55 protein-coding genes, 2 pseudogenes and 1 riboswitch (2 of these 58 running past the window's edge) are annotated in these 56,072 nt (G+C 67.9%); of the genes and pseudogenes, 20 read left to right on the plus strand and 37 right to left on the minus strand.

The window, feature by feature from the left end:
• Nucleotides 1-546, plus strand: the 3' portion of a protein-coding gene (locus tag BKA16_RS19885; RefSeq protein WP_183372292.1) for a PDR/VanB family oxidoreductase. 396 nt of this gene lie to the left of the window's left edge; 546 of the gene's 942 nt are visible here — the last part of the coding sequence; its start codon lies off the left edge, out of view; its stop codon occupies nt 544-546.
• Nucleotides 547-576: 30 nt separating this feature from the next.
• On the opposite strand, the gene BKA16_RS19890 is transcribed toward BKA16_RS19885, so the two are convergent.
• From BKA16_RS19890 to BKA16_RS19935, 10 genes are all read right to left on the minus strand, one after another.
• Nucleotides 577-1,158, minus strand: a complete 582-nt coding sequence (locus BKA16_RS19890; protein WP_183372294.1) for a TetR family transcriptional regulator — start codon at nt 1,156-1,158, stop codon at nt 577-579.
• The gene (locus tag BKA16_RS19895; RefSeq protein ID WP_183372295.1) at nt 1,155-1,778 is read right to left on the minus strand and encodes a TetR/AcrR family transcriptional regulator; all 624 of its coding nucleotides are present in this window, start codon (nt 1,776-1,778) and stop codon (nt 1,155-1,157) included. Before BKA16_RS19895 ends, BKA16_RS19890 begins: the two co-directional genes overlap by 4 nt.
• A 56-nt stretch (nt 1,779-1,834) precedes the next feature.
• Nucleotides 1,835-2,683, minus strand: a complete 849-nt coding sequence (locus BKA16_RS19900) for an enoyl-CoA hydratase-related protein (RefSeq protein ID WP_183372297.1) — start codon at nt 2,681-2,683, stop codon at nt 1,835-1,837.
• Entirely contained in the window at nt 2,680-4,200 is a 1,521-nt protein-coding gene (locus BKA16_RS19905) for a class I adenylate-forming enzyme family protein (RefSeq protein WP_183372298.1), read from the minus strand. The genes BKA16_RS19900 and BKA16_RS19905 overlap by 4 nt, the downstream gene beginning before the upstream one ends.
• 54 nt (nt 4,201-4,254) lie before the next feature.
• Entirely contained in the window at nt 4,255-5,412 is a 1,158-nt protein-coding gene (locus BKA16_RS19910; RefSeq protein ID WP_183372300.1) for an acyl-CoA dehydrogenase family protein, read from the minus strand.
• A gap of 15 nt (nt 5,413-5,427) precedes the next feature.
• Nucleotides 5,428-6,351 carry an N-acetyltransferase gene (locus BKA16_RS19915; protein WP_183372302.1) on the minus strand — a complete coding sequence of 308 codons (924 nt, stop codon included), beginning with the start codon at nt 6,349-6,351 and terminating at the stop codon, nt 5,428-5,430.
• An 8-nt stretch (nt 6,352-6,359) separates the two neighbouring features.
• A complete protein-coding gene (locus BKA16_RS19920; RefSeq protein ID WP_183372305.1) occupies nt 6,360-7,547 on the minus strand; it encodes an aromatic ring-hydroxylating oxygenase subunit alpha in 1,188 nt (395 codons plus the stop codon).
• A 213-nt stretch (nt 7,548-7,760) separates the two neighbouring features.
• Nucleotides 7,761-8,990, minus strand: coding sequence for a cytochrome P450 (locus BKA16_RS19925; protein ID WP_183372307.1), 1,230 nt, complete (start codon nt 8,988-8,990; stop codon nt 7,761-7,763).
• Nucleotides 8,991-9,055: 65 nt separating this feature from the next.
• Nucleotides 9,056-9,265: a ferredoxin gene (locus BKA16_RS19930; RefSeq protein ID WP_183372308.1), complete on the minus strand. Its 210-nt coding sequence runs from the start codon at nt 9,263-9,265 to the stop codon at nt 9,056-9,058.
• A complete protein-coding gene (locus tag BKA16_RS19935) occupies nt 9,265-10,137 on the minus strand; it encodes an SDR family NAD(P)-dependent oxidoreductase (protein WP_183372310.1) in 873 nt (290 codons plus the stop codon). Before BKA16_RS19935 ends, BKA16_RS19930 begins: the two co-directional genes overlap by 1 nt.
• 293 nt (nt 10,138-10,430) lie before the next feature.
• On the opposite strand from BKA16_RS19935, the gene BKA16_RS19940 reads away from it, so the two are divergent.
• Nucleotides 10,431-11,054 (plus strand): TetR family transcriptional regulator, encoded by a 624-nt coding sequence (locus BKA16_RS19940; protein ID WP_183372312.1) that lies wholly within the window; start codon nt 10,431-10,433, stop codon nt 11,052-11,054.
• Between the two features lie 25 nt (nt 11,055-11,079).
• Here the strand turns inward: BKA16_RS19940 and BKA16_RS19945 are convergent, their stop codons facing one another.
• The 5 genes from BKA16_RS19945 to BKA16_RS19965 all read right to left on the minus strand — a co-directional run bounded on the left by BKA16_RS19945 (nt 11,080) and on the right by BKA16_RS19965 (nt 16,932).
• On the minus strand, nt 11,080-12,558 hold the full coding sequence (locus BKA16_RS19945; protein WP_183372313.1) for an aldehyde dehydrogenase: 1,479 nt from the start codon (nt 12,556-12,558) through the stop codon (nt 11,080-11,082).
• 130 nt (nt 12,559-12,688) lie between these two features.
• Nucleotides 12,689-14,188, minus strand: coding sequence for an acetyl-CoA acetyltransferase (locus BKA16_RS19950; protein ID WP_183372315.1), 1,500 nt, complete (start codon nt 14,186-14,188; stop codon nt 12,689-12,691).
• Between the two features lie 75 nt (nt 14,189-14,263).
• On the minus strand, nt 14,264-14,824 hold the full coding sequence (locus tag BKA16_RS19955) for a nucleosidase (RefSeq protein WP_183372316.1): 561 nt from the start codon (nt 14,822-14,824) through the stop codon (nt 14,264-14,266).
• 1 nt (nt 14,825) lies between these two features.
• On the minus strand, nt 14,826-15,767 hold the full coding sequence (locus BKA16_RS19960) for an SDR family oxidoreductase (protein ID WP_183372318.1): 942 nt from the start codon (nt 15,765-15,767) through the stop codon (nt 14,826-14,828).
• Nucleotides 15,768-15,846: 79 nt separating this feature from the next.
• Complete coding sequence (locus BKA16_RS19965) at nt 15,847-16,932, minus strand: N-acetylmuramoyl-L-alanine amidase (RefSeq protein WP_183372319.1); 1,086 nt, start codon at nt 16,930-16,932, stop codon at nt 15,847-15,849.
• 177 nt (nt 16,933-17,109) lie between these two features.
• Between BKA16_RS19965 and BKA16_RS19970 the strand changes: the two genes are divergently transcribed.
• Nucleotides 17,110-17,508 (plus strand): TIGR02611 family protein, encoded by a 399-nt coding sequence (locus BKA16_RS19970; RefSeq protein ID WP_183372320.1) that lies wholly within the window; start codon nt 17,110-17,112, stop codon nt 17,506-17,508.
• On the opposite strand, the gene BKA16_RS19975 is transcribed toward BKA16_RS19970, so the two are convergent.
• Both BKA16_RS19975 and trhO read right to left on the minus strand, forming a co-directional pair.
• On the minus strand, nt 17,425-18,570 hold the full coding sequence (locus BKA16_RS19975; protein ID WP_183372322.1) for a CobW family GTP-binding protein: 1,146 nt from the start codon (nt 18,568-18,570) through the stop codon (nt 17,425-17,427). The two genes, BKA16_RS19970 and BKA16_RS19975, sit on opposite strands and share 84 nt — an antisense overlap.
• A gap of 28 nt (nt 18,571-18,598) precedes the next feature.
• Complete coding sequence (gene trhO, locus BKA16_RS19980) at nt 18,599-19,450, minus strand: oxygen-dependent tRNA uridine(34) hydroxylase TrhO (protein WP_183372323.1); 852 nt, start codon at nt 19,448-19,450, stop codon at nt 18,599-18,601.
• 1 nt (nt 19,451) lies between these two features.
• On the opposite strand from trhO, the gene BKA16_RS19985 reads away from it, so the two are divergent.
• From BKA16_RS19985 to BKA16_RS20000, 4 genes are all read left to right on the plus strand, one after another.
• Nucleotides 19,452-20,210, plus strand: coding sequence for a hypothetical protein (locus BKA16_RS19985; RefSeq protein WP_183372325.1), 759 nt, complete (start codon nt 19,452-19,454; stop codon nt 20,208-20,210).
• Nucleotides 20,211-20,267: 57 nt separating this feature from the next.
• Entirely contained in the window at nt 20,268-20,603 is a 336-nt protein-coding gene (locus BKA16_RS19990; protein WP_183372326.1) for an Lsr2 dimerization domain-containing protein, read from the plus strand.
• Between the two features lie 125 nt (nt 20,604-20,728).
• Nucleotides 20,729-22,504, plus strand: coding sequence for an ABC transporter substrate-binding protein/permease (locus BKA16_RS19995; RefSeq protein ID WP_183372328.1), 1,776 nt, complete (start codon nt 20,729-20,731; stop codon nt 22,502-22,504).
• A gap of 4 nt (nt 22,505-22,508) precedes the next feature.
• Nucleotides 22,509-23,276 carry an amino acid ABC transporter ATP-binding protein gene (locus BKA16_RS20000; protein ID WP_343067537.1) on the plus strand — a complete coding sequence of 256 codons (768 nt, stop codon included), beginning with the start codon at nt 22,509-22,511 and terminating at the stop codon, nt 23,274-23,276.
• Between the two features lie 7 nt (nt 23,277-23,283).
• Here the strand turns inward: BKA16_RS20000 and BKA16_RS20005 are convergent, their stop codons facing one another.
• Entirely contained in the window at nt 23,284-24,213 is a 930-nt protein-coding gene (locus tag BKA16_RS20005; RefSeq protein WP_183372330.1) for a hypothetical protein, read from the minus strand.
• A gap of 15 nt (nt 24,214-24,228) precedes the next feature.
• A complete protein-coding gene (locus BKA16_RS20010) occupies nt 24,229-25,035 on the minus strand; it encodes a Cof-type HAD-IIB family hydrolase (protein WP_343067538.1) in 807 nt (268 codons plus the stop codon).
• A gap of 121 nt (nt 25,036-25,156) precedes the next feature.
• Here BKA16_RS20010 and ykgO point away from each other — a divergent pair, with 121 nt between their 5' ends.
• The gene (ykgO, locus tag BKA16_RS20015) at nt 25,157-25,279 is read left to right on the plus strand and encodes a type B 50S ribosomal protein L36 (protein ID WP_183372332.1); all 123 of its coding nucleotides are present in this window, start codon (nt 25,157-25,159) and stop codon (nt 25,277-25,279) included.
• A gap of 10 nt (nt 25,280-25,289) precedes the next feature.
• Here the strand turns inward: ykgO and BKA16_RS20020 are convergent, their stop codons facing one another.
• From BKA16_RS20020 to BKA16_RS20040, 5 genes are all read right to left on the minus strand, one after another.
• A complete protein-coding gene (locus BKA16_RS20020) occupies nt 25,290-26,849 on the minus strand; it encodes an acyl-CoA synthetase (protein ID WP_183372333.1) in 1,560 nt (519 codons plus the stop codon).
• A gap of 73 nt (nt 26,850-26,922) precedes the next feature.
• The gene (locus BKA16_RS20025) at nt 26,923-27,657 is read right to left on the minus strand and encodes a (2Fe-2S) ferredoxin domain-containing protein (protein ID WP_183372334.1); all 735 of its coding nucleotides are present in this window, start codon (nt 27,655-27,657) and stop codon (nt 26,923-26,925) included.
• Nucleotides 27,654-28,445 carry an ABC transporter ATP-binding protein gene (locus BKA16_RS20030; RefSeq protein WP_183372335.1) on the minus strand — a complete coding sequence of 264 codons (792 nt, stop codon included), beginning with the start codon at nt 28,443-28,445 and terminating at the stop codon, nt 27,654-27,656. The genes BKA16_RS20025 and BKA16_RS20030 overlap by 4 nt, the downstream gene beginning before the upstream one ends.
• Complete coding sequence (locus BKA16_RS20035) at nt 28,442-29,443, minus strand: FecCD family ABC transporter permease (RefSeq protein WP_343067539.1); 1,002 nt, start codon at nt 29,441-29,443, stop codon at nt 28,442-28,444. Before BKA16_RS20035 ends, BKA16_RS20030 begins: the two co-directional genes overlap by 4 nt.
• Before the next feature lie 62 nt (nt 29,444-29,505).
• A complete protein-coding gene (locus BKA16_RS20040) occupies nt 29,506-30,525 on the minus strand; it encodes an ABC transporter substrate-binding protein (RefSeq protein ID WP_343067540.1) in 1,020 nt (339 codons plus the stop codon).
• A riboswitch (cobalamin riboswitch) is annotated at nt 30,509-30,694 on the minus strand. It overlaps the preceding gene by 17 nt.
• A 173-nt stretch (nt 30,695-30,867) precedes the next feature.
• On the opposite strand from BKA16_RS20040, the gene BKA16_RS20045 reads away from it, so the two are divergent.
• From BKA16_RS20045 to BKA16_RS20055, 3 genes are read left to right on the plus strand one after another with little or no spacing between them, the layout of a single operon-like run.
• Nucleotides 30,868-32,256, plus strand: a complete 1,389-nt coding sequence (locus BKA16_RS20045; RefSeq protein ID WP_183372336.1) for a CitMHS family transporter — start codon at nt 30,868-30,870, stop codon at nt 32,254-32,256.
• Between the two features lie 28 nt (nt 32,257-32,284).
• Nucleotides 32,285-33,949, plus strand: coding sequence for a sensor histidine kinase (locus BKA16_RS20050; protein WP_221246928.1), 1,665 nt, complete (start codon nt 32,285-32,287; stop codon nt 33,947-33,949).
• Nucleotides 33,942-34,607, plus strand: a complete 666-nt coding sequence (locus tag BKA16_RS20055) for a response regulator (protein ID WP_183372337.1) — start codon at nt 33,942-33,944, stop codon at nt 34,605-34,607. The genes BKA16_RS20050 and BKA16_RS20055 overlap by 8 nt, the downstream gene beginning before the upstream one ends.
• An 8-nt stretch (nt 34,608-34,615) precedes the next feature.
• Here the strand turns inward: BKA16_RS20055 and BKA16_RS20060 are convergent, their stop codons facing one another.
• Nucleotides 34,616-34,954 carry a thiamine-binding protein gene (locus tag BKA16_RS20060; protein WP_183372338.1) on the minus strand — a complete coding sequence of 113 codons (339 nt, stop codon included), beginning with the start codon at nt 34,952-34,954 and terminating at the stop codon, nt 34,616-34,618.
• A gap of 30 nt (nt 34,955-34,984) precedes the next feature.
• Entirely contained in the window at nt 34,985-36,091 is a 1,107-nt protein-coding gene (locus BKA16_RS20065) for an acyltransferase family protein (protein WP_343067541.1), read from the minus strand.
• A gap of 257 nt (nt 36,092-36,348) precedes the next feature.
• Here BKA16_RS20065 and BKA16_RS20070 point away from each other — a divergent pair, with 257 nt between their 5' ends.
• From BKA16_RS20070 to BKA16_RS20080, 3 genes are all read left to right on the plus strand, one after another.
• A complete protein-coding gene (locus BKA16_RS20070) occupies nt 36,349-36,825 on the plus strand; it encodes a MarR family winged helix-turn-helix transcriptional regulator (protein ID WP_183372340.1) in 477 nt (158 codons plus the stop codon).
• 160 nt (nt 36,826-36,985) lie between these two features.
• The gene (locus BKA16_RS20075) at nt 36,986-37,597 is read left to right on the plus strand and encodes a heme-binding beta-barrel domain-containing protein (RefSeq protein WP_183372341.1); all 612 of its coding nucleotides are present in this window, start codon (nt 36,986-36,988) and stop codon (nt 37,595-37,597) included.
• Nucleotides 37,598-37,782: 185 nt separating this feature from the next.
• Nucleotides 37,783-39,204, plus strand: a complete 1,422-nt coding sequence (locus BKA16_RS20080; RefSeq protein ID WP_246371834.1) for an NlpC/P60 family protein — start codon at nt 37,783-37,785, stop codon at nt 39,202-39,204.
• Between the two features lie 4 nt (nt 39,205-39,208).
• On the opposite strand, the pseudogene BKA16_RS20085 reads toward BKA16_RS20080, so the two are convergent.
• Together BKA16_RS20085 and BKA16_RS20090 are read right to left on the minus strand one after the other, a co-directional pair.
• Nucleotides 39,209-40,848: pseudogene (locus tag BKA16_RS20085) on the minus strand (ABC-F family ATP-binding cassette domain-containing protein).
• Between the two features lie 98 nt (nt 40,849-40,946).
• Nucleotides 40,947-42,398: an MFS transporter gene (locus BKA16_RS20090; RefSeq protein ID WP_183372343.1), complete on the minus strand. Its 1,452-nt coding sequence runs from the start codon at nt 42,396-42,398 to the stop codon at nt 40,947-40,949.
• Between the two features lie 96 nt (nt 42,399-42,494).
• Here BKA16_RS20090 and BKA16_RS20095 point away from each other — a divergent pair, with 96 nt between their 5' ends.
• Entirely contained in the window at nt 42,495-43,184 is a 690-nt protein-coding gene (locus BKA16_RS20095; RefSeq protein ID WP_183372344.1) for a TetR/AcrR family transcriptional regulator, read from the plus strand.
• Nucleotides 43,185-43,259: 75 nt separating this feature from the next.
• Here BKA16_RS20095 and BKA16_RS20100 read toward each other — a convergent pair.
• Together BKA16_RS20100 and BKA16_RS20105 are read right to left on the minus strand one after the other, a co-directional pair.
• Nucleotides 43,260-44,175: pseudogene (locus BKA16_RS20100) on the minus strand (IS5 family transposase).
• Between the two features lie 46 nt (nt 44,176-44,221).
• Complete coding sequence (locus tag BKA16_RS20105) at nt 44,222-45,070, minus strand: 3-hydroxybutyryl-CoA dehydrogenase (RefSeq protein ID WP_183372345.1); 849 nt, start codon at nt 45,068-45,070, stop codon at nt 44,222-44,224.
• 147 nt (nt 45,071-45,217) lie between these two features.
• On the opposite strand from BKA16_RS20105, the gene BKA16_RS20110 reads away from it, so the two are divergent.
• Nucleotides 45,218-46,234, plus strand: coding sequence for an LLM class flavin-dependent oxidoreductase (locus BKA16_RS20110; RefSeq protein WP_183372346.1), 1,017 nt, complete (start codon nt 45,218-45,220; stop codon nt 46,232-46,234).
• A gap of 46 nt (nt 46,235-46,280) precedes the next feature.
• On the opposite strand, the gene BKA16_RS20115 is transcribed toward BKA16_RS20110, so the two are convergent.
• Genes BKA16_RS20115 through BKA16_RS20125 form a run of 3 tightly spaced genes read right to left on the minus strand, consistent with a single transcriptional unit; the run spans nt 46,281 to nt 48,689 of the window.
• Nucleotides 46,281-46,838: an isochorismatase family protein gene (locus BKA16_RS20115; RefSeq protein ID WP_183372347.1), complete on the minus strand. Its 558-nt coding sequence runs from the start codon at nt 46,836-46,838 to the stop codon at nt 46,281-46,283.
• A 40-nt stretch (nt 46,839-46,878) separates the two neighbouring features.
• On the minus strand, nt 46,879-48,264 hold the full coding sequence (locus BKA16_RS20120) for an MFS transporter (protein WP_183372348.1): 1,386 nt from the start codon (nt 48,262-48,264) through the stop codon (nt 46,879-46,881).
• Nucleotides 48,261-48,689 (minus strand): MarR family winged helix-turn-helix transcriptional regulator, encoded by a 429-nt coding sequence (locus tag BKA16_RS20125; RefSeq protein WP_183372349.1) that lies wholly within the window; start codon nt 48,687-48,689, stop codon nt 48,261-48,263. The genes BKA16_RS20120 and BKA16_RS20125 overlap by 4 nt, the downstream gene beginning before the upstream one ends.
• A 153-nt stretch (nt 48,690-48,842) precedes the next feature.
• On the opposite strand from BKA16_RS20125, the gene BKA16_RS20130 reads away from it, so the two are divergent.
• Both BKA16_RS20130 and ygiD read left to right on the plus strand, forming a co-directional pair.
• Entirely contained in the window at nt 48,843-49,820 is a 978-nt protein-coding gene (locus tag BKA16_RS20130; protein ID WP_183372350.1) for an aldo/keto reductase, read from the plus strand.
• A 126-nt stretch (nt 49,821-49,946) separates the two neighbouring features.
• Nucleotides 49,947-50,804: a 4,5-DOPA-extradiol-dioxygenase gene (gene ygiD, locus BKA16_RS20135; protein ID WP_281378428.1), complete on the plus strand. Its 858-nt coding sequence runs from the start codon at nt 49,947-49,949 to the stop codon at nt 50,802-50,804.
• A 7-nt stretch (nt 50,805-50,811) separates the two neighbouring features.
• Here ygiD and BKA16_RS20140 read toward each other — a convergent pair whose 3' ends face one another.
• The 4 genes from BKA16_RS20140 to BKA16_RS20155 form a co-directional block, all read right to left on the minus strand.
• Nucleotides 50,812-51,555: a maleylpyruvate isomerase family mycothiol-dependent enzyme gene (locus BKA16_RS20140; RefSeq protein ID WP_183372351.1), complete on the minus strand. Its 744-nt coding sequence runs from the start codon at nt 51,553-51,555 to the stop codon at nt 50,812-50,814.
• A 12-nt stretch (nt 51,556-51,567) separates the two neighbouring features.
• Nucleotides 51,568-52,389, minus strand: coding sequence for a fumarylacetoacetate hydrolase family protein (locus tag BKA16_RS20145; RefSeq protein ID WP_183372352.1), 822 nt, complete (start codon nt 52,387-52,389; stop codon nt 51,568-51,570).
• A gap of 5 nt (nt 52,390-52,394) precedes the next feature.
• Nucleotides 52,395-53,468: a cupin domain-containing protein gene (locus BKA16_RS20150; RefSeq protein WP_183372353.1), complete on the minus strand. Its 1,074-nt coding sequence runs from the start codon at nt 53,466-53,468 to the stop codon at nt 52,395-52,397.
• Between the two features lie 135 nt (nt 53,469-53,603).
• Nucleotides 53,604-54,446: an IclR family transcriptional regulator gene (locus tag BKA16_RS20155; protein ID WP_183372354.1), complete on the minus strand. Its 843-nt coding sequence runs from the start codon at nt 54,444-54,446 to the stop codon at nt 53,604-53,606.
• A 48-nt stretch (nt 54,447-54,494) separates the two neighbouring features.
• Here BKA16_RS20155 and BKA16_RS20160 point away from each other — a divergent pair, with 48 nt between their 5' ends.
• Both BKA16_RS20160 and BKA16_RS20165 read left to right on the plus strand, forming a co-directional pair.
• Nucleotides 54,495-55,763 carry an MFS transporter gene (locus BKA16_RS20160; protein WP_183372355.1) on the plus strand — a complete coding sequence of 423 codons (1,269 nt, stop codon included), beginning with the start codon at nt 54,495-54,497 and terminating at the stop codon, nt 55,761-55,763.
• A gap of 33 nt (nt 55,764-55,796) precedes the next feature.
• Nucleotides 55,797-56,072, plus strand: the start of a protein-coding gene (locus tag BKA16_RS20165) for an FAD-dependent monooxygenase (RefSeq protein ID WP_183372356.1). The gene runs 942 nt beyond the window's last position; 276 of the gene's 1,218 nt are visible here — the first part of the coding sequence; the start codon lies at nt 55,797-55,799; its stop codon lies off the right edge, out of view.

Raw genomic sequence — 56,072 nt, forward strand, 5'->3', positions numbered from 1 at the left:
GAGTGGCGACTGCTGTACGGCGGCCGCACGCGGACCAGCATGGCGTTCGCCGACGAGTTGACGCGGTCGCACCCCGACCGGGTGGAACTCGCACCCGCGGACGAGGTGGGACTCCTCGATCTCGAGTCCGCGCTCGCGGACACCGGTGACGGCGCCGTCGTCTACTGCTGCGGTCCGGAGCCCCTGCTGTCGGCGATCGAGGAGGTCAGCGACCGTCTCGGCGTCGCACTCCACGTGGAGCGCTTCTCGCCGAAGGAGACCACCGGCGACGAGGTCGACACCGCGTTCGAGGTCGAGCTCGCACAGTCGGGCACGACGGTGCAGGTGGCCGCCGACCAGTCGATCCTGGCCGCCGTCCTCGCCGCGGGCGTCGACGCCGACTTCTCCTGTCAGGAGGGGACCTGCGGCACCTGCGAGGTCGCCGTGCTCGACGGCGAGATCGACCACCGCGACTCGGTGCTCGACGAGGAGGAGGCGGCGGCGGGCGACGTGATGATGATCTGCGTGTCACGCTGCCGCTCGAAGCGACTGGTGATCGACCTGTGACGCCGCCGGCCGCGCGTCCGACGCTCCGGCTCAGTCCAGTCGCGGAAGCAGCGACGGCACGAGGAACGCGCGGAGCTTGGCGCGAAAGCGGTCGACCGACTCGTCGCTGCCGTCGGACTGGCTGATGAACGTCATCTCCAACTCGGCGATCCACTCGGTGAGCAACACGATGTCGACGTCCCGGCTCAGCTCGCCGAGCCGCTGCGCGTCCTGGAGCACCGGCGCCCACAGCTCACCGGTGAGCCGAACGGCTTCACCGGAGCGCCATAGGAGCTGCGTCGAGAGCTCCATCTCCTCCGGGGAGACGAGCAGGTGCATCATCGGATCTCGCCTGCCGCGAAGCACGTCGTGCACCATGCCCTCGACGACTCGGTCGGCCAGCGACGGCCAGTTCTCGATGTAGGCGCGCGCCTCGGCATGTCGGCTGCGAGCACGCCGCATCACCGACGCCATGATCAGACTGTCGCGGTCGGCGAAACAGCGGTACACCGTCGCCCGCGACACCTCGGCCGCGCGGGCGACGTCCTCCATCGTCGTCTTCGTGATGCCGAACCGCTCGAAGCACGTCTCCGCAGCGGTGAGGATCGCGTCGGACGCGTCCTCGCCGCTCACTCGACCGACTGCCCGGGCGGCAGGAATGCGGGCAGCACGAATGTGCGGAGCATCTCGCGATGCGACGGATCCTCGGGGCGATCGAAGTCGAGTCGGCCGACCAGGATGAACTGGAGCAGCGCGATCCACTCGGCCATCTTGCCGCGGTCGAGATCGCTGCGGATCTCGCCCCGCTCCATCGCCTGGTCCAGGACCGGCTCCCACATCTCGGCGGTCAGCCTCGCGGCGAGCCCGGAGCTGCCGACCAGCGGCTCGGCCATCTGCATGTGCTCGGGTGACACCAGGACGCGGACCAGCGGGTCCTGTCGGCCGTGGTCGACGAGGAAGATGAGCCCCTCGACGAGCTGGTCGGCGAACGTCGGCAGGCCGAGGAGGAACTTGCGGGCCTTGACGAAGAGCATCCGCGAGCGGCGTTCGATGAGCGCGGAGATCAGCGCGTCCCGACCGGCGAAGTAACGGTAGACGGTCGGGCGCGAGACTCCCGCCTCGCGCCCGATGTCGTCCATCGTCGTCTTGGACGCCCCGTACTTGGCGAACACCCGTTCGGCCGCCTGCATGATCTGATCGCGCGCCTCGTCGGCGTCCTCGGAGAGGACATTGCCTGTCTTACGTCGCGCCATCATCTGTTCCCATCGCCGAATCGCACGACTCTACGATACATTGGACGATTCCTGTCCTATGTTCGCGGTGTCCAGTCGAAGTCGCCGACCGTCGTGCTGACGCGATCGGGGAAGTCGGGCGTCCGCTTCTCCAGGAACGACGCCACGCCCTCGCGGACGTCGCCGGACCGACCGCGCTCGTACAGCATCTGCGACTCGACGGCGTGCGCCCGTCGCGGGTCCTCACAGGCCGACATCCGCCACATCATCGCGCGGGTGAGTGCGACCGACACCGGCGAGGTGCCCGCGGCGAACTCGTCCGCGAGCGCCAGTGCGCGATCGAGGACCGCGGCCGCCGGGACCACCTCCGAGACGAGTCCGGCGGAGAGAGCCTGGTCGGCGGTCACCGTCGATCCGGCGATCGTCCACCGCAGCGCGGTGGGCATGCCGACGATGCGAGGCAGAAACCAGGTCGAGCAGGCCTCGGGAACCAGTCCTCGACGAGTGAAGACGAACGCGAACTTCGCGGTGTCCGAGGCGATCCGCACATCGCCGGGCAGCGACATGGTGACCCCCACGCCCGCCGCCGGTCCATTGATCGCCATGATCACCGGCTTGCGGGACTCGAACACGCGCAGCGCCGCGACGCCGCCGGAGTCGGGGGGCACCCCGTCGACGCCGTCTTCGGGCAGGAACGTGTCCCCGCCGGCCTCCAGGTCGGCGCCCGCGCAGAACGCCCGCCCGGTGCCGGTGACGACCACCGCGCGCACGGTGTCGTCGGCATCGGTCGCATCGAACGCCGCGACCAGATCGTCCCGCATCCCGTAGGTGAACGCGTTGAGTCGATCGGGGCGGTTCAGCCAGACGACCGCCGTCGTATCGCGTCGCTCGACCCACAGCGTCGGCCGCTCGATCAGCGCGGTCACCTGACCTTCTCGAACCGCACGTGCACGTCCTTGTACTCGTCGCGGATCGCGCTCTTCGCGATCTTCCCGGACGGCAGTCGCGGGAGCGGGTCGGCGGTCACGACCACGTACCGGGGGACCTTGAAGTCGGCGAGGACCGTGGAGCAGTGCTCGACGATCGTCGCGGCGTCGACGTCGCCGGTCACCGTGACGATCGCGGCGGGCGTCTCGCCGAACCTCTCGTCGGTCGCCGCGATCACCGCGACCTCGACGACACCGTCGATCGCGCCGATCGCGCTCTCGAGTTCGACGGGCGAGATGTTGATGCCGCCGGAGATGATGAGGTCCTTGAGTCGGTCGACGAATTTGACGCGTCCCTGTTCGTCGGCTTCGCCGAGGTCGCCGCTGTGCAGCCAACCGCCACGAAGCGCCTCCGCGGTGGTCTCCGGATCGTTCCAGTACCCCGGCGTCACACCGGGTCCGCGGACCACGAGTTCGCCGGTCTCCCCCGGCGCCGCCTCGTTCCCGTCGGAGTCGAACACCTTGACCTCGGTGAAGATCGAACCGGTGCCGCATCGGTCCGGGAACTCCATCGCCTCGGAGCGAACGGTCGCCGTCGCCACACCGCCGGCCTCGGTCATCCCGTAGATCTGACGCAGCAGAACGCCCTTGTCGGCCCATCGTTTGAGGAGATCGCCCGGAACGGCGGCCCCGCCGACGATGGCCGTCTTCAGAGAGGACAGATCGGCGCCGGCGAACTCCGGGGCGCGCGAGAGCGCCTCGAAGATCAACGGAACGCCGAAGATCGCCTCGACCGAGTGCTTCTCCAGCAGCGAGACCGCACGCGAGGGCACGAGGTCGGGTTCGACGACGAGCGTGCCGCCGAGGACGGTCGTGATCAGCAGTCCGTAGACCAGCCCCGGTGTGAACGCCAGCGGCAGCACGAGCAGCGTCGTCGTGCCCGGCCGGAACCCCTCCTCGGTGAGCGTGTTCTCCAAGACGATCGACAGCAGGGTCCGGTTGGTGAGCACGACGCCCTTCGAGAGCCCGGTGGACCCGCTGGTGAACAGGATCGTGATCGGCTCATCGGGTTCGGCGTCGACCCGGAACCGGTCGGCGCCGCCGTCGCGCAGTGAGGTGAGCTCGGCGAAGGGCACGATGGCGAACTCGTCGCCCATTCCCGCCGTCTCCGCGGCGAGGTCCTCGAACCCGGGTGCGACGACGACGGCGGTCAGTCCGGCCTCGTCGGCGATCTTGCGCAGCTCCGCCGGCTGATACCGACTGTTGAGCGGGACGAGGACGCCGGCCGACTTGAGGACCGACAATGCGGCGACGGGCCACTCCAGCGAGTTCGGGCCGAGGAGCCCGACACGATCGCCCGGCTTCACACCCGTGGTCTCCACGAGGTGCCGGGCGGCGCGCCCGGTCCAGTCCCGCAGGGTGCCGTAGTCGATCTCGGCGCCGTCGAAGACCAGGGCGACGTCCTGAGGTTTTGTGCGGCCCCACCAGTCGAGGGCTGCTCCGATGGTTGCGGTCATGGCGTGGTTTCCTTCATTTCTTCGATTCGGGAGGGCGGTCGCGGATGCGGCCGGTCAAGAGGCGCGGCTCAGTTCGTGACGGCCGATGATGAGCCGCATGATCTCGTTGGTGCCGCCGTAGATGCGCTGGATGCGAGCATCGGTGAAGGCCCGGGCGACGGGGTACTCGAGCATGTAGCCGTAGCCGCCGTGCAACTGGACGCAGGCGTCGAGCACCGCCCACTGGTTCTCGGTGGCGATCAGCTTCGTCTTGGCCGCGTCCTCCGGTGTGAGCGTGCCCGCGTTGTACCGTTCGACGGCCCGGTCGAGGTATGCCCGGCAGGCCTCGGTTCTGCTCACATGGTCGGCGAGGGTGAACGAGGTGTTCTGAAAGTCGCCGATCGCCTTGCCGAAGGCCCGACGCTCGCGGACGTAGTCCACGGTCCAGCGAAGAGCGGCCTCCGCGGAGAACTGGCCGGCGAGGGCGATGCCGAGTCGTTCGAGCGGCAGGCTGTCCATGAGGTGACCGAAGGCGCCGCCGACCTCGCCGAGGACGTTCGCGTCGGGAACCACCACGTCGTCGAAGAACAGCTCCGCGGTGTCCTGCGCCTGCAGGCCGACTTTCCGCAGCTTCCGGCCGCGACGGAATCCCGCCATGCCCTCCTCGACGACGAACAGCGTGAATCCCTTCGATCCCGCGTCGGCGTCGGTGCGGGCCACGACGATCACCAGATCCGCGAGGATCCCACTGGTGATGAACGTCTTCGATCCGGACAGGCGCCAACCGCCGTCGACCCGGGCGGCCGTGGTGGTGATGCCCTGCAGATCGCTGCCCGTGCCGGGTTCGGTCATCGCGATCGCCCCGATGGTCTCACCGGTGGTGAACCCGGGCAGCCACCGCTGCGACTGCTCCTCGTCGGCGAGCCGCAGCAGATAGTTCAGGACGATGTCGTCGTTGGTCGAGAACCCCGACTGCAGCGAACTGGCGCCGACCCGGGCCAGCTCGTTGATGAGCGCGACCCGGAACCGGTAGTCGGTGACCCCACTGCCGCCGTACTGCTCGGGGACCGCCAGTCCGAGCAGCCCCTGCCGCCCCGCCGCCGTCCACACGGAGCGGTCGATCTCGCGGTTCTCCTCCCAGGAGTCCAGGTGCGGGACCACATCCCTGGCGACGAACCGACGCACCGAGTCGGCATAGGCGAGATGGTCGGCCTCGAAGAGGTCACTGTCCATGAACGTTTTTCTCCTTCAACGGATCTCGTAAAGAACGTCGGTACGGTCGTGCTGCAGCCCCACGCGTCTGCTGACTGCGACGAGCGCGTCGTCGTCGGAGGAGACGTACGCGATCAGCCCGTCCAGTCCGCTCTGCGCCGCCCGAGCCCCCGCACCGACGAGCAGATCGGTCAGCACCGCGCGGCACTCGGCGTCGGTGAGCGACGGCGAGTACGCGAGCAGCGCCGCGCTCGCACATCGGCCGAACTCCTCCACGTACACCGGGCGCAGGTCGATCTCGACGAGCCCCGACAGACCGGCCTCGCCGCGGACACCGACCACGCTGCGGTCCTCGGCATCGAGTGCGGGACGGTCGTGCCCGACCCGCGACGCCAGCAGTTCCTCGATCGCCGCCGCATCGTCCGAGCCGAGGTCGACGACCCGGTCGGCGTCGCCCGCGGCCACCTCGACGCTCGGCCGGACCAGCTTCCACACCCGCCGTGTGCGGGGCAGCAGATTCCGGTCGCCGATGCGGCCCGACGCGGGATGGTTGCCGCGCGCCCACGATCGGATGCCGGCGAATCCACTCCCGAGCCATCCGTCGGGGCCGCTCGCGTCCACCCCCTCGCGTTCGAGGAGCAGTGTCACGATGCCGATCGACCGCAGGTCCGGGTCGATCACGATCGTCCCGTCCGCCCGTCCGTCGCCGCGATCGACGAGCCGGACGACGCCCGCCACGCGTTCGGGTTCGTCTGGACCGTCGAGCGTCCTGGGACGGGCCTCCAGCCAGATCACCAGATGGCGGACGCCGCTGCCGGGCGCCAGATCACGTTCGACGTCCGCCGGGTCGATCGAGTTGTACTCGGGTTCGGCGTCGTAGGCCGCCGCTCGGAGCAGGACCTCGCGGAGCTGGGCCGCGTCCGCGGCGTCGAGGTCGGTGCGCCACTCGTACCGGATCATGATCCGCCCTACCGACCGCCGGAGACGGCGCGACCGGCCTCGACCAGTCTGCGTGTCTCCCTGCGGAACACCTGGTTCGCGATCTCATTGCGTCCGAGCATCATGTCGCCCGCGTCGGCGCTCCCCATGCCGCGCTGCGATCCGCGCAGGAGCGGGAAGTCCTCGTTGTGGAGCACCGCGAGGAGGATGTCCCAGTTCTTGGTCCACAGCCGCTCCCACCGCTCGGCCTCCATTCCGCTGTTCTCGACGGTCGGCACGATGAGTCGCTGCTCCATGCGCGACTGCGTCGGATCGGTCGGATGAGGACGGAAGGTCAAGAGTTGGAAGTGGTCGGGCTGGCGCAGAAGTGTGGAGTTCGGCAACAGGAAGTGCGTCTCGGTGACGTACTTGTCCAGAGGCTGCTCGCCGGGGTCCTCCTCGAGGAAGCGGTCGATCGTCTTACGCGGCGCGATGAAGCGGCAGTGCCGACCGAAGTCCTCGAAGGCCATGACGTTGGTGTGGATGATCTTGCCCGCGGTGTTCGGGTGCGCGTACTGGATGTGGTAGCCGTCCAGGAACGCGTCCTGCATGATCTTCCAGTTGGTCGGCTCGTCGAATCCGCCCGCCTTGAAGCACACCGAGTCCTCGAGTCGGTACTCCGACAGGATCGCGTCCATCTCCGGGCCGAGCCAGTCGGCGACGTCGATCGTGGCGTTCGCGTTGTCGACGACCCAGATGAAACCGTGCCGCTCCTCGACGGGGATCTCGATGAGTCCGTGCTCGGCGCGGTCGACGTCGCCGAAGGTGGTGTCGCGCGTGATGGTGCGCAGACTCCCGTCCGGATCGTACGACCAGCGGTGATACGGGCACGAGAAGATGCGGCAGCGCCCCTTCTCGCGGTCTTCGAGCAGCGCCCCGCGATGCCGGCAGAGATTCACGAACGCCTTGACGCTCCGATCCTTCTGGCGGATGACGATGATGTTGTTGCGGGGCATCTGCACCGTCATGAAGTCGTTGGGCTTGGCCAGTTCCGAGCCGTGGGCGACGATCGACGGCACCGTGCCGAAGATGTAGTCGCGCTCGTCCTGGGCGAGGACCGGGTCGGTGAACTCGCCCGGAGCGAAGTCGATGACCTCGTCGAACTTGTCTGTCGTCTCGTTGCGCAGGAGTTCCAGGGCGCGCCGGATCCGATCCTGGCGAGGAAGCGATGTCGTCATGAGAATTTCCCGTCGTGATCAAGGTGTCGAACGGTGTCTGGCAGTCGCCCGAACGCGGCTCCCCCGCCGACACCAATAAATCTATCGCATTTAGATTTAGTCGGCAATGTGTTCGCCGGAATCGAGGCGATCGGGGGCATCGCCGCACGCCCGGCCCGGAACGCGAAAAGCCGCGGTCGGACGCCCCTCCCGGCGCCCGACCGCGGGATCGAGTCAGCTCTCGGGCGTGAACTCGATCGGCATGCGCAGGCACCCTCGCACCTGCGACGCTTGGAACACGGGGGGATCCGACTCGACGAAACGGTAGTCGGGGATCCTCGCGTGGATCACCTCCATCGCCACCGCCAGTTCGATGCGCGCCAGATGCGATCCGAGACACCGGTGCGGACCGCCGCCGAACGAGAGGTGCCGGTTCGGACTCCGGTTCACATCGACGTCGGCCGGGGTCTCGAACTCTCTCGGATCCCGGTTGGCCGAAGCGAGGATCAGGATGATCTTGTCGCCCGCGGCGATCTGCACGCCACCGAGTTCGACGTCTCGGATCGCCCGACGGCCCGGGACCACCGCGGCCTCGATCCGAAGGATCTCCTCCACCGCGCTCGGGATCAGGTCCGGATCGTCGATGATCTGCTGACGCTGCTCGGGATTGGCGATGAAGTGCTTGATCATCCAGGCCAGCGAACCCTGCACGGTGTGCAGACCCGCGATGAGCAGCAGGAAGAACATGCGGTCGAGTTCCTCGTCGGTGAGCAGACGCAGACCGTCCTCCATCGCGACCTCGGTGTGAATGAGCGTGGAGGTGATGTCGTCGCCGGGGTTCGCCCGACGCTCGTCCACCATCTTCTGGAAGTAGGCGAACATCTGCATCGCGGCCTCGGCGCGCGCCTGCATCGACTCCTCTTCGGAGGCTCCGGGCTTGCCTAGCAGCGCCACGTCGGTCTGCGTCGTGAACAGCGGCGCGTCCTCGACCGGCCAGTCCATCAGCGTCAAGAAGATCCGCGCCGGCAGTTCGTGTGCGAACTCGGACACGTACTCCGCGGAGCCCCGCGAGGAGAATTCGCTGAGCAGATCGTTGACGACCAGGCGGATGTCGTCGGTCAGCTTCTTCATACGCGCCGGGCCGAACAGCGGCTGAAGAGCTTTGCGGTAGCCGGTGTGCTCGGGGGGATCGAGCTCGATCGGAATGAACTTGCCGAACGCATCGCTGGTGATGAGGTTGTTCGGGAAGCTCGAGTAGGTCTCGGCGTCGCGAAGCACCTCGTGGACCTCCTCGTAGCCGGTGACGATCCAGTGGCCGCCGTAGAGCGGCGACCAGACCACCGGTCCGATGGCGGCCAACTCGGCCGCGCGTTCCTGGAACCGGTCGACGGGCGCCGCCAGGCCGGCGTCGTAGACGTCGAAGTCGACTGTGACGTCTTCTCGTGCGCGTAGGGCTGCGGTCATGACACTTCCTTCGAGTTTCGTGGGATGGAGCGACACGGCGGGCGCGCCGGGTCGGGAAGCTTGGTTCAGGAGGCCGGGACGAGCGTCAACGCACGCTCCGGGCAGGCGAGGACCGCCGCCTCGGCCGCATCGGCCTCGGCACCGGTCAGCATTCGATCCGGGAGGATCGGATCTCCCTGTTCGTCGCAATCGATGAGGTCCGGCGCCGTGCCGTAGCACATTCCGTGCCCGGCGCACGCGACACGATCGACGACGAGTCGGTGTCCGTCCGACATCACTGCTCGTTCGGGTTGGGCTGGTTCAGGTCCTCGGCGAACCACATGCCCACGCGCGACAGGGTGCCGCCGTCGCCCGAGCTCCAGACGGCGCCCGAGACGTACTCGGCGTCGTCGGAGACCATGAACAGCGCCATCTTCGCGTGATCGAGGAGCGACGGCGGACGGTTCCGCTTCAACGGGATCGGCGAGACGAACGGCTCCCACGGTCCGGCCACCTCCTCGTACGACTGGCCGACGACCGGCGAGCCCGCGGGCATCAGGAAGTTCGGCGACATTCCGTGGGTCGGCGCGATCGCGTTCACGCGGATGCCGTACGGACCGAGATCCAGGCTCAGACCCCGGACGAGTCCGTTCACACCGGCCTTCGTCGCGCTGTAGAAGGAGATGTCGTGGTACGCCACCATCGACGCCGCCGACGACGTCGCGAGGATGACGCCGCCGCCCGCCGCCTTCATCACCGGCACCGCGGCCTGGGCCGTGTAGATCACACCCGACAGGTTCACGCCCAACACCTGGTGCCAGTCCTCGACGGTCAAGTCCTCGAACAGCACCTGCTCGCCGCCGGCCACCGTCGGGACGCCGCCGCGCGAGACGACGCCGGCGTTCGCCCAGGCGATGTCGAGCTTGCCGAACTTCTTCACCGTCTCGTCGACGGCGGCGGTGATCTGGTCGCGCTGGGCGACGTCCGCCGTGATCGCGATCGCCTCGCCACCGGCCTTCTCGACCTGCTCCACCGTCCCGGCGGCACGTTCGGGGTCGATGTCGACGACCGCGACCTTCGCACCTTCGGCCGAGAACAGCTTCGAGGACTCCCGTCCAAGACCCGATCCTGCGCCGGTGATCAGCGCGACTTTGCCTTCGAGTTTCATTCGTCTTCTCCCTTGGAGTTCGAGATACCGACGCCGAGTCCAGAGCCGGAATCCGGCGTGCGATGCATGAGCGAGGTGGTCTCACGAGTCCGTGATTGTGATGGCTGCCACTCTCCGGGCCAACCGTAATACACTGTTACATAAGACGTCAAGTGATATTTGTCAGCAGCTCGGGAGATCGGTCGGCACACCCGACCGGACCTCGCCGAACAGCCGAAACCTATGCTTGGCAGGTAAACGTTCACGACGGCTGGCCATCATCGACAGCCGCGGCGGCAGGCGGAAGGACCGATATGGCGCGCCCCTCCAAACCCCTCATCAGCCGCGAGGCCGCGGTGCTCGCGTCGATCGAGATCATCGACACCGAGGGACTCGAGGCGTTCAGCCTGCCGAAGCTCGCGAAGCACCTGGGGGTCCGCGCGCCGTCGCTGTACCACCATTTCGCCGACAAGAACGAGATCTTCACGGAGATCGCGCGGTACATCGCGGGCACGACGGTCGCGACGCCGCGGCGCCGTCCGGGGCCGGACTGGCCGGAGTTCTTCGTGGCGCTCTGCCTCAACTTCCGGCAGTCGATCCTGCGCCACCGCAATGCCGCACCGGTGCTCCTGCAGCACATGCCGCGTGATCTGTTCGTCCCGACGTACGAGGACACCGCACGATTCATGCTCGAGTCCGGAGTGCCGATCGAGCTTCACGTCCGCATCCTGGACGGGATGGAGACGCTGGCCATCGGCGCGGTGCTCATGGAGGCGATGCGCGCGCCGAGCACCAAGTCGACGATCTTCCCGAACGTCGACGCGGCGTCGCAGCCGATCCTCGCCGAAGCACTCGCCAGCAATGAGCTGACACAGAAGAAGCTCTTCGAGGAGACCGTCCGCAGTTTCCTGCACGGTGTGATCCGCGACCACATGTGACCGCGGATCACACCGTGGGCGACGGTCAGCCCAGGTGGATGGTCTTGGTCTCGAAGAACTCCTCGAGACCCTCCGCGCCGCCTTCGCGACCGAGACCGGACTGCTTGTAGCCGCCGAACGGGATGGTGAAGTCGGTGACCGAGCAGTTGATGTTCACGGTGCCGGTCCGGATGCGCTTGGCGACCTCGTACGCGTGCTCGGCGTCGGCGGAGAAGACCGCTCCTGACAGTCCGTACTGCGAGTCGTTGGCGATCGCCACCGCGTCGTCCTCATCGGTGTAGGTGATGATCGAGATGACCGGTCCGAACACCTCCTCCTGGGCGATGCGCATATCGGCCCGGACGTTGTCCACGATCGTCGGCTCGACGAAGAACCCGTGGTCGAAGCCGCCGCGGCCGCCGCCGTGGACGATGGTCGCCCCCTCGGACTTCGCGATCTCGATGTAGTTCTCCACCCGGTCGCGCTGACGCGCCGACGCGAGCGGACCGAGGAAGTTCGTCTCCTCCCACGGGTTGCCGAGCGGCAGCATCCCCAACGCCGCCTGGTACGCGGCGACGACCTCGTCGTGCCGCTTCTCCGAGACCAGCACGCGAGTCAACGCGATGCACGCCTGACCGGACTGCATGCAGCCGCCCATCGGGAGGAACTGCATCACCGAGTTCAGATCGGCGTCGTCCAGGACGATGGCCGCCGATTTGCCGCCCAGTTCCAGCGACACCTTCGCGACGCGGTCCGCGGCCAACGCCATGATGCGACGACCGGCCGCCGTCGAACCCGTGAAGGTGATGTGATCGACCTCCGGGTTGGTCACCAGGGTCTCGGACACCTCGCGGTCGGCCGCGAGCACGCTCACGACGCCCTCCGGGATGCGCCCCTCGGCGACGAGTTCCCCGACGACGTCCGCGAACACCGACGGCGACAGCGGCGCCTCCGGCGATGTCTTCAGGATCACCGAACAGCCGGCGGCGAGCGCCGGGGCCACCTTGAACGCGATCGTTCCGACCGGTCCGTTCCACGGGATGATGACGCCGACCACGCCGTTCGGCTCCTTGACGACCAGCGAGCGGCCGCCGTCGGCGCGGGTGCGCTCGTCGACCATCGTCGCATTGCGCGCCTCGTTCGCGACCGCGTGGAACAGACCCGGGAACATCTGCTGGGTCATCCCGCTGACCGGGGCCGTGACACCGACCTCGGCGATGCCGATCGGCGTCAGCTCGGCCAGCCGCTTCCCCAGACGATCGCCGATCTCGTCGATCACGTCGGCGCGCTCGGCGATCGGCGTGTTCACCCAGACACCGGCGTCGAACGACGCGCGGGCCTCGTCGACCGCGCACGCGATGTCGTCGGCGGTCGCCGCACGCACCCGCGCGACCACACCCTCCGACCACGAGTCGACGACGTCGATCCATTCGTCGCCGGTCGAATCGACCCACTTGCCGCCGATGAACACCTGGGGACGATCGTCGAAGGTGATGGGCGCGGGGCTGGGAGCCGTAGTTGTCATCGTCAGGATCTCCTCGAATTCGTTGACTGCGCACGGCCCGAACTCTCCTGTGAACCGTGTCACAGGAGAGTTTAGGTTATCTATCGTCATTAGGTCAACAAATGACAAAAATCGTCGGATGTATCAATGTTCAGTCGTCCGGATGATCCGAGAGGGCCACCAGCACACCCCCTTCGCCGATCTGCACACCCGCTCCGACCAGGTCTTCCGCGATGAGCGTCGCGAGCAGGTCCGGCCGATCGGTACCGACCAACGCACGCCCACCGGCCGCGGTGCGCACGGCGACGAAGGCGCGTTCGGGCTCGCCCGCCCGACTGTGCGGCACCGTGTACGACTCGATCCGGGCGGCGCCCACGAACTCGGTGTCCGCGACGACGGTCGGGCACGCATCGACCTCCGGCTGGACGTCGAGATGCACGAACGAGCGGGTCGGCGGCTCGGTGCTGTAGAGCCCCATCGCATGCTTGGTGAGGTAGCCGCCGTTCGCGGTGACCAGCCCCCGCTCCCCCGGAGACCGCCGGAGCCGCGTCGCCATGGTCGCGATGGCGTGCGTGCTGTAGTCGTTCCACGGCCCGCCGGCGAAGGTGAGCCCACCGGTCACCGTCAACGGACGGGTCGGATCGTCGATCGGCAGGCCCAGTTCACGCGCCGCGATCTGCACCGCGGACGGAAAGCACGAGTAGACGTCGACGTGCTCGACGTCGCCGATCCCGACACCCGCGGCCTCCAGGGTGCGAGCACCCGCGATACGGATCGCCGCACTGCCGTCCAGTCGCTCGCGCGCGGTGATGTCGTAGGTGTCGTGAGCGTCGGCGCCCGCGTGGATGAACACCCAGTTGTCGCGCGGAATGCCCAGCCGCGTCGCCAGACCCACCGAACAGACGATGACCGCGGCGGCCTGCTCGACCATGTTGTTCGAGTTCATCAGCTTGGTGTACGGCCAGCTGATCCACCGGTTGTCCGGGCTCGGCGTCGAGATCTGCTCGGCGGTGTGCGCGCTCCGGGTCCACGCGTACGGGTTGTCGACCGCGACGTCGGCGAAACTCGACCACAGCCGACCGACCTCATCGAGGTGTTCGGCGACGCCGCGACCGATGGAGGACCGATACGCCTGCTCGAACAGCGGGTAGACGTACGCCGGGCGATCGAGCCCGATGCGCTTGTGCGCGTCGAAGACCATCGGCACGTCGGGCACGGCCTTCTCGGCGAGCGGCACGTCGTCGCCCTGCACCGTCCAGTCCGGCCGTTCGCCCGCGGCGCGCAGCTTCATGCGGGTCCGCCAGGCCTCCGCACCGCCGACCAGCACCGCCTCCGCCCTGCCCGCCAGGACGTCCGCCGCCGCCGTCGACACGAGGGTCTGCGGGCAGTTGCCGCCGTCGCCCGTGTACGCGGTGTGCACCACCGGGGCGCCGAGTCGCTCGCCGACGAGCAGTCCCGCGTCACGGTAGCGCCACGACAGCATCCGTACCAGCCGGATCGAGTCGATCCGCCGCAGGATCGCGTCCGTGCCCGCCTCCGCCGCGGCCGCCCGAGCCGCCTCCGCGATGAGATCGACGGGCTCGACCCCTCCGTCGCGATTGTTGATCTGCCCTCCACCGACGAGAATCGGCGTACGCGGGTCCATGGTCATCGAGGCTCCCAGTGTCGACATTGTTCCAGACACTGGCACTATAACTAATGACAATAGATATACGGGCGGCTCGGCTCAGGTTGCGGGCAGTATCCGATCCTCCTCGGCCGCCAACCACTCGGCGAGTTCGCGGGCCGCGGCGTCGACCACCCGCGGCCAGTCCATGGCCGAGTCGTCGGCCTGATCGCTGACGACCTTCACCAGGGTCAGGGGCAGCGAGTACGCCGCGCAGACCTGCGCGATCGCCGCGGCCTCCATGTCGACGAGATCGGCCCGCCGCGCCAGGGCGGCCCGGTGGACCGGATCGGTGACGAAGGTGTCGCCGGTGGCCAGCACCGTCCCGTCGCCGCCGGGCAGATCCCACCGATCGATCGCCTCGTAACCGATCGCGGCCAACGCGGCCGCCGAGATGTCGTGCTCGATCACGACGGACGGCACGAACAGCCCGGCGTGACGGTCGTGGAGGGCGCCCGCGGTTCCGATATTCACCACGCGCGTGTAGCCGCCGCGTTCGAGCGCGCGGGTCACCGCCATCGCGGCCTTGACCTTGCCGATGCCGGTGACGACCAGGTCGGCGTCCGGCCGTACGTGTGCGGCCTCGGCTCGCGTCGCCGAGACGATGAGCGTCCGTTCCACGTCAGTCGACCCGGTCGGCGCCCGCCGGCGAACCGAGCCCGCTGATTCGCGCCAGGTGATCGAACCGGTTGTTGGCGATCCTCATGACCACCTCGTACGGGAACGCGAACTTGCGAGCCCACCAGTAGCCGAACCGCACGTCGAAGGACGTGTAGACGATGAACTTGTTCTTCGCGATGCCGTCGAGGATCGCGTCGGCGGCCTTCTCCGGCGTCACCGCGATCTTGTGGAAGCCGTCGATCTGTTCCACCACGCGCGGATCCTCTCGGTTCAGCCCGACGATGTCGACGGTGCCCACGAGCGGAGTGTCGACGCCGCCCGGGCAGACCAGAGACACGCCTATCCCGTGTCGACGGAGGTCGAACCGGAGCACTTCGGAGACACCGCGGATGCCGAACTTGCTCGCGCTGTATGCCGCATGCCACGGGAAGGCCAGGAGTCCGGCCGCCGACGACACGTTGACCACCTGACCGCCGCGACCGGCCCGCACCATCTGCGGCACGAAGCACTCGATCACATGGATCGGCCCCATGAGATTGACGTCGACCATCGATCGCCAGTGGCGGTGTTCGAGGTTCTCCACGGTGCCCCACGCGGAGATCCCCGCGACGTTCATGACCACGTCCAGCACGCCGACCTCGGCGTCGACCGCCCGCGCGAAGGAGGCCACCCAGTCGTAGTCGGAGACGTCGCCCGCCGCGTGGTAGACCACCGAGCCGCCGCTCGCGGCGATCTCGGCGACCGCGTCGTCGAGCGGCTCGACATGCAGGTCGGTCAGCACCAGCCGGGCGCCCTTGCGGGCCGCGGCCGACGCGGTGGCACGGCCGATGCCGCTCGCGGCTCCGGTGATCAACACCGTCTTCCCGCGCAGCGACGGCACCGGCGGCGGAACCCAGAACAGATCGCGGACGGCCTTGGCGAACTTCAACGGAGAGACACCCATGACATCAGACTATGCCGCATCACGGGGGTCTCGGACCCCCGTGTTCGGTGAGACAGGTCGCCGAGCACGCGGATACGACCTATACGGGGAGCTTGCCGCCGAACACCGCGTAGACCACGGACAGGATGGCCTTGAGTACGTCCGCCGACACGTCCTGTCCCTCGGTCATCAGGATCTTCTGCGCGTCCTGCAGGCTCTTGGCGGCGACCAGCTTGTCGATCAACGGACCGACCGATGCCAGACCGGCGAAGTCGATGCCGTCGGGATCGGAGTTCGACTCCGGAGCGGGCTGATCCTGGGGGTTCACGCCGTCAGCGGAGTCGTCGCCCGGCTTCGGCACCGGCGCGGTCGGGTTCGCCGGACCCGACTTGCCCTCGACGTAGCTGGTTATGCCGTCCGTGATCGCCATCGCGTACTTGGTCGCGCCCTGCGGCGACCCGAGGGACTTCGACTCGGCCGGGTTCGAGAGGTTGCCCATCTCGATGAAGACGGCGGGCACACGCGTCAAGTTGACCGCCGAGATGTCCGAACGGGTCTGGATGCCGTTGACGACGCCCGCGTAGTTCGCCGGGCTGAACCCGGCCTTGGTGAAGGCGTCGCGCATGGCGTTCGACGCCTTGCGTCCGCCGTCGGACTGCGCCGCATCGGCCGCCCGATCCGGCAGCGGAAGCGTCGGCACGATCATGTGGAACCCGCTCTTACCCGCGTCCGCGCCGGCACTCGTGGAGTCGGCGTGCAGGCTCACCGCGACGTCGGCGCCCGATCGGCTGGCGGCCTCGGCTCGTTCGTCGACGCATCCACCCCACCCGGTGTCGTCCTTGCGGCTCATCACCACACGCGCGCCCTTGCTCTCGAGCGCGGCCTTGACCAGCTGAGACACCTCCCAGTTGATGGTGTGCTCGGCTTTACCGTCGACCGACGTCGCACCGGTGGTCTGGCAGTCCTTCGTCCCGCCGCGTCCATCGGCCACCTGCTTGCCGAGGTCGTGCCCGGCCGCCGAGCCCTGGTGCCCGGGGTCGAGGAAGACCGTCTTACCCGACAGTCCCCCGGCACTCAACGGCGCGGCCTCGGACGACGGCGCCTGCACCAGGCCCACGCCGAGCACAGTGGTCGCCACGATCGATGCCGCGGCTACGGCGCCACGGCGTACACGGACAGCGTTCATCGGCACTGACCCCCTTCTTACGACACATCAGTCACACTGATCACTTCTTTAACAGTGAATCAGTAGTCGAGGGTTGCTGTCGAACGGGAACCCCGCTCGACCGGGAATCGTTAACCTGCTGTGACCACACGGCCGGTAGTCTCCGGTCGTCCCCATCCCTCGGCTCGAAGGCTCCGCATGCTCGCACGGCTCGGCACCCGGTACCGCCACCTACGACACAACCACCGCTACGGCTTCGTCCTGCGTTATGTGACGATCATCGCGGGCGTTCTCGTCACCGCCGTCGGGATCATCGCGATCCCACTGCCGGGACCCGGATGGGCCATCGTGTTCCTCGGCCTGCTGATCCTGTCGCAGGAACTGGAATGGGCTGCGCGACTGCGCCGCTGGGTGATGGCCACCCTCAACAGCTTCTACCAGAGATTCGTCGACGGCAGCCCGCTGATGCAGGCCGTGCTGGGCGTTGCGAGCACCGTCGTCGTAGTCGCGATCCTATGGCTCGTCAACGCCTTCGGCATCGTCGGCGGATGGATCGGAGTCCACTCCGCCTGGCTGCAGTCCCCACTGTTCGGCTGATCCCGGGTCGTCGATCGATCGAGTCGACGGCTCGGCGATGTATCGAGTGACATGCAGGATCCCGTGCGCGTCGGCGGGATCGGGCGCTCCGACGACTCCCGCGAGCGCCGCATCGGCCTCGTCGACGTCGAGTCCGGCGCCGATCACCACGAGTGAGGTCGACGGCACCCGCCCGGACCACGGCGCCGTCGACACACGCACGATCCCGCCGACCGCCTGGATCACATGGGCGCGGTCGCGATGCCCCGGCAGATCGATCAGCACCTCGCCCTTGATCCGGTACGCGCCGGTCGGCGGACGTTCGAGGAATCTGGCCAGCCGCCGCGGATCCACCGAGTCGGCCGTCTGCAACGCCGTGGACGTGAACGCCGCGTGCAGATGATCGTCGTGATCGTGATCGTGATCGGCCGCGAGCAGTTCGTCGAAGCTGAGCTGGCGCGCACCACCGTCGTCGACCGGTCGATGCGCCGCCTCGTCGAAGAGCAGGCCCGGATCGACGGCGGCATCGGTGACGATCAGCGACGACGCGGTGGGATTCGCCTCGACGACGATCGCTCGCACCCGATCGAGAGTCGCGTCGTCGACGAGGTCGGCCTTGTTGCACACCACCAGGTCGGCGATCGCGATGTGCCCGGCGATCGCGGGGAACTCGTCGAGAGTCGTCGTCAGCGCGGGCGCGTCGATCACGTACACCAGGCCTCCGTACGACGCGGTCGGTCCGCACGCGGCGAGCACCAGTCGGATCAGGGCACTCGGCTCGGCGATGCCACTGGCCTCGATCAGGATCGCGTCCAGACCCGCCCGTGGAGCGGACAGCGATGCGACGGCCTCGCCGAGGCCGTCCGCGTCGGTCGTGCAGCACATGCATCCGTTCTCCAGGGTGAGCGTGCCTCCCGCCGCACCCGACACCAGGAGGGCATCCACGTTGATCGATCCGAAGTCGTTCACCAGCACACCGATTCGGCGGCCGTCGGCGTGGGAGAGCACGTGGTTGAGAAGCGTCGTCTTTCCGGCGCCGAGGAAACCGGCCAGAATCACCACCGGTACGGGCCGTCGCGTCATCGAAGTCACCGTCGATTCCCCTGTTCCCTCACGCGCCGACGGCGACGCAGTCCTCGCAGACGACGGCGAGGTCGCGGCCCTGACGATCCGGATGGTTGATCACTCGCGACGTCGGGACACCGCACTCGACGCACGTCCCGATCACAGCGGGCGCGCCGAAATCGACCGACATCCGCTTATCGAACACATAGAGTGAGCCCTCCCACAGCCCGCGGTCCGCATACTTCTCGCCATATCGGACTATCCCGCCATCGAGTTGATACACGTCGGTGAATCCGCGATGTCGCATCAGTGCGGTCAGGACTTCGCAACGAACACCACCGGTGCAATAGGTGACAATCGGTTTGTCTTTGAGGTGATCGAGTTCTCCGCCGGCGAGCAGCGGAATGAAATCCCGGGTGGTTTCGATATCGGGAACGATCGCATCGCGAAACCGACCGATCTGCGCCTCGATCGCATTCCGACCGTCGAGGAATACGACGTCCTCACCGCGACGGCGAATCAACTCGTGAAGTTCGTCCGGGGTCAGCCGGGTGCCGCCGTCGACGATCCCGTCCTCGTCGACCACGACCTCGTCGGGCGCCCCGAAGGTGACGATCTCCGGTCGGACTTTGACGGTCAGACGCGGAAAGTCGTCGCCGACGCCGTCGGACCATTTGATGTCCGCCTGCGCGAAGGCCCGGTACCCGCGAGTGGCTTTCACATAGCGCTTCACCTCGCGGATGTCACCGCCTACTGTTGCATTGATGCCGTGAGGTGACACGATGATCCTGCCGCGCAATCCGAGTGCCTCGCACACGCTGTGCTGCCACAAGCGGATCGCCTCGGGATCCGCCAACGGTGTGAACACGTAGAAGAGAACGATTTTGGGGGTCGTCACAGTGCCAGGGTACGGACTACGCAAGGCGACACTCGGCATCGCCCTGCTCACTGCGGCGGCACCGTTCGCACTCGGCGGCTGCGCGATACTCACCGAGGACTCGTCACCGAACAGGATCGTGATTCCGTCCACCGACGCATTGTCGACCGAGACGAAACCGTCGACGCTCGCCCCGACGTCGACCACCCGACCGGAGTCCGACGGAGTGCCTGCTCAATGGAGCTACGAGCGGGTGATCAAGAGCGCCCCACGGGTCAGCAACTCGCAGTTCCAGATCGGTGCGACGACCGATCACGGTGCCCGCGAGGACGTCTCCGGCTATCACTTCTCCTCGGCCGACCGCGAGATCCGCTGCTCGACCGGCAATGACGGGACCGGGGCACTCGTGTGCACCTCGCCCGAAGTGAAAGGACCGCGCCAGGCGCCCGCGAATGAGGATTCGGACTGTTCCTGGGACCGCGAACTAGCCGTTCTCTCCGGCGACGGTGTCACCGAGGGCGGATGCTCCAACAGACACTCCGTGTTGTTCCGCTCGCGCTCGGTTCCGGTCGGTTCGGCGATTACCGTCGGCCGTTTCGCTTGTTTGTCGCAGCGCGTCGGATTCTATTGCGTCGAGTCGGGTTCGTCGTCCGGATTCGCATTGACCGATGACGGTTTCGACGAGATCGACGCATCGGATCGAGCACCGAAATCGCTGACCGGAGTGGATGTCGAATCAACGTCGACAACATCGAGTTCTCGTGTGGCGATTCCGCGCTGAGAGTGTGTAAAGTGGGCCCGGAAATCATCTCCACACATTCTCGTTAAGGGGCGACACGTGGCTAAGAAGACTGTAATCAAGATCGTCGACGACCTCGACGGCGTGGAACTCGACGAGTATGAGACCGTGAAGTGGAGTCTGGACGGTAAGAGCTACGAGTTCGACACCTCTCCGCAGCACGCCGAGGAGTTCCGCAACCACGTGGCCTCCTATATCGCCGCCTCGCGTTCGGTCGGCCGCGCACCGCAGCGCCGCAATGCCACAACCGCCGCCGCCCGCCCGGCCGCGAACACCCGCGTCATCCGCCAGTGGGCGAATGAGAACGGTTTCACCGTCAGCGACCGCGGCCGCATTCCGGCCGATGTGATCACCGCTTACGAAGCCGCGAACTGACTTCTTCCGATAACGCCCCCGGCGACCCAGCGTCGCCGGGGGCGTTCGTCATTCTCGGCGACGGTTTTCCTCACCGTGATCGCAACTGCGCGAGATCGGAGCCGGGGGCGTTATTCTGTCCAACCATGACTGTCCACTCCACGGCCCGGCGGCGTCTACCCGCGTCGCCACCGCCACGTCGATGGCTCCCACTGCTGATCGCGGTGCTGCTCGTCGGCGTTCTCGCCGCCTGCGGCGCGTCCTCGTCCGACGATGGCGGCGGCGAGGGTCTGTGCGCCCCGCCCGGCCTCAGCAGCGCCTCGGCCGCACCGACGAATCTGGCCACGAGCGCCCAGGCGCCCGATAAGTTCACCACCGACACGGTGACACCGCTCGATCAGATCGACACCTCCGATCTCGGGCTCATCAAGCCGGGAACGATCATCGTCGGCACCCTCGGCGACGCCCCGCCGAGCATCTGCGTCGACTCGCATCGTCAGTACACCGGTATGGACAACGAGATCCTCCGTGCCATGGCGGCCAAGCTCGGACTGAAGGTGGAGTTCGTCGGCACCGAGTTCTCCGGTCTCCTCGCCCAGGTGGCGGGCAAGCGCTTCGACGTCGGATCGTCGTCGATCACCACCACCGAGGAGCGACGCCAGACCGTCGACTTCACCAACGGCTACGACTTCGGCTACTTCGCGCTCGCCGGTCCGGTCGACGGCAAGGTCAAGACCTTCGACGACCTGAACGCGGGCACCCGCATCGGTGTCGTGCAGGGCACCGTCCAGGACGAGTTCGTGATGAACGAACTGCACCTGGACCCGGTCAAGTTCCCCGATTACGCGACCGCGTACGCGAATCTCAAGTCCGGTCAGATCGACGCATGGGTGGCGCCGAGTCAGCAGGCCGAGGGGACGGTGCAGGCCGCTGACGGCATCGCCGTCCTGGAGAACACGTTCAGCCTGAACAACTTCGTCGGCTACGCGGTGAGTAAGAACGATCCGAAGCTCACCGAGGCGCTCAACAGCGCCCTCGACGCGGTGATCGCCGACGGCACATGGTCGAAGATCTACCAGGAGTGGGCGCCGCGCGAACTCCCCGCCGGATGGAAGCCCGGTTCGCGGGCCGCACCGGTCCCGGATCTCCCCGACTTCAAGAAGATCGCCGAAGAGAACGCGGGCCGGGCCCCGCAGGCTCAGGTGACGCAGCCGAAGAGCACCCTCTCTCAGCTCGGCGACACCTTCTTCAACGGAGAGGCGTTCACGAAGGCGATGCCGGAGCTGGTCAAGACCGGCCTGCCCAACACGCTGAAGATCGCGGTGACCTCCGGGATCATCGGCACCGTGCTCGGCATGCTGCTGGCCGTCGCGGGCATCTCGCGCACCCGCTGGCTGCGCTGGCCCGCCCGCGTCTACACCGACGTCTTCCGTGGTCTGCCCGCCGTCGTGGTGATCCTGATGGTCGGCCTCGGTTTCGGGCCGGTGGTCCAGAATCTGACCGGCGGAAATCCGTTCTGGCTGGGATCCATCGCGTTGGGTCTGCTCGCCGCGGCCTATATCGGCGAGATCTTCCGGTCGGGGATCCAGAGCGTCGAACCCGGACAGATGGAGGCGTCCCGCGCCCTCGGCTTCTCCTACCGGTCGTCGATGTCGCTGGTCGTGATCCCGCAGGGCGTGCGCCGGGTGCTGCCCGCGCTGATGAACCAGTTCATCGTTCTGATCAAGGACTCGTCGCTGATCTACTTCCTCGGGCTCACCGTCGCCCAGCGCGATCTGTTCGCGGTCGGCAAGGACTTCAACGCGGGCAGCGGCAATCTCACTCCGCTGTTGGCCGCCGGTCTGCTGTATCTGATCCTGACGGTTCCGTTGACCCACCTGGTCAACTACATCGACAAGCGCCTGCGCACCGGAAAGGCCTGATCTCGTGAGCTCCCCCATCCCGCAGACTCCACTGGTGGCCGGCGACGACGCCGTCTCACTCACCGGCACCGACCTGCACCTGTCCTTCGGCGACAACCACGTGCTGCGCGGTGTCGACATCCACGTCGACGCCGGCACCACGACCACCGTCATCGGTCCGTCCGGCTCGGGGAAGTCGACGCTGCTGCGCGTGCTCAACCGGCTGTACGAGCCGCAGCAGGGCGACATCCTGATCGACGGTGTGTCGGTGCTCAAGGACAACCCCGATCAGCTGCGACGACGCATCGGCATGGTGTTTCAGCAGTTCAACCTGTTCCCGCACAAGACCGTCGCGCAGAACGTCGCACTGGCTCCGCGTAAACTCCGCGGGTTGAGCAGGGACGAGTCCTACGATCTCGCGGTGGCCCAACTCGACGCGGTGGGCCTCAAACACAAGGCCGACGTCCGACCGTCCACGCTGTCGGGCGGTCAGCAGCAGCGCGTGGCCATCGCGCGGGCGCTCGCCATGAAGCCGGAGATCATGTTCTTCGACGAGGCCACGAGCGCATTGGACCCGGAACTCGTCAAAGGGGTGCTCGCCCTGATGTCGGAGCTGTCGCAGGAGGGGATGACGATGGTCGTGGTGACCCACGAGATGGGATACGCCCGCGACGTCTCCGACAGCGTCCTGTTCATGGACGACGGCGCGGTCGTCGAGACGGGCGCCCCCGCGAAACTGTTCGAAGACGCCGAGAGCGAGCGGCTGCGCACCTTCCTGTCGCAGGTGCTGTAGACGCCGCTCAGCCGATCGCCGCGCGGAACTCGGCGGAGGCGTAGAACGGCGCCAGACGTCGGCGGAGCGCGGCCTCGAGGAAGCCTCGGCGGTCGATCTCGGCGATCACCGCGGGACCGAAGCGCATCGCCTCTTCGACGAGGTCGGCGTAACCGACGCCCAGTTCGGACAGCAGTACGTCCAGGGCGGTGTCGCCGTAGGTGTCGAACACCTCGTCCACGCCTGCGGCGAGCATTTCGGCGAAATAGTCGGTGGCGCGCAGTTCCCGCCAGAACTCGAAGACGAGCACGACGACGTCCTCGAGGTCTCCGGGTTCCAGAAGTCCGTCGGCGCCGTTCGAACGACGGTCGACCCCCGCGTGCGACAGTTCGCGCAGGGCGTCGGCGATGAGCTCGTCGGAATCGGATCGGTTGGCGCGCAACACGAATCCGGCACCGCGCCGGGCGAGCACTTCCACCGCGTCGTCCACGAGTCGACCCAGGCGGGTGGGCAGCCGGGACGAGTCGACAGCGCGTTGGACGGCGTCCACGCAGGTGTCGACCGCGGCGGGACTGGCCAGCACGCGGTCGAGGATCCGCTGGACCACTCCGAGTCCGGCGACCGCGTCCGCGAACTCGTCGGCCTGTCGGCGTCCGATCAGGTCGACGAGTGCGACGGTGTCGTCCGCCGACAGCCCGTACAGGCGTGCGACGACCCTCCCGACGAGTTCGGGGATCGCGCCCTCCACCGGGAACGCGATCGCGTACTTGTGTGCGACCGCCTTGATCATGTCGCGCGAGACCGCCTGCTCGAGCGTGAGCCGCGCGGCGTCGTCGAGTCCGTGCGTGATCTCCTCGCGCGCGAGCGCCGCGAACTCCTCGGGATCGGTCAGTTGACGGCACGCGAACGCCACCTGGGCATCGAGGAGGCGGGCGGCCACATCGTCTTCTGCGGTCATGGTTGACGAGGGTACTCAGTGCAGGAGTTCACGCAGCACCGTCACCACCCCGTGATCGGTGTTCGACGGCGCCCGGTACCGGGCGCGGGCCGCCACATCCGGGTGCGCGTTCGCCATCGCGTACGACCGCTCGGCGGCGTCGAGCATCTGCAGATCGTTGAGGTAGTCACCGAAGACGACGGTCTGCGCGGGCGTCACACCGAGTTCGGCCTGCAGCTTCTCGACGGCGACGCCCTTGTGCACGCCGAGGTCGGTGATGTCCATCCAGTGCTCACCGGAGACGACGAGAGCATGGTGTTCCCCGAGCGGCGCGAGCACGCCCCGGGCGCTGGCCGCCGCATCGCCGAAATCGTAGATCGCGATCTTCACCACGCCCGAGGCATCGGCGGCCAGGTCGTCGACGTGATCGAGGACCGCGCAGTAGGTTGCGGCGTGCGCCCCGAACTCGGGGTCGGCGGACTCCACCGACGCTCCGTCGGCTCGGCACAGGATCGCTCGAACGCGCACCCCGCGGGTGTCCGCATCGCGCACCGCGGCCACCGCGCGGGCGACGAAGACGGGGTCCATCGTCGACGCGTGGAGCAGTTCGCCGTCGTGAACGGCGACGGCCCCGTTCTCCGCGACATACGAGAGCGTTCCGTCGAACGGTTCGAACAGCCTGGTCAGGCTCTGATACTGACGCCCGCTGGCGGGTACGAACGCGATCCCGCGCGCCGTCATCTCGTCCAGGAGCGGCCAGAAGTCGTCGGGTACGCGACCGTCGGCGTCGAGCAGGGTGCCGTCCATGTCGCAGACCACCAGCCGGACATCGGTTTCAGACACGGCGGACGCCCTCTCGTCGGGATCGGATCTCGGCGCGGCGGCGCCGCTCCCCGGCCATGCTAACGGACATCACACTCAGCGATTGTTGATAACGACTGTCATTATCAACTAATCTGGCGGGATGAAAGTACGCAACTCGCTCCGCTCCCTGAAGAATCAGCCCGGCTCGCAGGTGGTCCGCCGCCGCGGGCGCACGTTCATCATCAACAAGAAGAATCCCCGCCTGAAGGCCCGCCAGGGCTAGACGTCGCCGGTCAGCGGTGGACGGCGGACTCCTCGCCCGTCCACCGCCGACGCAGTTCCCGCTTGAGGATCTTGCCGGTGGCGGTTCGGGGCAGGACGTCGACGAACGCCACGGTGCGCGGCGACTTGAAGTGCGCCAGCCGCTCCCGCGTCCATTCGACGAGGTCCGCCTCGGTCGCCTGCGCATCCGGCGTGCGCACGACGACCGCGGTGACCGCCTCGCCCCACCTCTCGTCGGGCACGCCGATCACGGCGACCTCCGCGACCGCCGGGTGGCGGTACATGAGCTGCTCCACCTCGGAGGCGTACACGTTCTCCCCGCCGGAGACGATCATGTCCTTCTTGCGGTCGACGATCCGGTAGTAGCCGTCGACGTCGTACGTGGCCAGGTCGCCGGTGTGGAACCAGCCGTCACGAAGCGCCTCGGCGGTGGCGTCCGGTCTGTTCCAGTAGCCGACGAACACGTTCGGTCCGCGCACCACCATCTCGCCGACCACTCCGGGCGCCACCGTGTCGCCGGACTCGTCGACGACGTTCAGATCGTTGTGGATCACCGGCTTGCCGACCGAGCCGGCACGGGTGACGGTGTCCTCGATGTCGAGGACACAGGCGATGGGCGCGGTCTCGGTGAGTCCGAAGCCTTCGGCGAACCGGATGCCGTGGCCGACGAGGCTCTCGATGAGGACCACCGGGCACGGCGCTCCGCCGGACAGGATGTAACGCAGCGACGACAGATCGGCCGGTGTCCGCGCGTCGAGCGCGGCGTCGACCGCGGCCCACATGGCGGGCACCGCGAAGGCCACGGTCACCCGGTACCGCGCGACGGCGTCGAGCCACGCCGCGGGTGTGAACGATTCGAGGATCACCGACGTGCCGCCCGCGTACATCAGCGGCAGCGTGAAGATGCCGAGTGCGCCGATGTGGAACAGCGGCGCCGCGGCCAGACTCACGTCGAGCGGGCCGCTGCCCTCGACCGCGGTCACGTTGTTGATCGCATTCCACTGGTGGTTGCCGTGGGTCAGCATCGCGCCCTTGGGGAACCCCGTGGTGCCGGAGGTGTACATGAGCATGGCGAGGTCGTCGGGGGCGATGTCGACGACGACGCGGTCCCTCGCACCGGATGTGACGAGGTCTTCGTACGCCGACGCCTCCCCCGCGGCTCGCTCCCGGGCCGATCCGATCTCGACGGTCTCGGCGACCGCCGTGCCGGTGAGTGCGGCGGCCACCGTGTCGGCCGTCTGCGGGGACACGAACACCAGCCGCGCACCGGAGTCGCCGAGGATGTACTCGATCTCGCGAGCGGACAATCGCACGTTGATCGGCACGGCGACGGCGCCGAGTTTGGCGACCGCGAAGATCACCTCGATCATCTGCGGACTGTTCGACGTGACCAGCGCGACGCGATCACCGCGTTCGATCCCCTTCCCGCGCAAGGCGTCCGCGACCGCATTGGTGCGCGCGTCGAACTGCGCGAAGGTCGTCGTAGCGCCGTCCGCGGCGTCGATCAGGGCGATGCGGTTCGGGTGGCGGACGGAGTGAATCGTCGGCCAGTTCCCGATGCCGTGGTCCATGGGTCTTCTCCATCGATCGTGTGCGGCGAGTGATGGCGCTCACGGTATCGCGGGAGGTCCGGCTCCGAGCGTGTTACGCGAATCCTCGGCGCCCGCCGTCGCTCGCCGACCACTCGGCGACCGGCTCCCCGCCCACGAGATGCCGGTCGATCACCCGTTCCACACGGTCGGCGGTCAGTCGGCCGTACCAGACGTTGTCCGGGTACACCGCGGCCACCGGCGCCCGGTTGCACGGATACAGGCACCCGGTCACCGTCACGAGGACGTCGTCGTCGCCCAGACCGCGGGCGTCGAGAGCCTCGCCGAACGCGCGTCGCATCTCCCCGCTGCCCCGCGCCGAGCAGCGGGGACCTCGGCAGATCAGGACGTGCCGGGAGAACGCGGGCACATCCTCCCACGCGGGCGAGGTGAGCGGGGCCGTGGTGTCGCGCGCAGGGACGCCACCGTCGTCGATCGCTTCGGCGAGCAGGTCCACATAGGCCCGGGTGCGGGCGAACGACGGCCCGAGGCGCACGTGCGGCCCGTCCGTGTGCTCCCGGACCCAGTGTCCGATCACGCGGCGGAACCAGGCGTTCGACGCGCGATCGTCGACGGTCTGCGCCGATTGGACGAGCACCGTCCGCGCACCGGCGTCCGCGGCGGCGTCGAGCGCCTCGGTCACGGTGGTTCCGCCGCCGGTCAGGACAGCGGTCCGGAACTCGATGTCCGGTCGACGCTCGCCGAGCGCCCGCACGGCCGCGGCGAGTTCGTTCGCCGGATCGATGTCGCGGTCGGTGGGCACGGTGACGATCATCCAGTCCACACTCATCGTCTCTCCTCTCCAACGGTCCCGCAGACCACGACCATCGGTCGCCCGGTCCGCGGATGGGGCACGATCTCGGCGTCCAGCCCGTAGACGTCGGCCAGCAGCTCCGTGGTCAGCACCTCGTCGGGCGTGCCTTCGGCCACGATTCGTCCGGCTCGGAGGACCACCAGGTGGTCGCAGAACATCGCCGCCGACGACAGGTCGTGGAGCGCGGCCACCACCGTGTGGTGCGAGTCCCGTACCGCGGCGAGCAGGTCGACGGCGGCGGCCGGGTCGAGATGGTTCGTGGGCTCGTCGAGCAGGAGTACCGCGGACCGTTGCGCGAACGCCCGCGCGACGTGGGTCCGCTGCCGTTCACCGCCCGAGAGCGTCCGCCACGTCCGATGTCGGAGGCCGGTGATGGCGAGTGCGTCGAGATGCTCGGTCACGTCGGTCCGACGATCGACCGGCGATCCCCAGCCGGAGCCGTGCGGTATGGCGCCGAGGCCGACGACCTGCTCGACGGTGAGGTCCAGTTCGGTGTCCGAGTGCTGTTCCACGGCCGCCACTCGTCGCGCGTAGTCACGACGACGCCAGGCGTCGACCGGGCGCCCGTCGAGGGTGATCCGCCCGATCGTCGGCTTCTGCCACCGCGCGATCAGTGATATCATTGTGGTCTTGCCGGAACCGTTCGGTCCGATGATCCCGGTCAGGGCACCGGCGGGTGCCGTGCAGGTGACGTCGTCGAGCAGGGTCGTCCCCGATGTGCGGAACGAGACCGACTCGACCCCGATCGTGGGCGGCGACGTCATAGATCGCCTCGTCGTCGCCGAAGCAGCCATACGAAGGCCGGGACACCGATGATCGCCGTGATCAGACCGACCGGCAGTTCCCGTTGCGGAACCACGCTGCGGGCCAGGACGTCGGCCCACACCAGGAGAAGCGCTCCGCCGAGGGCGGTGATCGGCAGCAGCCTGGCGTGCAGCGGCCCGACCACCATGCGCGCGGCGTGCGGCACCACCAGCCCCACGAAACCGATGATCCCGGCCTCGGCCACCATCGCCGCGGTGCACAGCGAGACGACGATGTACAGCCCCCAACGGACCTTCGCCACATCGACGCCCAACGACATCGCGCTGCGCTCACCGAACGCGAAGGCGTCGAGGACGCGGGATGCGCCGATCACCACGGCCACGACGACGCCGACGATGATCAGCAGCAACGGCATCCGGGGCCATCGAGCACCCGCGACCGAACCGAGGGTCCACCGCATCACCTGTTCGGCGGCGCCGTGATCGGCGATCAGGATGAAGACCGCGGAGATCGCCGAGCCCAGCTGAGCCACCGCGACTCCGGCGAGGATCAGCCGGCCCGGCATCAGCGCGCCGGTTCGGGTGGTCGCTATCGCGAAGACCAGCACGAGAGCGCCGACGGCGCCGACGAACGCCGCCGTCGACACCGCACCCATGCCGGCGAACCCTGCGGCGGCCACCCCGGTCGTGATCACGATCGTCGCACCGACCGACGCGCCGGAGGCCATCCCGAGAATGTACGGGTCGGCGAGCACGTTGCCGGTCAACGACTGCAGGACGCCGCCGCACACGGCCAGCCCCGCGCCGATCACGGCCGCCTCGACGACGCGGGGAGCGCGTAGGTCGACGACGATGTACGCGGTGTTCGCGTCCACGCCCGGTCCGATGCCGATCTGCCCCGCGAGCGCGGTGTACACGTCACCGAGCGAGATGTCCGCCGCTCCCGCGGCGACGCCGACGCCGACGCTCACCGCGAGGGCGGCGAGCAGCCCGCACACCCATATCGCGTAGATCCTGGCCGAGGTGGCCGCGGCGGGTGCTCCGTGTCCGGTTACGGAGGTCAGAGCTTCGCCAGTTGGTCGGAGACCGATTTCGCGCCGTCGATCAGGCGAGCGCCCGGGGTCGATTCGGAGAACGGCAGGACGACGAAGGCGCCGTCGCGCACCGCTCTCAGATTCTTCAGCACCGGATCGCTCTCCAGATAGGTCCGCTTGGCGGCCGCGGTGTCCCAGCCCGCATCGGCGAGGACGATCACATCCGGATCGGCCCGGACCACGTCCTCCCAGTTGCCGTCCGCCCAGCCGCCCTCGAGTCGGTCGAACACGTTGGTGCCGCCGACCGCGTCGATGATCAGCTGCGGACCGCCGTCGCCCGCCCCGACGAACGGAGTGTCGGTGGCGCTGTCGTACCAGAAGATCTTCTTGTCCGCGCCGGCCTTCGCGGTCGTCACCGTGTCGAGGGTCGCCCGCATCTGGTCGTTGACCGTGTCCGCGGCGTCCTCACGGCCGAACAGTTTGCCGTAGTCGGACGTCTCACCGGCGATTGCGTCCCAGGACGGGTCGGGGCGATCGCTCTTGTCGGCGCAGCCGAACGGCGATACGTAGGTCTCGATTCCCAGGCCCGCGAGCTCGTCGCGGCTGCCGAGCGCCTTGTCGTCGAACGCCGAAGCGTACGACGCCGCGACGAGATCTGGTTTCGCCTCGATCACCTTCTCCCGATCCGGGTACTCCGGCGCGAGGACGGGGATCTTCTTGTAGGCGTCGGCCCACTGCGGTGCGATCTCGTCGTCGAGGTAGGCGGTGCCGATCAGCTGACCACCGGCTCCGATCGCCAGTGCGGATTCGGTGGCGCCCTGGTTGACGGTGATGGCGGCGTCCGCGGCGTGCGGCAGAGTCACGTCGCGCCCGCAGTTGTGAACGACGATCTCACCCGATCCTCTGTCGGCGTCGTCGGTGCCGTTGGTGCTCGAGCACCCGGCGAGAAGTAGTGTCGCGGCGACCAGACCGGTGCCGACGGTGAAACGGGTGTGCATTCTTGATGCCCCGCCTTCCATGACTCGTGGAATATCGGTGTCGGTCACGGCCGGTCTCCTGGCTTCGCAGGGCTGCCCGCACGAGCGCCTTCCCGAGGAGTCGTCCTCAGTGGCCGAAGTCGTCAGCTTCGCGGCTCGTGCCGGACCTGCTCACAGTGGCGAGTACCGCGCCGGTCTTTCACCGGTCTTCCCGTTCACCGTGACGTCGTGCCGAATGCTATCAGTGCGCTCGTCCGGACCGCACCTTCTGTCCGGATCGTTCCGGACGCCGCGCGAAACGTTCGAAACGAGCCTTACGCGCACAAGCGTGACTGTGACGCACACCGCTCCCAGACTCTTCTCAGGCGTCGCGCCACACCCGGTGGCCGACAGGAGTGAAACGAGACGACGATGCTGGTGGCTCTGGGACTGGCCATGGTGGCCGTGTTCATGTTCCTGATCATGACCAAACGCGCGACGCCGGTCGTGGCGTTGATCTTGGTCCCGACGATCTTCGGACTGTTCGCCGGGGCCGGGCTCGGCATCAGCGACATGATCACCGACGGGATCACCGACCTCGCGCCGACGGCCGCGATGCTGTTCTTCGCGATCATCTTCTTCGGCATCATGATCGACGTCGGCCTGTTCGATCCGATCGTGCGCGGCGTGGTCCGGCTGGTCCGCGACGACCCGGCCAGGCTGGTGGTCGGCACCGGTGTCCTCGCCGCCGTCGTCTCCCTGGACGGCGACGGGTCGACGACCTTCATCATCGTCACCTCGGCTCTGCTGCCGCTCTACCTGAAACTCGGGGTGAGCCCGGTGGTGCTCACAGTGGTCGCCGGCCTGGCGAACGGCACGATGAACATCCTGCCGTGGGGTGGTCCCACGGCGCGTGCGGCCGCCGCGTTGAAGATCGACGCCTCAGACGTGTTCGTCCCGATGATCCCGTCGCTGGTCGCGGGCATGGTCGTCGTGCTGGCATTCGCCTATCACCTCGGCGTCATGGAGCGACGCCGCATCGGCCGCATCGAGATCCGCCCGTCGGTCCTGGCGACCGCGACGGCATCGGTGTCGGCCGGCGGCGGCGACCTGCCGCCCGCCGACCGACCGGGGTCGTCCGCCGGTTCGGGGTCGAGCGACGACGGCTCGTTCGGCGGAGTCCTCGATCCGCACCGACCCACCCTGCGCCCCGGTCTGCTGTGGGTCAACGCCGCGCTCACCGTCGCCCTGCTCGCCGTCCTCGGCGCCGACGTCGTCGCGATTCCGGTGCTGTTCATGATCGCCGCGGGTCTGGCCCTGGTGATCAACTTCCCGCGGATCAAGGATCAGCAGGCGGCGATCGTCTCGCACTCCTCGTCGATCGTGTCCGTCGTGGCGATGGTGCTTGCGGCCGCGGTGCTGACCGGAGTGTTCGCCGGGACCGGCATGGTCGACGCGCTCGCCCACTGGATGACCGGCGCGATCCCCGACTGGATGGGTCCGCACATGGCGATCGTCGCGGGCGTGCTGTCGATTCCGTTGACGTTCCTGATGAGCAACGACGCGTTCTACTTCGGCGTGATGCCGGTGCTGACCGAGACCGCGTCGAAGTACGGCATCGATCCCGCCGAGATGGCGCGCGCGTCGATCACCGGACAGCCCGTGCACATGCAGAGCCCGCTGGTCCCGGCCATCCTTCTGCTGGTGGCGCTGGCCGCGGTGCCCCTGGCCGACCATCACAAGAAGGTGCTGTGGCGGGCCGCGATCGTCTCGGTCATCATGCTCGTGGTCGGCGGACTCGTCGGCGCGATCCCGCTCTGAGCCGATCCCAGGTCCTACGCTGACTCCCATGGCGGATTCCCCCGACGGCACCGCCCCGGTCCGACGACCGGGGCGGGTGCCGTTGGTCGCGCAGGTGCTGCTTCTGCAGATCGCGGTGATCGTCGTCTGTCTCGTCGTCGGTTTCGGCTGGCACATCGCCAAGGTCGACGACGACATGCGGGTCGAGCACGCGGAGCGGGCACTCGCCGTCGCCCGGGCAGTGGCCGGCGACCCCGACGTGCGGCGGCTGCTGCTCGCCGAGCAGGGACGCGACCTCGACCCGGCCGCACTCGCCTCCGGCGTCCTGCAACGCGAGGCGCTCGACATCACCCGGCGCACGGGTGTGCTGTTCGTGGTGATCGCCAACGCCGACGGTGTCCGAGTGGCCCATCCCGATCCCGCCGAGATCGGCAGGCCCGTGTCCACCGACCCCGGCGCGGTGTTGGCCGGGCAGGATGTGATGGAGACCGACCGGGGCACGCTCGGCGAGTCGGTGCGCGGCAAGGCGCCGGTCACCGACGACGCGGGCGACGTCGTCGGCTTCGTCAGCACCGGCATCTCCACGCAGCGGGTCTCCGACGCGACCCGCCACGACATCGTCGTCACCGTCGGGCTGGCCGCCGCGGCACTGGCCGTCGGCGTCATGGGGTCGGCGCTGCTCGCCCGGCGGTGGCGTCGCCTCACCCTGGGTCTGGAACCCGACGAGCTCGTCGACCTGGTCGGCGAGCAGCGCGCCGTGCTGCATTCGCTCGCCGACGGCGTGCTCGCGATCGACGCCGCCGGTCGGCTCCGCATGGTCAACGACCGCGCGCGCCGTCTCCTCGATGTGGACGCGACGACGGGGACGTCCGTCGACGATCTGGGCCTGACCCCGCGCATCCGTCGCACACTCGACCGACCGCATGAGGTTCCCATCGCGGCGACCGTCGGCGATCGGGTGGTGATGGCGAGTACACACCGCGTCGACGCCGACGGTCGCGACCTCGGCATGGTCCTGTCAGTCGTCGACCGAACCGACATCGAGAATCTGACCGCCGAACTCGACACCGTGCGCTCGTTGAGCGAAGCGCTGCGAGCACAACGACACGAGACGGCGAATCGCTTCCACGTGCTCGGCGGCCTCCTGCGCCACGGCGACGTCGACGAGGCCGTCGACTATCTGGACGAGATCACCGGATCCGGCGGACGCTCCGGGATCGACGGGTTGGCGAACGTCGCCGAACCGCACCTGCACGCGTTCCTCGACGCGAAGGCCGTGCTGGCGCGCGAGCGCGGAGTGACCGTCACCCTCGGCCCGCAGACCTGGGTGGCGGGCGCGCTCGCCGAACCGGTCGCCGCCACCACCGTGCTCGGCAACCTCCTCGACAACGCGGTCGAGGCCGCGGGCCCGGGTGGCGGCGTCGACGTGGAACTCCTCACCGACCGCCGTGCACTGTGGATCACCGTGGCCGACGACGGCCCGGGCATCGTCTTCGACGATCCCGGCGAGGTCTTCGACGAAGGCCGCTCGTCCAAAGATCACACGGCGGTCCCCGGCGGCCGAGGCATGGGACTGTCGTTGTGTCGGCAGATCTGCCGACGACACGGCGGCGACCTCCGCGTCGCCGATCCCGGCGGCCCGAGCGCGTCGGCGCGGACCGTCTTCGTCGCCGATCTGCCCGATGCGATGACCGAAGGACCTCACGATGACTGACCCGAACGACATCGGCGTACTGATCCTCGACGACGACTTCCGCGTCGCCCGCCTGCACGCGGCGATCGTCGACGCCCTCCCCGGCTTCCGCGTCGCCGCCCGGGCCGGCACCGTCGCCGCGGCCCGCGCGGTGTTCGCCGACGGGGTCCCGGTCGATCTCGCGCTGCTCGATGTGTACCTGCCCGACGGCTCCGGGGTGGACCTCGTCGCGGAACTGCCGTGCGACTGCTTCGTCGTCGGTGCCGAGTCGAGTGCGGACGCCGTTCGTCGCGCGACCCGATCGGGTGCGCTGACCTACCTCATCAAGCCGTTCGACGACACCGAGCTCGCCCGGCGGCTCGCCGGATACGCTCGGTACCGTCGGCTCCTCGACGGCGGAGCGGTCGACCAGAAGCAGGTCGACGACGCTCTGGCCGCCGTCCGGTTCGGCGGCCGCGGACCGGACAGGCGGGCACCGGTCTCGCCGACCGAGGAACGGATTCTCGCGCTCTTCGACGACGGCGTCGAACTGTTCGCCGACGACGTGTCACAACGGATCGGGATCGCCGCGCCGACCGCACGCCGTCATCTGGCCGCTCTCGTGGCCGCCGGCGCACTCACGATGAGCCTGCGGTACGGCGGAACCGGGCGACCGCGCCAGGTGTACCGGCGCGCATGACACGCCGCTCAGTTCGTCGGACGGCTCAGCACCGACTCGACGCGCTCGAGCTTGCCGTCGATCTCTCCGGTGTGCCCGGGGCGGATGTCGGCCTTGAGTACGAGCGATACCCGCGATCCGTAGCGACCGACCGCGGCGGTGGCCCGTTTCACCACGTCCATCACCTCGTCCCACTCGCCCTCGATCTCGGTGAACATCGAGCTCGTACGGTTCGGCAGACCCGATTCGCGAACGATCCTCACCGCTTCGGCGACGGCCTCGTGGACACTCGCCGGATCACCGCCCGACGGTGCGATGCTCGGATCGGAGGGCGGGCCCGACGGTGCGACGGAGAAGGCGACGATCATGGACTCCACTGTGCCACCGCCGCGCCGCGCTCAGCTCACGGACCCGTTCTTCGTCAGCGGCACCCGGTCCCGGGCGACGAACCACCGGCTGACCGGGGTGCGAAGCAGCAGATCGACGATGAGAAGTGAGACCGCGAGCACGACGACCACGAGGATCACCGAGCGCACCCCCGCCGACTGCGGGAACCACGAGTGCAGCGCGTCGAAGAAGCCCACGCGGATCAGGACGTCGAGGACGAGCGGGTGCACGGCGAACACGCCGAACGCGCGGATAGTGGCGTACGAGACCGCAGCGGCGCCCACTCTCCGCCCGGACCGTCTCAGGGCGTCCCAGCCCATCGCGAGCAGCCAGAGCATGACCACGCCGCTGACCAGCCACAGCAGCAGCGGCGGGTCCCACGGAGTGGTGGCCTGCCAGGGGACGTCGCCGGGGCCGGTCATCGCCAGGTACACGCTCACGCTGATCGCCGTCCCCGCAGCGCAGGCGATCAGCACGGGAACCAGGTGCGCCCTCAGCCACGCCTGGACCCGATCCAGGTGCACCGCGGTCAGCGCGCCGATCGCCACGAACAGCGTGTACATCGGCAACGCCTTCCACGCGTGCTCGTACACCTGGTTCCAGACCTGCCCGTGCGGCCGAGGCAGCCACTGGTATGTGACGAACACGAGGATCTGGACCGCGGCGGCCACGGTCAACACCAGCCACGGATGATGCGCCGTCCGATCGATGATCCATGAGATCACCGGGAAGAGCAGATAGATCTGCATCGAGATGAGCAGGAAGTACAGCTGATACTTCCCGGTCCCGGCGATCGTCGACATGCCGAGTTCCCGGAAGAACTCGCCGGGCGAGGGAAACCGTTCGCCGGCGATGACCAGATGGTCGGTGACCGTGTAGATCACCGTCCACACCAGATACGGGCCGACGATGAGACCGAATCGCCGTCGCCAGAACTGGACCGGGTTCATCGTCTTGCCGCGCATGCTCAAGACGAGGACGAACAGCGTCACGGCGACGAAGCCGTACCGGGTCACGTGCAGGAGTGTGCCGACGAGCTGCACCGATCGGTACACGTCCGGGCCGGTCTCGAGCAGGTTGATGCTGTGTGCGACGACGACCCCGGTGAAGAGGACCACGCGAACGAAGTCGGCGGTGAGTGCCCGGGTTGCACGTTTTCGGGGTGGAGATTGGGACTGTTGTAGCACTTCGGGTCGTTCGTCTGTTCTGACCCGTTCCGCCTGTTCGACGGGTTGTCCCACTGTTGACACCTCCGGGAGTCACCCCCTGACTTCCACCTCCGCGGCAGTCTACGTACCGAACCTGGGAATGCTCACAGGTTCGGTCGGCGCGTCGACGGCGGCGACCCGATCGCCGATCGTGGAATGATCGGGGAATGACCGACGACGACGCCGAAGCGACCCTCGACGAGCTCGTCGCATTCGAGACCGCGACCCGCGATCTCGTCGGCCTGGCACTGCGCAGCGTCGATCAGGTCGAGATGTCCCTCCCCCAGTTCCGCCTGCTACTCGTCCTCGACGAGCTGGGACCGTCGAGTTCGGTCAGGTGCGCCCGCGCGCTCGGCGTGGTGGGTTCGTCGATCACCAGACTCGCAGACCGACTCGACGCGTCCGGTCACCTGGTGCGAGGCGCCGATCCGGCCAACCGCAGCATCGTCGTGCTGACATTGACCGACGCCGGACGCGACGTGGTGCGGGCCGTCACCGACTTCCGCCGCCGGGAACTGCGGGCGGCGCTCGGCGTGCTGACTCCGGCCGAGCGGGCCGCGTGCACGGCCGCGCTGCGCGGTCTGCACGGCGCCCTGGACCGAGAAGCAGTCGACGACGATCGTCGTCGACACGTCCCGATCTGAGACCGGACGCACCGAGGAGTGGAACCGGCAGCCGTTTCGCCTGATTGATGTATTGCGTTATACAAGACTTGCGTTAGGCAATACCTTGTCCGGTTTCAACGGGTCGAGGCACTGCCGCGGTGATGCAACCGCCTCATTCAGCCCGATGATCGGAGACGCCATGAGCACGCCAGACCTCGCAGAGATACAGGGACCCCGGAAGCTCGGTCCCCTCACACCGCTCGTCGGACACTGGGAGGGCGATGTCGGCGTCGACCTCTCGTATCACAACGACGATGACGAGACCGGCCACACCTCGTACTTCGAGAAGGCGTCGTTCACGCCGATCCCCGGTCAGGAGAACGGGCGACAGAAGCTGTGGGGACTCAAGTACTCGATGACCGCGTGGCGACACGGCGAGGAGGCGATGGACCCGTTCCACGACGAGTTCGGCTTCCTCTTGTGGGACAAGGCGAACGGTCAGGTCATGCGCACCGTCGTCTTCGGTCGCGGTATCGCGATCCAGGCGGGCGGCGACGCCGGACCGCACGACACGGTCATGAACTTCGACGCCGATCCCGCCGACCCGTCGTACGGCGTCCTGCAGAACAGGTATCTGATGCAGCGGGCCGAGATCCAGGGCTTCACGAGTTCGTTCACGATCCTCGACGACCAGACCTTCAGTTACACCTCCGACCTGGTTCTGCGCCTCGAGCAGGCCGGCGTCACCATGCACCACACCGACCAGAACACCCTGCGTCGCGTGCGGCGCATTCATCCCGGCGAGGCCTGACGAGTCGGTCGTTCCTGAACGACAACCCTGTTATTCGCGTCGTGCGGTTCCCCGACAATCTGCTGTGACGTACGGTGCAGAAGACACTCATGATACTAGGGGGACGATTGTTGAAGGAGTGCATCTGAATGCGGGTACGTTCCAGGGCGCGATGGACCACACGAGGGATCGCTGCGGGCGCAGTCATGTCCGCAGGTCTGCTCACCGCCGGTCCGGCGGTCGCCGAACCCACGAAATCGAATCCGATCGCCTCGCTGATCAATCGGATCGCCGACGTCGATCAGACTCTCACCGACCTGTCCGACGCCGTCGCCGCGAAGCAGGAGCACGTCAACAAGGCCCTCGTCGACTTTCAGAACGCGATGGCGGCCCGGCAGCTCGCGGTGTCGGCGAACGCCGGCGCCAAGAAGTCGTTGACCGCGGTCGGCGCCGAGGTCGAGCGGGCACAACGCGAGTTCGACGACTTCGTGCGGACGGTGTTCCGGCAGGGGGACAACCGCGGCGCGATGACCGAGTACGTCGCCTCCGACGATCCGTCCACGGTCCTCGAGAAGCTGTCGGCCGTCGACCGCGTGACGGCGCAGCAGCAGCGCGCGGTGCGCAGGCTCCAGGTGGCCCGTAACCGACAGGCCAACCGGGTCGCCGCCACCGAGGTCGCCCAGCGGCAGGCCTCGGCCACCGCGACCGATGCGGCCGACCGACGCGACGACGCCGTCTCGGCGTATCAGGCCGCGCAGGAGGCGATGCGCACCCAGCAGAGCAGGCGCACCGATCTGGTGAAGCAGCGCGACGATCTCGCCGTGCGGTTGGCGAAGCTGCGCGGACGGCCGGCGCCGACCGCGCGGGCTCAGCCGAAGCCCGGGGCGCCCCGTCTCCCCGATGCGGTGACCGACGGTCTCGGCGACGCCGTCGACGCGATACCGACCAGACCCGTCGACGGCGACGACGCCCTCGCACAGGCGGCCGAGGCCGCGGCGAAGCTCGCCGCCGACAGCGGCCAGGCGCTCCTGGCGAGCCTCATCGGCCAGCAGCAGATTCCGCACTCGCAGTTGCTCGACGAACTCGGCATCGGCGGCGCCAACCCGTTCGAACAGGGCGACGACAGCGTCTTCACCCGGATCGGCAACGGCTCACTCGGGTCGCTGTTCGGCGGCGACGGCGACGCGATCCGCCCGGGTCTGCGCGGACCCCAGGCGATCGAAGTGGTCGTCAATCGCATGAAGTCGCAGTTGGGAGTCCCCTACGCGTGGGGCGGCGGCGACGCGAACGGTCCCACCCTCGGCGTACGCGACGGTGGCGTGGCCGACAGCTACGGCGACTTCCAGAAGGTCGGCTTCGACTGCTCCGGCCTCATGCAGTACGGGTTCGCCGGCGTCGGTCTCGACATTCCGAAGTACTCGGGCTACCAGTACACGGCGGGCCCGCAGATCCCGCTCGCCGAGCGCAAGCGCGGCGACATGATCTTCTGGGGTCCGGGCGGTTCCCAGCACGTCGCGATGACCCTCGGCGACGGCACGATGATCGAGGCCAAGGAGTCCGGGACGGTCGTCCACATCGTCCCCGAGCGCACCGACGGCGCGCAGCCGATGGTGGTGCGGATGCTCTAGCGCGCTACGACTCCGACACTCGACCGCCGTCGAGACGCCATCGGCGGTCGACGTTCACATTCGTCAGCATCCGGCGATCGTGGGTCACCAGCAGCAGCGCGCCGTCGTAGGAGGCGAGCGCCGATTCGAGCTGTTCGATCGCCGCGAGATCCAGGTGGTTCGTCGGCTCGTCCAGGACCAGGACATTGGTGCCCTTGGCCTGCAGCAGCGCGAGAGCCGCGCGTGTCCGCTCACCGGGCGAGAGATCGTCGACGGCCCGGCCGACGTGATCGGCTCGAAGCCCGAACTTGGCCAGCAGCGTCCGCACGTCGGCGGTGGCGAACTCCGGGACCAGACCCTCGAACCGCTCGGCGAGCGCCTGCTCGCCGGTGAACAGTCCGCGAGCCTGATCGATCTCGCCGATCTGCACGCTCGCACCCAGCGTCGCACTGCCGGAGTCCGGCGCGACGCGCCCGAGAAGCATCCGCAACAACGTCGACTTGCCCGCACCGTTCGGTCCGGTGATCCCGATCCGATCTCCCGCATCGACCTGCAACGATACCGGACCGAGTACGAACTCGCCCTGTCGAAGCACCGCGTCGTTGAGGGTCGCCACCACCGAACTCGACCGCGGCGCGGCACCGATCGTGAACTCGAGCACCCACTCCTTGCGTGGTTCGACGACCTCCTCCAGCCGAGCGATCCGGCTCTCCATCTGCCGGACCTTCTGCGCCTGCTTCTCGCTCGACTCCGACGCCGCGCGGCGCCGGACCTTGTCGTTGTCCGGATTCTTGCGCATGGCGTTGCGGACGCCCTGACTCGACCACTCGCGCTGGGTCCGCGCCCGCGCCTGCAGGTCCGCCTTGCGTTCGGCGTACTCCTCGTACTCTTCGCGGCGGTGGCGTCGGGCCACCTCTCGCTCGGCGAGATAGCTCTCGTAGCCACCGCCGTAGACGGTGTTGGTGTGCTGCGCCAGATCCAGCTCGAGCACGCGGGTCACGGTGCGCGCCAGGAACTCTCGATCGTGACTGACCAGCACGACCCCACCGCGCATGCCTCGCACCACGTCCTCGAGTCGTTCCAGACCGTCGAGATCGAGGTCGTTGGTCGGCTCGTCGAGCAGCACGACGTCGAAGCGCGAGCACAGCAGCGCGGCCAACCCGACGCGTGCGGCCTGCCGCCGGAGAGCCCGGTCATGAGCGTCGACTCGGGCGCCACGTCGCCGAAGCCGAGGTCGGCGAGCACCGCGGGCAGCCGATCGTCGAGGTCGGCGGCACCGGTCGCCAACCAGTGGTCCAGTGCCGCGGCATACCGATCCGCGGCGGCGTCGCCGTCGGCCAGCGACTCCGCCGCGGACTCCATCGCCGCGGTGGCCGCCGCGCACCCGGTCCGACGAGCCACGTACTCCCCGACCGTCTCGCCCGGCACACGCTCGTGCTCCTGCGGCAGCCAGCCGATGAACGCGTCCGGCGGCGTCGCCGACACCGTGCCGGCCAGGGGCGCGAGCTCGCCGCCGAGAATCCGCAGCAGGGTGGACTTCCCCGACCCGTTCGCTCCGACGACGCCGACCACGTCGCCCGGTGCGACGGTGAGATCGAGGTGATCGAACAGGACGCGGTGCGCGTACCCGCCGGAGACGTCCTTCGCGACGAGCGTTGCGGTCATGCCCATATGGTCGCACTCGCGCGTCCCCGTCCGCGCGCCCGCCCGCTGCGCCACTGGACGACCGTTCCGGGAATGTCAGGTCCTGCTCGCGCGGGTGTTCAGTGGTCGTCGGTCTCCCGAGGGTCCGTGAGAGTGAACGCACCCAGCGCCGCGATCGCTCCGACCGCCACCGCGAGCGCCGCATAAGCGATCCGTTCGCCATGGAAGAACGAGGCCACGAGGTCGCTGCTCCACACGCCCGCGGGCAGTGTCGCGGTGACCAGTGCCGCGATGAGCGTGCCGACGACGGCCGTGCCCACGCTGGTGCCGACCTCCTGGGCGGTGTCGTTGAGCGCGGCGCCCAGCGACGTCCGGTTCTCGGGCATCGCCCCGACGAGCGCGACCGCACCGATCGTCATGACGGTCCGCAGGCCGAGCGTCAGGGTCACCATGAAGATCGCGATCGCGATGTAGCCGTGGTCGACGCCCCAGGCGAGACCCGCCAGGGAGCCGCCGAGGAGGACGGCGCCGACCAGGCACGCGATGCGGTGGCCGAACCGCTTCATCAGGAACTCCGAGACCGGGGTGCCCAGGATCATCGTGAGGACCAGCGGCAGATTGGCCAGACCGGCCTTCATCGGGCTCCAGCCGTACGCGTACTGGAAGTGCAGGATCAGACCGAACATGACGCCGGCCATGGCGATGGACGTCGCGATCTGCGCGATGGCCGCACCGCGCACGGTCCCGTCGGCGAAGACCTTCAGATCGAGCATCGGCTGCTTCGCGGACCGCTCACGCCAGATGAACGCGGCGAGGGCGACGATCGCGCCGGCCAGTGATCCGAGTGTCGGCAGCGACGCCCAGCCGTGGTCGATACCGGAGGTCAGCGTGTAGCAGCCGAAGCCGATCGCGGCGATGCTCAGCACGGCGCCGGGCAGGTCGAGTCGGTCGTTCGTCAGGTCCTCCGCGCGGTCGGGCTGGACGCCGATCCGCACACCGATCCACGCGATCAGCGCGATGGGCGCGTTCACCAGGAGCAGCCACTCCCAGCCGATGTGCGCGAGCGCGGTGCCGCCGAGAACGGGTCCGAGAATGAAGCCGCTCATGCCGACGACGATCATCACCGTCATCGCGCGCATGCGCAGCGCCTGGTCGTCGAACAGTCGGAAGACCAGGGAGTTCGTGATCGGCGCCATCGCCGCGGCCGCGACACCGAGAGCCGCGCGCAGGGCGATCAGCTCCCCCGTCGAGTGCACGAGCAGCACCGCGAGGCTGATCAGGCCGAACGCCCCGAGTCCGAACTGCAGGACACGGCGTCTGCCGAATCGGTCGGCGATCGAGCCCGCGGTCAACAGCAGCCCGCCGAAGGTGAGCGAGTACGCACTGGTCACCCACTGGAGTGCGGTGGTGCCGCTGCCGAGGTCTCGGCCGATGGTCGGCAGGGCGATGGTGAGCAGCGTGTTGTCGACCATCTCGACGAAGAATGCCAGGCAGAGGGCGAACATCGGGATCCACGCCGCACGCAGGGATGTGTAGGTGCGGCTCTGTGGGGTCTCAAGAGCGGTGGACATGAGACACCTCCTTTCATCGAACGACGTTCGAGTATCGAACGATGTTCCATACGATAGAACAGCGTTCGATACGATGCAAGAGAGGAGGAGGAACACATGGCAGTCAAGACACACACTCGACGTCGCGCCTCGCACTCGATGGACACGGTGATCGGCGAGGCCGTAGCGATCCTGGACGAGGCGGGTGAGCAGGCGCTCACCTTCCGGTCGCTGGCCGCGCGGCTGGGCGGCGGCGTCGCGAGCATCTACTGGTACGTCGCCAACAAGGAGGAGTTGCTCGACCGTGCCAGCGATCACGTGCTGGGCGACGTCGTCGCCTTCACCGACGAGTTCGTCGACACCGACGACCCGATCGCCGACATCCGCGCGGTGGCCGTGGCACTGTTCGAAGCCGTCGTCGACCGACCGTGGCTCGGCGGATATCTCATGCGCGACACCGGAACTCAGCCCAACGGCATGATCGTGTACGAGAAGTTGGGTCGCCACGTGATGCGCCTGGGGATGGGGCCTCGCGAGAGCTTCCACGGGGTGTCCGCGGTTCTCGGATTCGTGATCGGCACCGCCACCGACCTCGGTCAGCAGCCCCCCGCCGAAGTGATCGACGGCTCGATGACCGGCGAAGAGTACATCGCTCGGGCAGCCGACGAATGGCGCGAACTCGATCCGGACGAGTATCCGTTCATCCACTACATCGTCGACGAGTTCGCCGTCCACGACGACGGCGACCAGTTTCGCGCCGGATTGGACCTGATCCTCGACGGCCTACGGCGCCAGGCCGGGGTCTGAAACGACTTCGGCACTCGAAACGACCGCTACGGTCGTTTCGAGTGCCGAAGTGCGAACAGCTAGGGCGTGTCTCCTTTATCTGCGTAGCCAGGTCAGGATTGCGCTGAGGACGGCCCCGGCCCGGTAGGTGATCGCGAGTTTGTCGTAGCGAGTGGCCAGACCGCGCCACTGTTTGATGTAGGCGAACGAACGCTCGACGACGTTGCGGTTCTTGTAGGCGGTGGCATTGAAGGCCGGTGGTCGTCCGCCCTTGCTTCCACGCCGACCACGGGCTGCGATCGTGTCCTGCTTCTCCGGGATCACCGCGCAGATTCCGCGCCGCCGCAGATAGCCGCGGGTGACGCCGGAGGCGTAGGCGCGGTCGGCGATGACCGTGTCCGGCCGGGTCCGCGGCCTTCCCGGGCCGTGGCGGGGAACGTAAATGTCTTCCAGTACGGCCGGGAGCATGACGCCGTCGTTACGCTGGCCGCCGGTGATCACCACGGCCAGCGGCCGACCGTTGCCGTCGACGGCGTGATGGATCTTCGTGGTCAGTCCTCCACGGGATCGGCCGATGCCGTGACCTGCTGGTTCAATCTCCTCGAAGGGGAGATTCTTGTAATTCGAGGATGCCCCCTGTGTCCTGCTCGGGTCGGGTCGTGTTCGTCGCGTGCTGGTGTGCACGGTTGATCGTGCCGTCGATCGAGACGCTCCAGTCGATGTCCCCGTCGGCGTCAGCGTCGGCAAGGACATGCGCCAGGATCAGGTCCCAGGTTCCATCGGCCGCGTAGCGGCGGTGTCGCTTCCACACCGTCTGCCATGGACCGAACTGATCACGCGGCAGATCCCGCCACGGAATCCCGGCTCGGTACCGATAGGCGATGCCTTCCACAACACGCCTGTTGTCGGCGAACGGACGCGCTTGCTTGCCGGCATTAGACGGCAGCAATGGTTCGATCAGATCCCACTCATCGTCTGTGAACACCTGAAAACGCGATCTCGTGGTTCCCACGAAAGCAGCATGCCGCGCAACGGCGCCCAGACTTGGGAGACACGCCCTAGCTGTAGTCGTAGAAGCCGCGGCCGCTCTTACGACCCAGCCGTCCCGCGTCCACCATGCGACGCAGAAGCGCGGGCGGCGCGAAGTGCGGCTCGGCGAACTCGGCGTACAGCGACTCCGCCGCGGCCAGGCAGATGTCGAGGCCCACGGTGTCGCACAGGGTCAGCGGCCCCATCGGGTAACCGCAGCCGCCCTTCATCGCCGCATCGATGTCCTCGGCGGTGGCGTAACCCGAGTCGTACATGCGGATGGCCTGGCACAGGTACGGGATGAGCAGGGCGTTGACGATGAAACCCGAGCGGTCGCCCGCCTGCACCGTGGTCTTGCCGAGTGTCTCGCCCGCGTACTTCGTGACGGCGGCGGCGGTCTCCGCCGAGGTCAGCAGGGTGGAGATGATCTCGACCAGCGGCATCACCGGCACCGGATTGAAGAAGTGCACGCCGACCACACGCTCCGGGTGCTTGGTCGCGGCGGCGATCTTGATGACCGGGATCGACGAGGTGTTGGTGGCCAGGATCGCCTCCGGCTTCACGACGTCGTCGAGCTCGGCGAAGATGTCGTGCTTGATCGCCTCGACCTCGGGAGCGGCCTCGATGACGAGCTCGCGGTCGGCGAACTCGGCGACGTCGAGGGTGACGCGCACCCGGGCGATCGCCGCATCGGCGTCCTCCTGCGAGATCTTGCCCTTGACGACGCCGCGACCGATCGATGAGGTGATCCGCTCGATCGCCGCATCGGCGAACTCCCGCTTGGTCTCCAGCACGAGCACGTCGCTGCCGGACTTGGCACACACTTCTGCGATGCCGGCACCCATGGTGCCGCCACCGATCACGCCGATGAGGTTCACTCTCACTCCTGATCACCACGGGCCGCCGACGAGGGGCGACCTGATTTCGGTTGTCGCCTCACAGGTTAGTTGCTGCCGATCCGCGTGTCCGCGTGGCACCCGGTGCCGCGCGGGAATACCTGGGCCCGGCGAGCGTTCTGATCGACCATGACAGAGTTCGGTTTGGACACGTTCGGCGGCGTCACCACGGACGGGCACGGTCGGCCCGTGCCCCATCCCCAAGTGATCCGCGATCTCGTCGACGACGCCGTCGCCGCCGACCAGCTGGGACTGGACTTCTTCGGAGTCGGCGAACACCATCGTCCCGACTTCGCGGTGTCGAGCCCGGAGATGGTGCTGGCGGCGATCGCGGGTCGGACCGAGCACATCCGGCTGGGATCGGCCGTCACGGTCCTCTCCTCCGACGATCCGGTACGGGTCTATGAACGCTTCGCGACACTCGATGCCGTCTCGAACGGTCGTGCCGAGATCGTCGCCGGACGCGGTTCGTTCATCGAGTCGTTCGGCCTCTTCGGCTACGATCTCGCCGACTACGAGGTGTTGTTCGAAGAGAAGCTCGATCTCCTGTCGAAGCTGCTCGAGCAGAAGCCGGTGACCTGGAGCGGATCGACGCGGGCCGCCTTGACCGACCAACTCGTGTTCCCGACGACCGAGAAGCGCCTGCGGACGTGGGTCGGTGTCGGCGGATCGCCGGAGTCGGTGGTGCGCACGGCCAAGCACGGATTCGGGCTGTTCCTGGCGATCATCGGCGGCGCGCCGGAACGCTTCACCGCCTACATCGACCTGTTCGAACGCGCCCAGGAGCAGTTCGGCCGCCCGCGGGCGCCGATCGCGATCCACTCGCCGGGCCTCGTCGCCGACACCGACGGGCAGGCGCGCGAGCTGGTGTACGACGGATGGTTCGCCATGCGTCGCCGCATGAGCGTCGAACGCGGCTGGCCCGCACCGACCGCCTCCGACTTCGACGACGAGATCACCGACGGCGCACTGTATCTCGGCTCGCCCGAGGTGGTGGCACGGAAGATCGCACGCACCCTGGGGACCCTGAAGGTCGACCGTTTCGACCTGAAGTTCGACCAGCCCGTCCCGCACGGCGCTCAGCGGCGCTCGATCGAGCTGTACGGCGAGAAGGTGGTCCCGATGGTGAAGGATCTGCTGAGCTGACGCCCACCGTCGAGACACCCCACGCGGTCGCCGGACCGGGGACGACCTACGCGGCGCCAGTCAGCTTCGCCTGAATCTGCGCGGTGGAGGTGACCTCGCCGAGTTTCGGGAACACCGTGCTGACCGCGTGATCGTGCGACGCCGGGCTCGAATCGGCCATCGCATCGGTCACCACGACGACGTTGTACCCGAGCTCGAAGGCGCTGCGCGCGGTCGATTCGACACCGATCGACGTCGAGATGCCGGTCATGACGACCTGGGTGACGCCGCGCTCACGCAGCTTCGCGTCGAGGCCGGTGTTCGTGAAGGCGCCCCAGGCGCGCTTGGTGACGCGGATGTCGTCGGCGCTCTCGCCGAGGGCGGAGTCGACGACGATGTCGCCGTCGCCGAACTCGACCGGCCCGCGGCCCACGTCGTTGCGTCCCGGCGGGGTCGCCGACACGTTGACCAGGACGACGGTCTGGCCCGCCTTGCGGAATTCGGCGGCGAGCACCGCCGAGTTGGCGACGACGTCGGTCGCCGCGTCGCCGAAGCGGCCGACGATGCCGGCCTGCAGGTCGATGACGACGAGTGCGGACTTCTCGTCGATCTGGGTGAGCGGCATGATGGTTCCCTTTCGTTGATGATCTGTGAAGGTGTGTGAGTCAGCCGGACAGGCCGACACGACGGAGCGACCGATCGCCGACGACGAGGACGACGCCGAACGCGGCGACACCGAGCAGGACGTAGGCCACCTCGTGCAGGCCCGCGGTGGTGGCGTCGTCGCCGAAGAGCTGTGCGAGCACCACCGACGACGTCATCGCACCGATGTACATGGAGGTGCGCAGCAGACCGGCCGACGCGGCGATGCGTTCTGGATCGGCCTGGCCGTAGACGGCGTTCTGGTTGCCGAGTCCGTTGAGCCCCTGCGGGATTCCGGCGATCGCCGCGAAGACGAACAGCAGCCACAGCGGCGACGACGCGTGCATCAGCAGTAGCAGGCCCGCGACGACCACTTGGACGACGGCGCCGACGAACAGCTTGTTCCGGATCTTCGGCGACCGTCCGGTGATCGCGGAGACCGCGATCGCCGACAGCGCCAACGGCAGTTGGAGGAGGCCCGCCGTCGACGGCGACAGCCCGCGCCCGTCCTGCACCCACTGCGCGAACCCGTACAGAACGGTGTAGGCCACCGTGTATCCGAGCATGTTCCGCACGTACGTCGCCGTCAGCGGCAGATTGCCCGACACGATGCGCACGTCGAGGAACGGATCGTCGCGGCGCCGCTCGACCACGACCAGCGCGACGGCCGCGGCGATGCCGATGACCAGGAGGTAGAGGTCGGTGAGCTCGGGGTCCATCAGATACAGGAGAGCGGCGACGAGCGCGCCGGTGAACAGGGTCACGCCGGGCCAGTCGATCGAGCGCAGGGTGGCGGTGCTGCGCACCGACGGCAGTCGGCGGGCGCCGACGTACAGGCAGAACAGGGCGAGCGGGATGTTGACGGCGAACGTCGCCCGCCAGCCGCCGAGCGCGATCAGGCCTCCGCCGAGCGACGGACCGACTGCCGAGATCGCCTGACCGCACACCGCCAGCGCCGTCAGCACGACGGTCGGGCTCGCCTTTCCGGTGCGCTGCGCCTCGGATCTGATCAGGTACATCGACACGGGGAAACCCGCGCACGTTCCGACGCCGAGGAGTACGCGCGCCGCGATGAGGACGTCGAGATTCGGAGCGAGGACGCCGAGCACGCCCGCCACGCCGGCGAGGCCGGTCAGTACCAGGTAGGGCCTGCGCGGGCCGAACAGGTCGACCAGGCGGCCGACGACCGGCTGGCCCACCGCGGTGGCGAGGTAGAGCCCGGACACCAGCCACTGCGCCTGTCCGAGCCGAACGTCGAGGGCCCGAGCGATCGGGATGAGTGATACGGCGATGATCGCCGAATTGATCGGATTGAGGACCGTCGCACCGAGCATCGGTGCCAGGAGTCCGCGGTCGAAGGCGCCGCCGGACTCGTTGCTCGCCGACCCGTTCACCCGAACCGCCGTCATTCGACGATTCTCGACAGCAGCGGCAGCGCGGCGCGGAGCGTCTCCCGTTCGTCCGCGGTCAGTCGCTCGGACACCGCGCGAGCCAGCCACTCGTCGCGCGCCTTGCGCGTGCCGTCGATGATGGCACGACCGTCGACCGACAGGGAGAGCACATGCCGACGCCGGTCGGCGGGGTCGGGCTCACGCTCGACGTATCCGTTGTCGAGCAGGACGCCGACAGTCGCCGCCATCGACTGCGGACGCACGTGCTCGGCCGCCGCGAGTTCGCCCGCGGTCATCGAGTCCCGTGCGAGCCGCCAGAGCACGACCATCTGCGACGGGGTGAGCTCGTCGTGGTGCGCGACGGCCCGGAAGCGCCTGCGCAGGCGCCCGAATGTCACGCGGATCTCCCCCGCGACCGCGTATGCGTCGTCCGAACTCGTCATGATTAATCAGTCTAGGCTGACTAATTCCGGTGACGCATCCCCTCGCGGACGACGACCCCGTCACACCGCGCGGATCACGCTGCCGCCGAGATCACGGTGCTGGGTGGCGCTCACGACTCGCCGCCTCACCGCCCCGCGAGTACCGTGCGATCCATGGACTACTCCCCTCTCGGAAACAGCGGCCTGGTCGTGTCGGCGCTCGGCGTCGGCTGCAACGCGTTCGGCCGACGCATCGATCAGAATGCCGCCGACGACGTCGTCTACGGCGCCTTCGACAACGGAGTGAACTTCTTCGACACCGCCGATTCGTACAGCGCGGGCGAGTCGGAGGTCATGCTCGGCAAGGCTCTCGGGGGACGCCGCGACGAAGTGGTGATCGCCACCAAGTTCGGCATGGACAACGGCGGACTGTATCCGGGCACCCACACCAACCGGGCGAGCCGTTCGTACATCATGCGGGCCGTCGAGGGCAGCCTGCAGCGCCTGGGCACCGACTACATCGACCTGTACCAGCTGCACACACCGGATCGGATCACGCCGATCGACGAGACGCTGTCGGCGCTCTCGGACCTCGTCGCATCGGGCAAGGTCCGCTACATCGGCTGCTCGAACTTCGCCTCCTGGGAGGTCGCCGATGCGGCGGGCGTCGCCGATGCGATCGGCAGCGAGCACTTCATCACCGCGCAGAACGAGTACTCGCTCTACAACCGCAGCGCCGAAACCGAACTCGTGCCCGCACTCGAGCACTACGGGATGAGCCTGCTGCCGTACTTCCCGCTCGCGTACGGACTGCTCACCGGCAAGTACTCGCGGGATGCGGCCGCACCCGCCGGATCGCGACTGGTCACCGAGTCGTTCCGGTACGACGGCGCGAACTGGGACATCGTGGAGGGGATTCGCGCATTCGCCGACGAGCGCGGCATCAGCATGCTCGATGTCGCGCTCGGCGGTCTACGCGCTCAGCCCGCCGTCGACACGATCATCGCGGGCGCGACGTCGTCGACGCAGATCGCCGCGAACGCGACATCGGTGATGTGGACCCCGTCCGACGACGACCTCGCCGCCCTCGACGAAGCGGTGCCGCCCGGCTCCGGAAGCGGATATCTGACATTCGCTCCGCCCCAGCGCTAGGGGTCCGCGCACTCGACTCAGCGCGACCGACTCGTGCAGCGTGCCGAGCCGCCGATCACCCACCCGTCTCGTCTCCGGTCGCGTACCGTCGAAGGCGGATCTTCGCAGCCTAGGAGGGCCTTTCTGATGAGTACGACGATCATGCCTGCCGCGTTCATCGGGCACGGCAATCCGATGAACGCGATCGAGCGCAACCGTTACACCGAGTCGTGGAAGGCCTTCGGCGCGGCGGTCCCCACTCCTCGCGCGATCGTGGTGATCTCCGCGCACTGGTACACCAACGCGACAGCGGTCACGGCGATGCCGCTCCCCCGCACGATCCACGACTTCTACGGCTTTCCGCAGGAACTGTTCGACGTCGAGTATCCGGCGCCCGGAGCGCCGGAGATCGCCGAACTGGTGGCCGACGTCGTCAAACCGACGTGGGTGGGTTTGGACGCGGACAGTTGGGGCATCGACCACGGCACCTGGTCGGTCCTGACACATGCGTTCCCCGATGCGTCGATCCCGGTGATCCAGTTGTCGCTCAACGCGTTCAAGGATTTCGACCACCACATGGAGATCGGGCGCAAACTCGCTCCGCTACGCGAACAGGGCGTCCTGATCGTCGGCAGCGGCAACATCGTGCACAACCTGCGCGCGGTCGACTTCTCGCAGCCGGACACCGGTTTCGACTGGGCGCACCGTTTCGACGACGCTGCGGGCGAACTCCTGCAGGACGATCCGGCCAAGGTCCTCTCCCTCGATGCCCACCGGGACTTCGCGAAAGCCGTGCCGACCCCGGATCACTTCCTGCCGATGCTGTACATCGCCGGGTTGGCCGACGGTCGGCCGCTGCAGCCCCTGATCAAGGGGTACGCGGCGGGCTCGTTGTCGATGACCGCCTACAGTCTGGGCTTCGACTGCGAACTGGATCTGTCGGGTCCGACGGCGGGGGCCGCGGAACTGCCCTCGGGCTTCCCGGCGCTCGACTCCAATCTGTAGACGCGGGTCAGAGCCAGCGCGGCGGCTCCACGTCGTCACCGACGGTGAGGCCGACTCCGCCTCGTCCGGCGGCCCACCGGACCACCGAGGGCAGCGGCCCGACGACTGTCGACGTCGACCGCCCCGATCCACCCGACACCGGTCGCACCGGAATCGCCTCGCGACCGTCGACCTCGACGACGATCCCGCCGCCCAGTTCGTTGCCGCCGAGTTCCCTGCCGCGCCACATCCCGACGATGTCGGTCAGCAGCGAATCGAGTACCACGTCCGGGAAGTCGCCGAAGCGGCCGCCGTTCGCGAGGTCGACCGCGTGAATCCATACCTCTCGGGTTCTCATCCACGCGGTCTCCGATACCGGGACCGTCCTGCCCTGAGCCGTGCGCACCTGCTCGGACCACGCGTCGTCCGGTAGGTTTCGCCACTTCTCGTCGAGCCGGGCTACCGTGTGCGCGAAGAGGTTCCGAAGTGCGGCGGCGGTGAGAGTCGCCCCCTCGGCGATCTCCTGCGCGCGCTGCTCCGGTGAGCCGTACATCGGTGTCTCGACGCCGGTGGCGGCCCAGTCGAGCAGGCGGCACAGCGCCGCGGCGTTGTAGCCGACGTGTGCCACCAAGTGCTTGCGTGACCACCCCTCGAGCAGGCTCGGCTCGTCGAGCTGCTCGTCGGTGAGTTCGGCGAGCCGCTGGGCGAAGTACGACGTGCCTCGTCGTGCGATGAGCAGACGTTCGTCGAGGTCCAGGTCGGAGAAGATCATCGCGGCGGACCTCTACTTGACGATCGTCTTGTTCTTCACGGTGCCCAAGCCCTCGATCGTCACCTCGACGGTCTGACCGTCGCGCACATAGACCGCGGGCTTGCGAGCGTGTCCGACACCGCCGGTGGTACCGGTGATGATGACGTCCCCGGGACGGAGGGTGACGATGTGGGACACGTAGTCGACGAGCTTCTCGGGCGAGAACACCAGGTCGTCGGTGGTGGCCGACTGCATGACCTCCCCGTCCAGCCGAGCTTCGATCGCCGTGCCGGTCCGGTAGTCGGTGTCCAGGAACGGTCCGAAGCCGCTCGATCGCTCGAGCCACTTGCCCTGGTCCCACATCATGGTCCGGTACTGGTAATCGCGCATCGTGTAGTCGTTGATGACCGAGTAGCCGGCGATGTACTCGGCGGCGTCGCTCTCGACGACCTGGTACGCCTGTTTGCCGATCACGACCGCCAGTTCGGCCTCCCAGTCGATCTGGGCGGCGGCGTACTCGGGGACGACGATGTCGTCGTACGGCCCGGCGAGCGAGTCGGCGAATTTCGCGAACAGAGTCGGGTACTGCGGCAGGTCGCGGCCCATCTCCTTGATGTGCGTCGCGTAGTTCAGGCCGACGCACACGACCTTCGAGGGATGGGGGACGACCGGCGCGTAGTCCGCGGACGTCAGGTCGACGCTGCCGCCGGTGGCGTTCTGCGCCACCGACTTCCAGTCAGAATCGGCGAGCAGCTCGGAGAGATCCGCGTAGCCGTCGATGAGAGTGGCCGAGGTGTCGGAATCGACGCGGGCCGCGGCGGTACCGCCCGAACGGCGGAGGGTAGTCAGTCGCATGGTGGTCAGGCTCCTTCGGAGATCAGAGTGCGGTTCAGGTGGAGGCGTTCGACGATGGGTGCATCGGAGAACGTGAACAGGTCGAGGCCGGCGTCCGAACCGATCGACCACTCGACCCAGGACGGTACGACGACCATGTCGCCCGTGGCGACGGTGTGCTCGACACCGGCGAGGGACACGTGCCCCTCGCCGTCGAACACCTGGAACACCGTCGAACCGACATCGCGACGCGGGCGGGTGACCGCCCCCGGCCGCAGCCGGTGGAATTCGGCGCGGATGGTCGGCATCACGTCGCCGCCCGTGGTCGGGTTGGTGTATCGGACTGCGGCATGTCCCGGCTCAGCAGTCCCCGGATGCCCCTCGTCTTCGAGTGCAAGCTGTTCGGCGAGTGCACGATCGGTGTGCTCCCAGCGGTAACAGGCGATGGGCGACGAGGTCTGCCGGTCGAGTCCGACCAGTGGTCGCAGGCCCGGATGCGCCCAGAGACGCTCCGACCGTGACACGTCGGGGGTCGCGTCGTCGGTGACACCGTCCGCGCCGAACTCGAAGAACGCAGTGTCCGTGTAGTGGACGAACGGGATGTCCAGGCCGTCGATCCAGGCCATCGGCTGATCGGTCTCGTTGTGGTGCCCGTGAAAGTTCCACCCGGGGGTCAGCAGGAAGTCGCCGCGGCGCATGGCCACCGGGTCGCCGTTGACCACTGTCCAGACGCCCTCGCCCTCCACCACGAAACGAAAGGCGTTCTGCGAATGGCGATGCTCCGGTGCGGTCTCCTTCGGGCCGAGGTACTGAATCGCGGCCCACAGCGTAGGCGTGACGTACGGGGCGCCGCCGAGTCCGGGATTCGCCAGCGCGATGGCCCGTCGCTCGCCGCCGCGGCCGACCGGAACGAGGTCGCCTGCGCGCTGAGCCAGCGGATAGAGCGTCGACCACCTCCAGACGAACGGTTCGGCCTTGGAGGCCGGAGCCATCGGCATCAGGTCGCCGAGCTGCGTCCACAGCGGGTTGAGATTCTCTGCCTCGAAGTCCGTGTACAGCTGCTTGAGCTCCGGATCGAGGGCTTCGTCGATCGTCGTCATGATTCTCCTCGGGTGGAACGTTGCGCTCGCATCGATCGCGCACTGAACTCACCGTAGGGAGCCACCGACGTAACCCGGAACACAATTCTGCTCTACAGAATCTACCGGGTGCGATGTGTCACTACCCGATTCCGCTCACTCGATGTGCCCGCCATCGATCTCGATGGCGCGCGCGGTCTCGCGCAGACGAGGAACCAGCGACCCGTTGAGGTGCTGGCGGTAACGGGTGATCGGAACGGCCGCGGTCAACCCCGCCACTCCGCGCCCCTGACTGTTTCGGATGAGCACCCCGAACGCCGCGACTCCTTCTTCGGTCCGCTCCAGATTGATGGCGACTCCGACGCGTTTGGCGGCCTCCAACTCGGCGACGAAGGCGTCGAACTCGCCCTTCGGAAGTCGCCGGTCCACCCGGTACGGTCCACTCTCAGCCCGCGGATCCACCGGCTCGCCAGCCGGCCGCAGATACAGCTGAGCCAACGTCTTGCGCGGCAGTTCCGCGAGCAGGATCCGACCACCCGCGGCCAGTTCCGCAGGCAGGACCTGCCCCTGCCGATCGCCGACCCGCAACATCGAGTCCGATTCTGCGGTGTGCAGGAAACGCACCTGCGATCCCACCCGGATGACCAGGTTGATCGCCTCGCCAGAGAGGATCGCCAGCGCCTCCATGTGCGGCCTGGCGAGATCGGTCAACTCTCTGGTCCACCCCTTCTCGGCAGGACCGACCCCCATCGCGGGTCCGGGATGGTAGAGCCGCTTCTCATCCTGTACCGCGAAGCCCCGGTATACGAGCATCGACAGCAGCCGATGGGCGGTCGACGGCGCGGTCCCCAGTTCGGTCGCCGCGTCCTTGAGCCGCAACGCCCCCACGTCGCGCAGCAGTTGCAGCAGACGCAGGGCGTTGTCCACGGATTCGAGCGCGTAGGAAGGGCGGGTTATGGTCTTCGTCGGCTTCTGTCCGCCTCGACTCGAATTCTGCATAGCAGAACTATATTGAAGACTACCGGTGACCCGCAGCACAGTCGATGAATGTTCACCACTCAGCCCACATCCGATGCGCAGGAGGCTCCGGCCGATCGCGTCCTCCAGATCAGCAGCGGCAAGCTCATCGCCATCGTCGTCTGCTGGCTGTTCGTCGTCTTCGACGGCTACGACCTCATCGTCTACGGCAACGTGATCTCCAGCCTGGAAGGCGAGTGGGGCATCAGTTCCTCGACCGCCGGATCACTCGGCAGTCTCGCCTTCCTCGGCATGATGATCGGCGCGGTGCTCGCCGGGCGCCTGTCCGACCGTGTCGGACGCAAACGCGCGGTGATCGGGTGCGTGATCGTGCTGTCGATCTTCACCACGTTGTGCGCCGTCGCAACCGGACCGGCGATGTTCGGCGCGATGCGCTTCATCGCGGGCCTCGGTCTCGGCGGACTGGTACCTACGTCCAATGCGCTTGCCGCCGAACTGGTTCCGCCGCGTTGGCGGGCTGCGGTCGCCACCATGATGATGTCCGGTGTACCGCTGGGCGGCTCGGCCGCGGCCCTGCTGGGCATCCCGGTGATCCCGCACTGGGGCTGGCGTCCGATGTTCGCGTTCGCGTTGGTGCCGTTGGTCGTGTTGGTCCCCCTGGCGATGAAGTGTCTCCCGTCGACGACTCCGGCGGCCGCGCCGCGAGATTCGGAGACCGAAGGCTTCCGCGCGCTTCTGGGTCCGCGACTGCGGACCGTCAGCATCATGTTCGCTCTGGTGACCATGGTGACCCTGCTGGCCTGGTACGGACTCGGCACCTGGCTGCCCAAACTGATGCAGAACGAGGGCACCAACCTGGGCAGTGCACTGACCTTCGCCCTCGCGCTGAACCTCGGTGCCGTCGCGGGTTCGTTCGTCACGGCGTGGGGAGGAGTCCGGTTCGGAACGCTGCCGACGTCGGTCGCCGCCGCGTTGATCGCGGGCGTAGCCCTGCTCGGTCTGCTGACCTCCCCGCCGACCGCCGTCGTGTACGTGATCTTCGTGCTGGCAGGCGTCGGCACGCACGGTACTCAGTGCCTGATCATCGCCGCCGTCGCGTCGTACTATCCCGACCACTTGCGCGGCACCGCGCTGGGCTGGTCACTCGGCGTCGGCCGAATCGGCGCCGTCGCCGCCCCGCAGATCGGCGGTTGGCTGCTCGCCGCAGGCCTCGGCGCGAACGCCAACTTCGTACTGTTCGGCGTGAGCGCCCTGATCGCCGCAGCACTGCTGGCGGTCATTGCGCGCCGCTACCCCGTACCGACGCACAACGGGCCCGTCGCGGCCCCGGCGCACTGATCGAATCCGCACCCGAAGGAAAAGGAAGTAGTCATGTCTGAACTGAGCACGAGTCGAATCATCGTCGCAGGCGGCGGAATCGGCGGCGCAGCGAACGCGCTCGCGTTGGCCCGCAAGGGTGCGCAGGTCACCCTCTTCGAGAAGGCCTCTGAATTCGGCGAAGTGGGTGCCGGCCTCCAGATCGGCCCGCATGGATCGCGAATCCTGCAGCATCTGGGTGTGTACGACGAGGTGATCGCCAAGGGCGTCGTGCCGAAGAACTTGGTGTTCAAGGATGCGGTCACCGCGGAGACGCTGACGAAGGTCGAC

Source organism: Gordonia humi (assembly GCF_014197435.1).
Taxonomy (GTDB): domain Bacteria; phylum Actinomycetota; class Actinomycetes; order Mycobacteriales; family Mycobacteriaceae; genus Gordonia; species Gordonia humi.

What these genes read in the sequence shown, in the direction of transcription:
- BKA16_RS20120 (WP_183372348.1), bottom strand. Translation starts at nt 48,264, where the DNA reads ATGACGGCGGTTCGGGTGAACGGGTCGGCGAGCAACGAGTCCGGCGGC.
- BKA16_RS20075 (WP_183372341.1), top strand. Translation starts at nt 36,986, where the DNA reads ATGAGCACGCCAGACCTCGCAGAGATACAGGGACCCCGGAAGCTCGGT.
- BKA16_RS20090 (WP_183372343.1), bottom strand. Translation starts at nt 42,398, where the DNA reads ATGTCCACCGCTCTTGAGACCCCACAGAGCCGCACCTACACATCCCTG.
- BKA16_RS19950 (WP_183372315.1), bottom strand. Translation starts at nt 14,188, where the DNA reads ATGACCATGGACCCGCGTACGCCGATTCTCGTCGGTGGAGGGCAGATC.
- BKA16_RS20155 (WP_183372354.1), bottom strand. Translation starts at nt 54,446, where the DNA reads ATGCAGAATTCGAGTCGAGGCGGACAGAAGCCGACGAAGACCATAACC.
- BKA16_RS20150 (WP_183372353.1), bottom strand. Translation starts at nt 53,468, where the DNA reads ATGACGACGATCGACGAAGCCCTCGATCCGGAGCTCAAGCAGCTGTAC.
- BKA16_RS20025 (WP_183372334.1), bottom strand. Translation starts at nt 27,657, where the DNA reads ATGAGTGTGGACTGGATGATCGTCACCGTGCCCACCGACCGCGACATC.
- BKA16_RS20030 (WP_183372335.1), bottom strand. Translation starts at nt 28,445, where the DNA reads ATGACGTCGCCGCCCACGATCGGGGTCGAGTCGGTCTCGTTCCGCACA.
- BKA16_RS19935 (WP_183372310.1), bottom strand. Translation starts at nt 10,137, where the DNA reads ATGAAACTCGAAGGCAAAGTCGCGCTGATCACCGGCGCAGGATCGGGT.
- BKA16_RS19965 (WP_183372319.1), bottom strand. Translation starts at nt 16,932, where the DNA reads ATGAACGCTGTCCGTGTACGCCGTGGCGCCGTAGCCGCGGCATCGATC.
- BKA16_RS20130 (WP_183372350.1), top strand. Translation starts at nt 48,843, where the DNA reads ATGGACTACTCCCCTCTCGGAAACAGCGGCCTGGTCGTGTCGGCGCTC.
- BKA16_RS20095 (WP_183372344.1), top strand. Translation starts at nt 42,495, where the DNA reads ATGGCAGTCAAGACACACACTCGACGTCGCGCCTCGCACTCGATGGAC.
- BKA16_RS20160 (WP_183372355.1), top strand. Translation starts at nt 54,495, where the DNA reads ATGTTCACCACTCAGCCCACATCCGATGCGCAGGAGGCTCCGGCCGAT.
- BKA16_RS20020 (WP_183372333.1), bottom strand. Translation starts at nt 26,849, where the DNA reads ATGGACCACGGCATCGGGAACTGGCCGACGATTCACTCCGTCCGCCAC.
- BKA16_RS19995 (WP_183372328.1), top strand. Translation starts at nt 20,729, where the DNA reads ATGACTGTCCACTCCACGGCCCGGCGGCGTCTACCCGCGTCGCCACCG.
- BKA16_RS20050 (WP_221246928.1), top strand. Translation starts at nt 32,285, where the DNA reads ATGGCGGATTCCCCCGACGGCACCGCCCCGGTCCGACGACCGGGGCGG.
- BKA16_RS20115 (WP_183372347.1), bottom strand. Translation starts at nt 46,838, where the DNA reads ATGCCGCTCACCCAGATCGACGAGAAGTCCGCACTCGTCGTCATCGAC.
- BKA16_RS20110 (WP_183372346.1), top strand. Translation starts at nt 45,218, where the DNA reads ATGACAGAGTTCGGTTTGGACACGTTCGGCGGCGTCACCACGGACGGG.
- BKA16_RS20055 (WP_183372337.1), top strand. Translation starts at nt 33,942, where the DNA reads ATGACTGACCCGAACGACATCGGCGTACTGATCCTCGACGACGACTTC.
- BKA16_RS20045 (WP_183372336.1), top strand. Translation starts at nt 30,868, where the DNA reads ATGCTGGTGGCTCTGGGACTGGCCATGGTGGCCGTGTTCATGTTCCTG.
- ykgO (WP_183372332.1), top strand. Translation starts at nt 25,157, where the DNA reads ATGAAAGTACGCAACTCGCTCCGCTCCCTGAAGAATCAGCCCGGCTCG.
- BKA16_RS19895 (WP_183372295.1), bottom strand. Translation starts at nt 1,778, where the DNA reads ATGGCGCGACGTAAGACAGGCAATGTCCTCTCCGAGGACGCCGACGAG.
- BKA16_RS20140 (WP_183372351.1), bottom strand. Translation starts at nt 51,555, where the DNA reads ATGATCTTCTCCGACCTGGACCTCGACGAACGTCTGCTCATCGCACGA.
- ygiD (WP_281378428.1), top strand. Translation starts at nt 49,947, where the DNA reads ATGAGTACGACGATCATGCCTGCCGCGTTCATCGGGCACGGCAATCCG.
- BKA16_RS20060 (WP_183372338.1), bottom strand. Translation starts at nt 34,954, where the DNA reads ATGATCGTCGCCTTCTCCGTCGCACCGTCGGGCCCGCCCTCCGATCCG.
- BKA16_RS19920 (WP_183372305.1), bottom strand. Translation starts at nt 7,547, where the DNA reads ATGACGACATCGCTTCCTCGCCAGGATCGGATCCGGCGCGCCCTGGAA.
- BKA16_RS20080 (WP_246371834.1), top strand. Translation starts at nt 37,783, where the DNA reads ATGTCCGCAGGTCTGCTCACCGCCGGTCCGGCGGTCGCCGAACCCACG.
- BKA16_RS19945 (WP_183372313.1), bottom strand. Translation starts at nt 12,558, where the DNA reads ATGACAACTACGGCTCCCAGCCCCGCGCCCATCACCTTCGACGATCGT.
- BKA16_RS20005 (WP_183372330.1), bottom strand. Translation starts at nt 24,213, where the DNA reads ATGACCGCAGAAGACGATGTGGCCGCCCGCCTCCTCGATGCCCAGGTG.
- BKA16_RS19925 (WP_183372307.1), bottom strand. Translation starts at nt 8,990, where the DNA reads ATGACCGCAGCCCTACGCGCACGAGAAGACGTCACAGTCGACTTCGAC.
- BKA16_RS19975 (WP_183372322.1), bottom strand. Translation starts at nt 18,570, where the DNA reads ATGACGCGACGGCCCGTACCGGTGGTGATTCTGGCCGGTTTCCTCGGC.
- BKA16_RS20145 (WP_183372352.1), bottom strand. Translation starts at nt 52,389, where the DNA reads ATGCGACTGACTACCCTCCGCCGTTCGGGCGGTACCGCCGCGGCCCGC.
- BKA16_RS20070 (WP_183372340.1), top strand. Translation starts at nt 36,349, where the DNA reads ATGACCGACGACGACGCCGAAGCGACCCTCGACGAGCTCGTCGCATTC.
- BKA16_RS19940 (WP_183372312.1), top strand. Translation starts at nt 10,431, where the DNA reads ATGGCGCGCCCCTCCAAACCCCTCATCAGCCGCGAGGCCGCGGTGCTC.
- BKA16_RS19915 (WP_183372302.1), bottom strand. Translation starts at nt 6,351, where the DNA reads ATGATCCGGTACGAGTGGCGCACCGACCTCGACGCCGCGGACGCGGCC.
- BKA16_RS20125 (WP_183372349.1), bottom strand. Translation starts at nt 48,689, where the DNA reads ATGACGAGTTCGGACGACGCATACGCGGTCGCGGGGGAGATCCGCGTG.
- BKA16_RS19905 (WP_183372298.1), bottom strand. Translation starts at nt 4,200, where the DNA reads ATGACCGCAACCATCGGAGCAGCCCTCGACTGGTGGGGCCGCACAAAA.
- BKA16_RS19970 (WP_183372320.1), top strand. Translation starts at nt 17,110, where the DNA reads ATGCTCGCACGGCTCGGCACCCGGTACCGCCACCTACGACACAACCAC.
- BKA16_RS19960 (WP_183372318.1), bottom strand. Translation starts at nt 15,767, where the DNA reads ATGGGTGTCTCTCCGTTGAAGTTCGCCAAGGCCGTCCGCGATCTGTTC.
- BKA16_RS19910 (WP_183372300.1), bottom strand. Translation starts at nt 5,412, where the DNA reads ATGGACAGTGACCTCTTCGAGGCCGACCATCTCGCCTATGCCGACTCG.
- BKA16_RS19930 (WP_183372308.1), bottom strand. Translation starts at nt 9,265, where the DNA reads ATGTCGGACGGACACCGACTCGTCGTCGATCGTGTCGCGTGCGCCGGG.